This is a genomic window from Vibrio sp. 10N.247.311.51 (genome assembly GCF_041467855.1).
Taxonomy (GTDB): Bacteria; Pseudomonadota; Gammaproteobacteria; order Enterobacterales; family Vibrionaceae; genus Vibrio; species Vibrio coralliirubri.
Window position 1 is genome coordinate 1 of record NZ_JBFSVK010000001.1, and the last position, 56,761, is coordinate 56,761.

Sequence of the window (56,761 nt, forward strand, 5' to 3'; positions counted from 1 at the left end):
TATTCATCAACGAGTGCCCACACAGATTGATAGGTTTAAATTGTTAAAGAGCTTTGCTTATCGAAACTTTCTTTTTACAAAGAAACCCTTGAAAGCGGACGTGAATTCTAGCGATTTAATCTTAAGTGTCAAACACTTTTTAAAATTAATTTGTTTCGAACTTTCCGTCTTACTGATTACCGCTGAAGCCTTGTGGTGTCTGCCGTGTCAGTGAGGCGGCATTATAGAGGTCATCGAAAACATGGCAACCCCTTTTTTGATAAAAATTCAAAAAAGTTGCTTAAGTGTCTACTTTTACGTCAAAAGCCTCTTTCACAGGTCAAAGCTCATACAATTACAGGCATATCACTTAAAATTTCGCGACTAGATCTTTCGAAAATGCCTCTATATCTAGTTCAATACTCCATTTATCACTCAGTTCTACGATGTTATCTAGCGACTGCTGAACCGTTTTTATTGTCAAAGTATTGTTGTCTAGGTCGTATGCCTGTTTTTGCGTAGTGTAATAGAAGTAAAGGATAGTCAGTGCATCTCGGTCGCCTTGTTCCGCTTTTGGCTGAATACGCTTGAGCTTACGATAGATTTGATTGTGGATTTGTTTCAGGTTCCAAACATAAAGCGCTTCTTTGAAATACTCATGCCCTTTCACTCGGCTTGCGATAAATGCATTCAATGCGACAGATAAGATCACCCCAAGTACGTTCAAATGAAAGTTCCCTGTCGATTCACCAGTAATTGAAGTCGCCGAGCCAAACAATTCAATCAGAATGGTGCCGAATACGATGGCAAACAATGCAAGTGACCCAACTAATGACACCAGCAACAGGTTCATTTTCTTTCTATATTCTTCTTTATTAATCTTCTGTAACTTCATCGACTAATTCCTTATGTAAGTCACCTAATAATTTGCGCATACTATCTATGTAAACATTGGTTCGCTTCAACCCTTACCGTCTTGTAATGTGGTCATTCTCTATTTAATACTCAAAGTTCGCGGGTTAGTGCTAAGTGCAACTCCATTTGACTTCATTAATAGAAAAGAGTTACATACCGCCACAATTTTGGTTATTCATCAATTCATATTGATAAAGTCCGTTTCGCTTTATCACATACTGACAAGGTACATTCCATGCGTTCATTTGTATTACGCGCTCGCGCAGCCCCTACAGAGAGCAAACTTATCTTAGAAGGTGTTGGGCAAGACGCTCATACTGAGATTCTGGCTCATACTCTTATGAACACGATCTTCGTCGCTCAATCTCATCGTGAGAATGTCACCGTGCACCTTGTATTAGAAAGTACTAAAGACTTCTCACGTACGATCACTTTCGATTCAAATGAAATCACCAACATTGGCGGCTTTCATGAATCGGCATTGTTATCAGCGGTAGTAAGAGCGGTTGATGCTTCTCAAGGTATGACCAAAGAGCAGACTCGTCAGGTTGAACCGGGGATCGTCGTTCGCACTATGAGCTTTGAAAAATTAGTGAAAGAACTGGCTGAAGACCACCAGCTATACATGATGGATAAGAAAGGTGACTTTATCCGTGATGCAGAGATTGCTGAAAACCCATGTTTCCTTCTTACTGATCACATCCCTATGCCGAAGAAAAGCTACAACAGCTTAAAGCGCTTAGGAACAGAAAAGATCAGCTTAGGCCCGAACATGCTGTTTGCTTCTCAGTGTGTTGTATTGATCAATAATGAGCTGGATATTCGCGGTTTCTAGCCCGATGAGACACAGCCATAATTAGCAAAGCCCGGTTATTCGCCGGGCTTTTGATTTTTGGGTTACCGATATTTACTTTGCTTAACTTTTTGCAAACTTGCCTCGTCACATCAGGTCTCGCATTAACGTCTCATACTGCTCAGACACTAACACAACCAAATGATTAAGTTCTTTTGCATCTTCTTCTGCCAGTAAAAGTTGCCAATCCGTCTGTTGGCCACTTTCATCTCGCCCAAGCACTTTGATATTCCCTTGTTCAATCTCAAACGATAAATGACTAAAATCCGTATCGTGATGTTCATGAGACTCTAAAATTTCAAACTCTAGATTCCCTGTTGGCTTTACCTGAATGTGTGCATGAAAATGCTGCTGATTCTGTAACTCATACTCCCTGTGTATTGCGAACATACTCCCTCCTATCAACCTTAATCTAAGCTCGAAAACGATCTGCTATAAATTACCTGCTCCTTAGGTCGTAACCCTTAGACGGCAAGTATCTATACAAAGTGTAGGCATTAGATTTTAGCGCTAGGGCAAAATCAGCCTGCTGTTTGATACTAGACAAAATAACGATGAGTATTGTGACACTTAGATTGATATTTCTTGACGGTCGTAACCCATCTCAACATCTCCAAAAAACCACAAAGCATACAATTTATAAAACTTGCGCTTCGTTCCATTTCTGGCCTCTGTTGGTCTGACCTTTACCAATTAATGGAGATTCCGCTCCAAGCTTATGATTCTACAGTTATACTTCCGATAATTTCGGTGAATTATTTTAAGGGAATATATGTCAATTTTTACCGTATTCTTCTGTGGCACAGGATCAAACTCAGAAGACAACAATCATAAAAACTACGTGTCAGGCGAGTTGATTTCTACGTTAGCGAAGAATACGACTGGCAGAGACATGATTGACTACATCCAAGTGGATGGCGTTGGCAGTGGGAATCAAAACGAATGGTTGAAGCAAGGCAAAGATGACACGTACTCCGGAGTTAAAGGAACGTTGCTAGGCAAAGGTATCGACAGCAACATGCGCCATGTGCTGAATATCTTGCGGGGAAGCCAACAAGATAAGAATGACTACATGAAGCGAGCCAAAGGGCTGCTTAGTGAATCTCGCCCAGAAAAGTCCGCTTGGCCTTTCGCAACCAACCAAAAATATCAGGATTGGTTGAAAGACTCACAAGCACTGGCAGCCGATCTCAAACAAGGTATCGCGGCTCGCCAGCAGAACATAGCGATTAAACGCCAAACTAAGCCCATTAGCCAAGTTAACATCGTAGGCTGGAGTCGTGGTGGTGTGAGTTGCTTTGAATTGGCGAACCGAATGCTCAAAGATCCCAAGCTTAGCCATATTCCCGTCAACATCTTTGCGTGTGACCCCGTTCCCGGTGGGATGAACGCATTCAAGGATTACAAATTACTGGGCAAAAACGTCAAACAGATCGTATGTGTTTTTGCTGAAGACGAACGCTCATTAGCTTTCAAGGCGAGAATGCCACGCTTGTCCCCTTCCACTAAATATTACACAACCTACATGCCAGGCCGACACGGCACTTTGGTAGGGAATGCGAATACTTCCGGCGGAAGCAAAGGCGCGGGATTACTTACCGGCCCAGGACTGGTGACAAGAGATTTCATGGAAAAGGTATTAACCGGTTGGGGCACGCAGCTTAAACCAAGTACGACATTGAACTTCTCTCGACAACGCATTATCGAACTGTACGAGCAAATGCGCAGTCATGAAGAGTATTTCAATAAAATGCACGGTATGACTTACACAGCTAAGAACCGACTACTATGGACAAGCAAAGATAGAATCGGCCAGCAGAGAGAACGCCGTTATGGTATTCCAATGTATCGTTTTCAGTTTCCTGGCATAACCAACAACTACGGCGATGCAATTAATCGACACCACTGCGATGTGTTAGCTACCAATGCTTTCGCTGCGCACGGTACTTCTGCCGCACTACCAAGCCCAGTCTGATATTCCTATTTGATAAGCAGTTAAACAAAAAAAGAGCTCAACTAAGTGAGCTCTTTTTATTATCTATCTCTTGGTATCGATGGTGTTATCTCAGAATCAAGCCTGATTAACCAAAGATGAAGCTGTATAGGAAGCCTGCACCCATCGCCATGCTTAGGATAACGAATAGGAATGCTGCAATCATTTGGTTCTTGAAGATTGATTTAAGCAGGATAACTTCCGTCAAACTTGCACCTGCACTACCAATAATCAATGCCATTACTGAACCCAACGCCATGCCTTTCTGTACTAAAGCTGCACTTAGTGGGATTACCGCTTCAGCACGAATGTACAGTGGAATACCAATCACTGCTGCTACTGGAATCGCATACCACATACCTTCACCAGCGTACTGTGCAATTAGGTCTGTAGGAATGAAGCCGTAGATGAATGAACCAATCGCGATACCCATCATTAGGTAAGGGAAAACTTGTTTAAAGTCTTTCCAAGTTGAGAACCAAATTCTCATCCAACGGCTAGGTTCTTTCTTCTCTACGATTTCAGCTGTTGCGCTTCCATCCGCTGAACAGCATGAAACCGTTACTTGTGGCTCTTCTTTTTTCGAATCGCAGCAAGATGTCTCTTTCGCCATTACGGGTGCAGGTTCACCACATGCACTTGTACCACATGAAGATTCCGCTTTAGCCGGTGCTGCTTTCTTAGGAGCAGAGTCACCACAGCTAGTGCCACAGCTTGAAGCTGAACCTGTTGATTCATACGCTTCAGGTTTTACGTAACGCTCAAAGCCAAGCTTCTCAAGTGCGTAACCAGCCACTACAGATACCGTCATTGCTACAAGGAAGTAGAACACAGCAACTTGCCAACCGAAGGTAATCACAAACAAACCAATGATCACTGGGTTCAATAGTGGGCTACCGAACAGGAACACCATCATTGGGCCGAAACCCGCTCTTGCACGCAGCAATCCTTTTAGGAAAGGAATGGTCGAACATGAACAGAAAGGCGTAATTGCGCCCAATAGTGCTGCAACCACATAGCCCTTACCATTACGTGAGCTCAGGATAGATTGAATCTTTTCTGGTGTAAGGAACTCTTGAAGAATCCCAACAATGTAGCTGATCGCTAAGAAAAGGATAATTAGCTCTACTGCTAAAAAAGCGAACATATCAAGTGCGTCTTTTAGCATTGTTAACATTTCATTGCTCATAATTAACTCCAAACTGGATTGAAGGTCGGGCTCTATGAGAAAAGTAACCAACCCTTAATTTCGAATATTCTCGAATTATAGAAATAAACAGCTCCAGATCAAGCTTTATTTCGATAAAAATCGAAATGATTTTCGAAAACACAGTTTTTCAATGACTTACACAGACACCGTTTTTAAATTTGAATTCGACATACATTTCGATTAACATCGAAATTAAATCTTGAGGAGTTAATATGAACTTAGAAGTCGTTGCGAAAGCACTTAAAGAGTTGGGGCACCCTATTCGCCTAACCATTTATAAGAGTGTCGTTAAAGCTGGCTACCAAGGCATTGCAGTTGGCGGCCTACAAGAAGAGCTAGGCATTCCCGGTTCTACCTTGTCTCACCACATATCAAGCTTGGCGTCTGCTGGCCTAATTAGCCAAAGACGAGAAGGAAGAACTCTATTCTGCGTGGCGGAGTATGAGTGCTTAGAAGGTGTGATTGATTTCTTACAAGACGAGTGTTGCGTAAATGAACAGTGCAACTAATGCACCTTTGAAGCTCGAACAAGTCTGGGCCGAGTATCAGCAAGCATTAAAGTCATTCCTGCATTCAAAGGTCAACAACTCTGCGGATGTAGACGACTTGCTCCAAGATATCTTGATTAAGACCTATCAGAACTTAGACAAGGTACAAGATGCGAGCAGTGTTAAGGCTTGGCTGTTCCAGTTAGCCAACAACACCATTATCGACTTCTACCGTAAGCATGCACGCCAACAACGCGATAGCCAAATTGATGCTGAAGATCTGTGGTTTACCGATTTAGACCAAGACTCTGAATTTAAGCAGAAGCTTTCATTGTGTATTGAACCTTTTATTCAGGCATTGCCAGAACAAAGTTCATCGCTACTGCTTGCCGTCGACATCAAAGGCCAAAGCCAGAAAGAGATCGCAGAAGCGCAGAATGTCAGCTACTCAACGGTTAAATCCCGTGTGCAAAAAAGCCGTGGTGATCTTAAGAACCTGTTTGAAGAGTGTTGTAACTTGTCCCTTGATCAACAAGGCAATGTGATTGATTGCGAGCTTAAGCCGAACGCCAGCTGCGGCAAGTGTTAATCGTTACATCGAATCCGTTATTTCAATAGAACAAAGCCAGCAATTGATGCTGGCTTTGTTGTTTTCATAATCGGCAAATCACGCTTTGTTTAAGCGAATCGAGTGCTTAAGCGAACCTAGCGCTTGAGCAAACCGAACTATGCTGCTTCCGCTTTTACCACAGGTTGATAGCGCCCCGGTTTATGATTCATTGCTAGAATCAAGTTGGTGACTATCGCACCAAGCACAGACAGAAGAACCAATGACACATCAACAATGAACAGAGAAAGCACAACAATCGTGCAGTCTAATGCCATCTGAACCTTACCTGCTCGAATTCCAAAACGTTCTTGTAAGAACAATGCCAGAATGTTGAAGCCACCTAAGCTCATCTTGTGACGGAAAATCACCAACATGCCGGTACCAATCAAGCCACCACCAAGTAAAGCTGCATACAATGCATGAATTTCGGCAATTTGAATCACGTGATACAAGTGATCCACAGCGAACGAAACAATCGAAACAGCGATAAACGTATTGATGGTGAAGCGCCAGCCCATACGAGCAACCGACAAAATATAGAAAGGTAAGTTAAGTGCGAAGAACACTTGGCCAAAGCTCAAATCTGTTACTTTGGTAATGAAGATCGCTAGACCAGCCGTGCCTCCGGTGAGCAAACCGACTTGGTTGAAAAAGATAACACCGAGTGAAACCAGTGCGCTACCTAAGATCAGTGCCAGTAAGTTTTCGCGAAGGTTATGATCTTTATCCATGTGAATGACTCTCCCTGAATCTTTTAACATCGCGTTTCAGTAGTCTTGAAACGATTTATGCCCAAATTTACGATGTTTGACAGATAAGTCGAGTGAACGAGCAATGTTGCTTAGTGATTAGTTTGTATATTAGTTTTTACAGCTTTGTGAAACCTTAAATTAAACAGCTAGTTATAAACCTGCATTTAGACTTTTATTCTTAATTAGATACTTGTTTGTATTAACCAACGAGCTTCAAGTTTTCTTATTTATTGAACACGTTTTGTCCCAATTCCAATCAAGCGATAATCTATGCATAAAACGCATAGACTACATCACAAATGGTCATTTGATACATAACCTACTCATCACTATGATGCGCGACTTCTTACAACATTGAGCGCATGTCAACACCGTATGTTTTCACAATCTCTTTTTGCCCAATTGGCCAGAATGACGCTATTTCTTGTCATTAGTTTGGTTATTGTGCATCACAGTCAGCCATTGATTGATCTCTTGGCTCAGCATGCCGTGAGCAGTGGCTGCCACCAGCAATCAGCGCATGATCATTCTGAGCACGAACATCACCATGAGATGACTGATCAACACATGTCAGCGCAAGACCACTCACATCACCACCATTAATTTAAGAGTATTAGAATGAGCATTTTCCGTTTTCCTTTACTGGTATGGCTTGGGATAGGCACACTTATTATCAGTCTAGGGATCAGACAATCATTCGGCATTTTCATGATGCCAATTTCAGAGCATTTCGGTACAGGTCGCGAGTTTTTCAGCTTTGCGATTGCGCTACAAAACCTATTGTTCGGCGTGTTCCAACCTTTTGTTGGTATGGCCGCTGACAAATGGGGAGCAAGACGCATCATTATCGCAGGTGCATGTGCTTACGGTTTGGGTTTACTTCTTACCTCAATTTCTACCGAATCGAGCATGCTTTACGTTTCATTGGGAGCACTCGTTGGCCTTGGTTTAAGTGCGACAAGTTATGTGATCGTGCTTGGCGCAGTGGCGAAAGTTGTACCGGCAGAACACGCGGCTAAAGCGTTTGGCTTAACCACGGCTGCAGGTTCATTTGGTATGTTTGCGGTGATTCCGGGCGCACAGTACATGCTGAACGAGTTTGATTGGCAAAGTGCGATGCAAGTGTTTGGCGTACTGTGTTGTTTGATGATCTCTTTTGCGCTGTTCATGCGAGCGCCTAAAGCAGCCTCAAACAAACAAGCGCAAGCTGAAGAGAACCAAACACTCAAAGAAGCACTGTCTGAAGCGTTTGCTCACAAAGGTTACTGGTTGATTCACGCGGGCTTCTTCGTGTGCGGTTTCCACGTAATGTTTATCGCAACGCACTTACCGAGCTACTTAGCAGACAAAGACCTACCAGCGAGTAGCGCTGCGATGGCACTGGCTTACGTTGGCATCTTCAACATCTTCGGGTCTTACTTCTGGGGTGTGATGGGCGATAAGTTCAGCAAGCGCCACGTTATGTCTGCACTGTACTTAGTGCGTACTGTGGTTATCGGTGCGTTTGTTACTCTGCCTGTTACTGAATCAACCGCGGCTATCTTCGGTGCGGCCATTGGATTCTGTTGGTTAGGTACAGTGCCGCTAACGTCTGGCTTAGTTCGTCAGATCTTCGGTGCCCGTTACCTGTCGACGTTGTACGGTTTGGTGTTCTTTACTCACCAAGTGGGTAGCTTCTTAGGCGCTTGGGTTGGCGGTCGTATTTACGATTACTACGGTTCTTACGAGCCAATCTGGTGGTCAACCGTGGTACTTGCATTTGCGGCAGCGCTTATCCATTTACCAATCAATGACAAGCCGATTGAGCGACTGAAATTGGCAATGGCTTAACGTTTTATGCTGACTCCCCCACTAGCGTAAACAACAAGTCGTTCCAATAAAGCGAGTGAGTATTGAAAGGAAGCATCCTGAGATACTCACTCGCTTTTTTGTTGGTCGCGATAATAGAAATTATAACTAGCGAAACTGGCATAAACCTCACTGAATAATAAGACTATTGTTTTGGTTTTCATTTATAGTATCCACCCGCTCCTTTAAAACTAATCCGCAGGCTTATGGAATACATAGATCAGACTGTCCTTATCGCAATGGCACTCATTTTTGTCGGCTCGTTTGTGCAAACCGCAATCGGCTTTGGTTTGGCCATTGTTGCAGCCCCACTGCTGTTTTTGGTCTCTCCAGATTATGTACCTGCGCCTATCTGTTTAATTGGTCTGTTTATCTCGTTATTCAACGCTTTTAAACATCGAGCGAATATCTCGATTGGCGGATTAAAAATCGCATTGCTGGGCCGTATTCCGGGGTCACTGGCAGGTGGTGCTTTGTTGGTTATGGTTTCAACGAGCGTGTTATCACTATGGTTGGGCTTATTGGTAGTATTTGCCGTGATTGTTAGCCTACTGCCCTTTAGACTCGAACCAACCCCAACTAAGATGGGTATTGCGGGTTTCTTCTCTGGGTTCTTTGGCACCAGCTCGGGTATTGGTGGTCCGCCGATGGCACTGCTACTGCAACACCAAGACGCTAATCAGCTTCGTGGTAACCTTTCTGCGTTTTTCGTGTTTAGTTCGATCATCTCGTTACTGGTACAGATCCCGATTGGCTTCTTCACCATGCACCATTTGATCATTACCATCCCTTTGCTGCCTGCGGCTTGGTTAGGTTATAAAGTGGCATTGATGACGACACAAAGCATCCCTAAAGAGAAAATACGTATCGGTTCTTTACTGCTATGTTCTATCAGTGGCTTTACGGCAATCTGGCAGGGTTTAGCTGGCTAGTTATTAGCGATAAAAACGAGAAAAAGAAAGGCATCTTAAAAACCACAGATCAAACACCCAATAGATAAAAGGACGTTCTATGACTTACGACGAATTCAATGCATTCTGCGAGTCACTGCCTGCAACCAGTTATGTGATGCAGTGGAATAACTCTCACGTGTGGAAAGTGGGTGGCAAGGTATTTGCGATTGGTGGTTGGGGACCAAAAGATGAGCCTGCTTTTATCTTCAAGGCGTCCGATCAGAATTTCGACTTTCTCAAAGAAGAGCCGGGCTATAAACCCGCACCCTACTTTGCTTCTCGTGGCATGAAATGGATTCAGCTTTTTGAGAGCACATCAGAAAGGGATGAGGAACTAAGATACTACCTCACGGAGTCACACCGAATTGTGTCTTTAGGTCTAACCAAAAAGAAACAAGCAGAACTCGGGCTCAATCAGTAGCCAGAATATCTGCTTGTTAAATAGAGATTTATGCTCGTCTTAAAAACTTAATCAGCTCTTAAAACCTTAAGCCTCTCTTAAAAACTTAGGTGACTCTTAAAAATTTAGGCAATAAAGGTTCTATCTTTTGCGTTGGAATCAGTGGCACCAATAAATAAATTAAACCCGCAAAGGCGATAGATGCCGCTAGGTCTTCAGGTCGATGCATGCCAAGCCAAACACGGCTATAGGCGACACCACCAGCCCAAACCAACAAACCGCCGACTAAATAAAAGCGTTTCGCTTCTAGGAACAACCCGCCAAAGAATGCCAAACACACACCGACAAAAATCATGTGTCCAGATGGGAAAGAGTAATCCGTTTCGCCATGCCAATGACGAGTTCGCCACTCACTAACCTTATCTTGCACAGATTCAATCGCGGCATTTTTTTCTACCAAAGGCAGCTCATAAAACAGCTCTGGCATTTCAATCACTTCCTGCGTTACCAAATACTCAGAATAAGGACGTGGGCTCTCTGTTGAATGCTTTAAGAAGGTCTTCGCTGCAAAGCTGAGCACCAACAACATACCGAGCTGCAGGCAAAGGCTGACTAACTTAGCTTTAGAAAACTTCATCGTGAGCAAGACTAAAGACAAAACAGCGAGCGTGACTAAGAACCCTTGATTACCTGCCGAGTAAGTCACAAACGTCATAAAGGCACCGTAGAAAGGCAGAACCGCACTTCCAAGGTCGAAGTCAGATCCAAAGATCAAAAAGGGTACTAGAGAATACAAGCTTAAAACGAGCAGTAATAAGCCTTTGGATTTGTTAGAGAACAGAGAAGTCATGGCTAAGATCTTTGAGATAAAGTGGTCGGATGCTATCGCAGCTTAACATCGCCAATATCAATTTTATGTCAAAACGGTCAGTAAGCCGTCATGGTGTAACAATAATCGATTAATGGGCCTTTTGAGTATTGAGCTGATGAACTGTCACGTCATTACCAATAATGCAGACCATCCACTTGTGCACATATAGACATCAAAACCCACTAAACATAGCCTGCGCCCGACTAAACACCACACGCCAAGGTCTGCCGATAAAGTGAACACTTACCGGATTATAAGGCCAGAATCTGAAAAACTTTGCTGTTAGTCCTTTAAATCCACTATCGAAAGGATTACCATCTGGTCTGCTTTCAAAGCAAAACAAATTATTAATTTTTATTCTCAGGGCGGGGCGAAATTCCCCACCGGCGGTATGTCCTTAGCAAAATCTAAAGATAAGCCCGCGAGCGCTCGATTCGTCGAGGTCAGCAGATCTGGTGAGATGCCAGAGCCGACGGTTATAGTCCGGATGAGAGAGAATGGAAACACACTCGTTTAAGTTGGAAAGGCGCACCTATCTATTGGGTTGATGCCTCCAACTCAGACGGGTGCATTTCGTTTTGGATAAAACCATAATGAGCTAATACCAATCACAGTAAATAAATGATCAGAGATAGCGCAGGAAAAACGCTTGAGAACAAGGCAAAATTTTTCGATAAGTAGTTATTCTACAGTCAAAAATTCTAACGCCGTTATCAAGGGTTTTAACCAGCTAGAATGACCAGTTGTTTACTACGATTGGTACAAGTTACTTGTAATGAGTAGGCTTTGTCGTGCTCGGTTGAGATCCCTCATACAGCCCTGATTCTGGTGATATTTTAGGAGTTTAACCATGAATCAGTCTTCACTACTTGCCGAATTTGGCGAACCAATCACTCGCGTTGAGAACGCACTGCAAGCTCTGCGCGAAGGTCGTGGCGTACTTCTACTTGACGATGAAGATCGTGAAAACGAAGGCGACATCATCTACTCAGTAGAACACCTAACCAATGCTCAAATGGCGCTTATGATCCGCGAATGCAGTGGCATTGTGTGCCTATGTCTAACCGACGAGCAAGCAAACCAACTTGAACTTCCACCTATGGTTGTTGATAACAACAGCGCAAACCAAACTGCGTTTACCGTCACTATCGAAGCAAAAGTTGGCGTAACGACAGGTGTTTCTGCCGCTGACCGTGTAACAACGATCAAGACAGCTGCCAACCCAACAGCTAAGCCTACTGACCTTGCTCGCCCTGGCCACGTATTCCCGTTACGCGCGCGTAAAGGTGGTGTACTTGCTCGCCGTGGTCACACAGAAGGTACTGTGGATCTTATGCAAATGGCTGGTCTTCAATCAGCTGGCGTACTATGTGAAGTAACCAACCCAGACGGCACAATGGCAAAAGCGCCAGAGATCGTTGCTTTCGGCAAACTACACAACATGCCAGTACTGACCATTGAAGATATGGTGATGTACCGCACTGAGTTCGATCTTAAGCTTGCGTAACGTTTAGTGCTAAACGCTTCTTAGCACTTAAGCTAACGAAACTCAGAAATGAACATTGAAAGGCCTCACTCTTACTGCTTTTTCTAGTTAAAAGTATATAAAGGGTGAGGCCTTCTTCATTTCCTACACTGAAATCTAAGTTCCATCTCCCCACCGGCGACTAACCTCTCAAAAAATCCTGCAAAACATGAGAAACATTCACTCGAATGGTGAACTCATGCACCATCATTGATCATCCATAATTACAGATAAATCATAAGTAACTGAAATATAACATTTATTTATTTTGGCACGGTGTCTGCACTACCACTAAGTAGGTATACAAATATTAGGAGTTGAATATGTTTGTAGTTATTTCAGTGGGTTTATCCCTATTAGTACTTGCGGCCCTGTTTCATTTCTCAAGGAAGAGACAAACAGCGCTATCACACCGGTTTGAAACCTTAGTTCTGCTTAGAGAATTATTGTTGTTATCACGCAAACATCGCGCGGCAACGCACTATGCTCTAGCTTATAAATTGTCTAGCGACTCGATTCGCAAAGTGAACGAGATTTACGACAACATACTTGAAGTATCTGAGCTGCTTCAGTCCCACGTGTCGTTTGATAGCCGCCCTATGTATCGCATCTATCACCTTAAGCTCATTGCCATGCACAGCGACTGGCAAAACCGCAGCTTGGTGCGTAACCAATCGATTCATGGTAAGACAATTCGCCATAGCATGTTCTTAATGGATGAAGTGATGATCATCTGGCTTATTCAGTCTGAGCGAGAAGACATGAGCCGTGAGTATCACATGAATTGGCAACAGATCTTAGACTGCATGGAGATCCTGACCAAGTTACGCATGTGCATACCTGATATGGAGAAGCCTGAGGAGTACGCGAGATTCAAATTCTACGCATCTCAAACACACCGTAAACTCAACCAATTATCGATTATCTGCCCTATCAGCAGTGGGTCACCCATTTGCACACGTGCGATGCATGCACTCACCGAGATCGCATCAAGCACTGAAGCGACCCAACCAGCAGATAGCATGTACGAATTAACTAGTGATATATCTACTGTGGTATCTCAAGTTTACGACCAAGTATTATCCGACATCACTAGAAACTTGTATCAGCCTTTACCAGACGTAAACGAAAAGGTGATAAATACCCGATTATCCGTACATCATTACATGTAAAGACTTCGTGAGAGGAGAGCGTGCTGGAACTCTGAATTATTGAGTTCAAATCCGATATCACCTTTGATATCGGATTTTTGTATTTATGAGCTTTTAAAATTCTATCGCTATGTATCATTGCCTATGAAGTTTCAAACATCGCCAGATTTGATATCGCTAGACCAAGCTTCTGCTGTAAAATCTATGAACTGACGAACAACCGGCAGCTGATAACTACGAGACAAATACACCGCCCAAAGCACACTACTCGGTGAAACAAAATCATCCAAAATTCGTTTCAATTTGCCATCCGCAATCAGTGGATTGGCTAAATCACAGGGCAATCGAACAACCCCTTTACCATGCTGTGCAGCGCGGGTTAATACCCCAACATCATTAGCTTTGATAGTGCCAGACACCTCAACCGAAAAATGCTGATTATCCTTAACAAAATCCCACTTAGAAACACTCAAATGGCGAAAACAATTGTGCTGTCGAAGCTCGTCGACCGTTTTAGGTTGACCATGTTTGTCTAAATAATCTTGCGATGCACACACCACCGAATCAATTTCCATTAGTTTACGAGCAATCAAGCTATCGTCAGGTTGGTCGGTATAACGCAGCGCAATATCGATTCTGTCATCCACCAGCTGAGCAAAACGATCAGAAGCAAAAAGTTCTACCGTGATATTGGGATGAAGCTCTGTGAACTGTTCAACCACATCCAACAACATGTGCTGAGTCAAACCAATCGGAGCAGCTATGCGAATAGTTCCGGAAAGAGCATCGGTTTGATTCAGCGCGGTCACTTCTAACTCCGCCGTTTCATGGAGTATTTTCTCGCAGCGCTGTAAGGCGATTTCTCCTGCCGCCGTTAAGCTCACCTTTCGAGTCGTCCTATGTAACAGCCTCTGCTTTAACCACCCTTCTATCTCTTGAACATGACGTGAAACCTGTAAACGGCTCATATCCAAATGCTCTGCTGCTTGAGTGAAACTGGCACAATTTGCGACTTCAACAAAGCTACGCATCGCCGTCAATCTATCCATCACACTTTTCCTTATCCACTGAACCAAGCCTATTAGCTAACTATATAGATACAATCTACATCATTTTACGATATTTATCACAACCTAGTGAGCTATTAGACTGCAATGGCTGTCGAGAAACAGACTCAATAAATTAGATAATTGGAGAGACATTATGAAAATTGCAGTATTAGGCGCATCAGGTTGGATTGGTAGTCACATCGCTCAAGAAGCTAAAGCTCGCGGACACGAGGTTGTTGCTGTTGTAAGAGATGCAAGCCGTGTAGAAATCAGCGATGTTGAGGTTCGTTCATTTGATTTACAAGATGAAGCAGCCAGTCTAGCGACGTCTTTCTCAGGCGTTGATGCGGTTATTGCTTCGATTGGCGGACGTGCTCTAGGCAATCACGACATCGTAAAAAGTACAGCAACTAAGCTGCTTGATACACTGCTAAGCATTGGTATCGAACGTCTACTTTGGGTAGGTGGTGCGGGTTCATTGGAAGTAGCGCCAAACGTACCGTTGGTTACCGTTCCGGCCTTTCCAGCGGAGCATAAAAACGAAGCGCTAGCACAAGGTGAAGCGCTTGAAGTGTTCAAACAGTCTAACAGCGAGGTTAACTGGACGTTCATTAGCCCAGCAGCAGAAATCTTCCCGGGCGAGAAACTATCAACCTACCGTACCGGTGGCGACCAACTGCTCACCGACCAAGACGGCAACAGCAAAATATCCGTCAGCGACTACGCTATCGCGATGATTGATGAACTAGAAGCTGGCAAGTTCCCACGCCAACGTATTGGTGTCGCGTACTAGTCAGCTCATATATAAAAACTAAAAAAGCCGCTTGTTCAAAACAATGCGGCTTTCTCATCTTTATATTGAGCATTCCTTTAATCCAATGGCAGGTGCCCCGTTTTCACTAGGATAACCGTCTCTTCTTCCACATAAGGGAAATGCTCGCTCATATGCGGGCTGCGCATCCATGTGTGTTTTGGATACTCACCATGTTCGTCTTTAAAGGTGCCAGAAAGTACATATATCTCTTCACCGCCAAAGTGACGATGCGGCTGAAAACGTTCGCCAACCGGCCACTTCACTAAAGCGACATGCTCGTGTTCGAACTCATGCAGTGGCATCACTTGTAAGCCGCCAATACCCTGAAGCCATTCCGTTTCTAGAGTATTAATGCGAACTTGAGTTAAGTCTCTCGCGTCAAACTGGTTGAGCTTAACCAAGATCGTACAACCATTTTTGCTGGATGGCGAATGCGCGCTGCCCGGCGGATTACGAATATAAGTGCCAGCAGGGAAATCTCCGGTTTCATCTGAGAACACGCCATCTAATACGAAGATCTCTTCGCCTTGTGGGTGTGGGTGCTCAGAAAACGAAGAGTCAGGATCGTATTTCACCACGCTGGTCGTGTGGCCCGATTCTTTCTCTTCTCTTTCAAGTGGCTTACGCCAAACCCCTTTAGCCGGGCTTGCGACCCAATCTAATGTCTCGGTTTCTATAACCAGTCTCTTTGAAAAGTCCATGTTGAACATAATGGCGACCTTACTCTTGTTATCGTTTTAATTATTATTGTTGTCTTTCTCGTTTCTATTCTACGCGAATACTGATCAAGGAGGCTATCTCGCTGCTATTTTGCCTACGTGACAGCCACCTAAAAAGAATCCTAATTAATTACGACCAGCAATTACACCGCCATCAACATCCCAGATTGCGCCCGTTACCCAATCTGCACTGTCTGACAGTAAGAAAGAGATGCTATTAGCGATGTCTTTCGGCAAACCAACTCGACCAATCGGATGGAACGCGTTGAAGCCTTCTAGCGCTTGATCCACTTCTTCAGGTTTGATGAAAGATTCGTAAATCGGTGTTTTAACCACAGCCGGGGAAACCGCATTCACACGAATATTGTGGTCCGCAAGCTCCATCGCCATGTGCTGCGTTAAAGCGTGCAGGCCAGCTTTAGCCATTGAATAGGCAGAAGATGGCGTCGCTTTAATAGCTTGTTTCGCCCACATAGAGCCTACATTTACCACGTTTCCGCCACCGTTTTTGATCATCAACTTGCTAACAGCTTGAGTGATGAAGAAAGTTGCTTTATTCAGCTGCATGTACTGCTGGTAATCAGATTCTTGGTGCTCAATAAACGCTTTAGGATTGAAGTAACCTGCAGCATTAACAAGGTAACCAATACCTTCTTCGAGCGACTCTAAATGCGCAATAAGACGAGACACACTTGCATCATCATAAAGGTTAGCTTGCCAGCCTGAAGCGTGACCGAGCGATTGCAGCTCTGACACCGCTTTATCTAACTTAGTTGGGTTATTGCCGACCACCAACACATGAATGTTCTGAGCGACTAGCTGCTTCGCTGTTTCAAAGCCCATACCACTTGTGCCACCGATTACGACTGCAATACCATTTTTAGTGAAGTTCATTTTGTTATCTCCTAAGTCATGTGAACGTGGTAATCTTATGCTTTGAACTAACACTATGAATAGTAAGTACAAATCGGTTAGGTAGGTACTTATTGGTACATCTTTATGAAAAATCAGGAAAACTTTTTTTCAAGAAAATCAGCACCAGAGCGCTCAGCTCGTATGGTAGAAACCATCTACGGCTGTAAATGGTCGCTAACGGTTTACCAATTACTGGCAAATGGCATTAATCGCCCTGGTGAAATGGTGCGCTCGGTCGAAGGGTTATCGACCAAGGTATTGAATGAATGCTTGAAGCGAAATGTTGAGTTTGGGATTTTGGATAAGCAGATGTTCAACGAATTGCCACCAAGAGTTGAATACCAAGTGACGCCGTTCGGCGAGAAGTTCTTGTTGATTCTAGAGCAGTTGGAAAACCTACAAAACGAAATCGACGAGATGTAAGCCCAAGCAAATCCGCTCTATTCCAAATAATGGACAGCACGCATTATTTAGCTGACTGGCATTTGCTCAAAACGGCCTTTCACAAAATCAATGAAGGTTCGAATTCGGCTCGGTTGATAGCGGTCTCGATGATAGATCGCTGAAAAGTCCACTTTCGGCACTATCCACTCATTAAACACCTGCTCCAATTGCCCATCATTGATCTCTTGCAAGCAATAGATGGTTGGTACACGAATAATTCCGTTGCCCGATTTCGCGCCCTGTACTAACACTCGCCCATTCTTACATTGCAGCCTACCCGTCACATGAACATCGACTGTTTTCTTGGTGTCATCCAAAGCTTGAAAGCTCCACTTACGCACAGACCCCGTTAAGCAGTCATGGTGAATGAGATCTTTAGGATGGTTTGGCTTTCCTTTGCGAGCAAAATACTCAGGGCTCGCGAGTGTTCCCATCTCAATGTCCAAAAGCTTTCGTGCGATAAAGCCCGCGTCTTCTAGGCTCCCCATACGAAAAGCGATATCAAAGGCGTCTTCAATCAAATCGACTCGGTTACTACTGAAATCAAGGCTGATGCTGATGTCTGGGTAGAGCTGCATAAACTCGTTAACCAGATCCGCGATGATCACCTCACCCAGATAACCGCCGACACAGTTTACTTTGATGTCGCCGCGTACCTCTTCGACATCATCGACAGCAGCAATCAAAGCTTGGTCTATGTTATCGAGGGCTTGCTCACATCTCGCGTACAGATCTTGCCCTGCGTGCGTCAGCCTTAAGGTTCGAGTGGTACGGATAAACAGAGTCACACCCATCTGCTTTTCTAAACTACTCACTTGGCGTGATACGTGTGAACGAGAGACATCCAACTCCTCTGCCGCTTTGGTGAAATTACCTAAACGAGCGATAAGCACAAAGGAGCGAATATCAGACAGATTAATTTGATTGAGCATGGTCGCCAGCTTACTAATGAAGTTATGAGATAGACGCTTTTATTGTTGCACCACAGCAACAGTGTTTCAAGTAAAGCGCTATATATCAACAATGCTATTTTCCTTAATATACCTCCATCGCAACGAAGCAAGGTAACAAGCACTTGATTCGAATGCACTTAAACAATACGTCGTAGCCAACCGGCGCAATAAAAGTACAGAGGAAATAAAATGAAAAAACTAATCGTAATTACAGGTGCAAGCTCTGGTATTGGTGAAGCAATCGCTCGTCGTCTAAGCGATGAAGGTCACCCTCTGCTACTTTTAGCTCGTCGTATTGACCGCCTTGAAGCGCTGAACCTACCAAACTCACTGTCAGTGAAAGTAGACGTAACAGACAAAGCATCATTTGATGCAGCAATCGCACAAGGTGAAGCGAAATTTGGCCCTGTCGATGCGCTTATCAACAACGCTGGCGCAATGCTTCTTGGTCAAATCGATACTCAAGACGCACAAGAGTGGAAGACAATGTTCGATGTGAACGTGATTGGTCTTCTAAACGGCATGCAGTCTGTACTTGCTCCGATGATGGAACGCAACACAGGTACTATCATCAACATCAGCTCTATCGCGGGTAAGAAAACATTCCCAAGCCACGCAGCTTACTGTGGTACTAAATTCGCGGTACACGCTATTTCTGAGAACGTTCGTGAAGAAGTGGCGGCTTCAAATGTTCGTGTTACCACTATCGCACCGGGTGCTGTAGAGACTGAACTTCTGTCTCACACAACATCTCAAGAGATCAAAGACGGTTACGATTCTTGGAAAGAAGACATGGGCGGTGTATTGGCAGCTGACGATATCGCTCGCGCTGTATCATTCGCTTACCAACAACCACAGAACGTATGTATCCGTGAGATTGCTCTAGCACCAACTAAGCAACAGCCATAGGCCTTTGCTATCGTTACTAAATAAGCGATGAACCAAAAAGCGCCACTACTTATTCAGTAGTGGCGCTTTTGTTTTTATTGAGTGTAGCTACAAGCAGTAACCGTGATTAAAACTCAACGCGATAAACTGATGTACTGCCGCTTACTTCGTTGCCAACCGCAATAAAGTGGTTACCTGAACGAGTGAAATACTTAATTGATTCAGGGCCTAAATCACCCGCTCTAGCGTTGTAAGTATCGTTGTCGCAATCACCGTCTTCATCAACCTTGGTGCACACTGGCTGAGTAAAGTCGCGGTTATTTAGATAGCTGATGAAACTTGCACTCTTAGGCTGCGTTACGTCGTAAACCATGATGCCACCTTGGCGCTCAAGTCCAATAAAGGCATAGTGCTTACCGTTGATCTCAGGCACTTCGATCGCTTCAGGTTCTACGCCTTTATCATCACTACGATCGTCACCGCTTTGGTTGTTATCATTGGTGCTGTTGAAGTTTGCAGGATCTTGCTCAAGTACGATTCGAGCAAAATCATCGCCGCTATCAAACACTAGCTCGCCTGACTCATCCCAGATAGAGAACGAGCGGCTGCCGAATGCTTGAACCTTTTGGTCAGCAGCGAGTGTCCCTTGTGGCTTAATCACTTTAAGACGTGCAAGTTGCTTGTTGTCTTTCAATGCGCCAGCTAATGGGTGGTTAGCGTCAATATCTAACTTCTTGCCACGCACTTCATCGACATAAGCGATACAAAAGTCTTTTTCTGTGGTGTAGTTTTCGGTGCCTTGATAATCGTCACCGTCCCACTCAAAACCTTTCTCATCACACATTTCTTGTGTGGTCTTGATGCCATATTCACGACCATCACCTTCGTTCGCAGTCACGATGTAGGTGTTGCCATCAACACTGTAGCTAGTAATGCTGTCTGGCATGTAGAGGCCTTCTAACATTGCATAGCTTTGTAGATTACCGATGTTTTTGTCTTTGTTTGACGCATCTAACTTAGCGTTATCCCAAGGTTTCCCGCCTAGCCCAAGAATCGCATCCACTTGCGCACTCGCCACATCAATCGCAGCCAAAGCGTTGTTCTCTTGAAGGGCAACGTAGAGTTTTCCGTTATCAGCAAACGTTAGGTATTCCGGTTCAAGATCTTGAGCGACAGTTGCATTCGGAGCTGAGATTCGAACCTTGTCAGTCAGCTCTGCATGGCGAGGCTGACCTTGATTGAATGCCTTGAAATCAATTTGAGTGACTGTCGCTTGCAAAGGACCACTGGTTAGATCCACCAGCGTTACTGAACCTTCAGGGTCAATGCTGTAATCCGCATTCGGCTCACCTTCATTTGCAGAGGCAATATAGCGACCATCTTTCGAGAAGCTCACCATGTCCGGTAATGCACCAGCCGTATAAGTAGTGATCAGCTCTAACGTGTCTGAACGGTAAAGTGCGATGATGCCGTTTTGTTGCTTGTCAGCATTTTCAATCGCGACAGCAACTAATCCTTGATGAGTCGACACACTGTTCGCTGCACCAATATCAATACCAGAAGCTGCAGCCGCTGATTGAAGATCAATCGAACCCGAAGATGTTGGTTCGCTAGCTGAGTTCATTGATAACACATCAACCTTCTGAGCTTGAGCGTTCACAACATAAAGCTTGTCGGTACATGAATCGTAGCTGACGATTTCGGCTGCAGAAGTATCAAACGGGGCGTCGGCAATTGAACGACCAACTAGGCTGATTCCAGTTACCTCAGCATTGGAAGCGCTTGGTTGCTCGATGGATTGGCATTGAAGGCTAAAAGCATCAAGTGACGTTTGTGATGGCGTAGTAGTCGTTGGTGATGTTGGTTGAGAACAGCCTACTAGAGCAGAACTTACCGCGATAGGCAGTAATAATGTCAGCTTATTAAATTTACGATTCATATATCCTCCATAATTTGAATCGCGATCATAGAGGGCTGTTATGACACTTATCTTTCCCTTTTATTAACAATAAATGACGACAATAAATAACCTTTACCCATAACAACAGAAAGTTAATGTGAGCAACCTAGTAACAAGTAAGCAAAAAAAAGCGCCCAAGCTGGCTGATGCTTGAGCGCCTTTAGTAAACTGAATAGGGAGATTAGAAGTTGTAACCACCGCCGATCATGAATACCCATGGGTCGATATCAACGTCTGTTGAGAACTGTTGACCATTAAACTTATATTTTGCTGTAGTGCCGATATCTGCATACCAACCGATGCGTTCAGGAACCAGTCTTCATTGATCATGTAGTCCATACCAATGTTTGCTGCCAAGCCCCAAGAGTCATCAAGAGATAAGTCGCTTAAACCTAGATCTTTCGCTCCTTGATTTAGTGACTCATCGAAGAATACAGTGTAGTTGATACCAGCACCTACGTAAGGGCGGAAGTCACTGTTTGCTTGGCCAAAGTAATACTGAACCATAAACGTTGGTGGTAGGTGTTTCGTATCAGCAATTTCACCTAGACCAGTTGCAGAAATGTTGTGAGAAAATGGGCTTGCCGCTAGTACTTCAAAGCTGATGTTATCTGTAAACATGTAGCCAAAAGTCAAACCAAGTTGAGTGTTTGAGTCTACAGAGAATTCTGTATTTGGATCATTCAACACAGCGCCACTACTATCGTTAGGAGATACCGTTGCTGCACCTGCACGGATGATGAAATCACCTTCTTTATGAGCAAGAACATTGGTTGACATAAGAGCCGCAATAACCGCAATACCACATACTGTTTTTTTCATTATAATTTCCTTTTGGGGGCTTAATCTTTATTGGTGAATGAGTAATCATTTCTTATTTTGCGTGCAAGGTAGCATAGAATAACCCTACTTTATTGATGGAAATCAATTTGTGAAAAGTTGTGATTATTTATGTAAATTTATATCGACCCGATCACTTTATTCCTTCATTTTATTGACAGTTTTGTAATGCAACTTTTCCGTGCGTCATTTTGTTAATCCAATCCATTCACGTTGTTCGGATCTTTTTTGGATCAAAATAGAGCAAGCCAATATCTCACGCGCATCATTTTGGTGCAGAACAACAAGAATCAATCTCGCCTCGTATAATATTCAATGAGTTACATTTGGCTTAGTGCTTGCAAGTCTATGTTCATAATCATAAATACATTGAGGTTCTGACTATGCAAGACACTCTAACAATCGTTCTGGCCGGCGGTGTTGGCTCTCGGCTTTCTCCCCTCACCGATAACCGCGCAAAACCTGCGGTACCCTTTGGTGGCAAATATCGAATCATCGATTTCACACTCGCGAACTGCCTTCACTCCGGACTTCGCCAAATTCTGGTGCTGACTCAGTACAAGTCTCACTCTTTGCAAAAACACTTACGTGATGGTTGGTCGGTGCTTAACCCCGAGCTCGGCGAATACATCACCAATGTTCCCCCACAAATGCGAACCGGTGATAGCTGGTACAGCGGTACTGCCGATGCGATTTATCAAAACTTGTATCTGCTTTCTCGTAGTGAAGCCAAGCATGTGGTGGTGTTATCCGGTGACCATATCTATCGCATGGATTACGCGCCAATGCTTAAGCAGCACAAAAAGAGCGAGGCCGACCTAACTGTGGCGTGCATGGAGGTTTCGATTGACGAAGCCAAAGAGTTTGGTGTGATGGAGATAGACGAATCTTTAGAGATCAATAACTTTACCGAAAAGCCACGTTACCCTGCATGTGTACCTGGTAGGCCAACTCGAAGCATGGCTTCAATGGGTATTTACGTCTTTGATAAAGAAGTGCTAACACAAGCGCTACTGGCGGACGCCGAAGACCCGAACTCAAGCCACGATTTTGGTAAAGACATCATTCCTAAATTGGTCGGCAATAACAGTGTTTACGCATACAAGTTTGGGGATGAAGAAGGCCGTGTGACCCAAGATGCGTACTGGAGAGATGTTGGTACTATCGACTCTTATTACCAGTCCAACTTGGACTTGTTAAAGCCAGCCTCTCCTATCGATTTATACCAACCGGATTGGGCGATTCGCACCTATGACCAGCAACTGCCACCAGCGCGAACCATCGCTTCTGTAGAGGGGAACCAAGGGATATTCATCAACTCGATGATCGCGAATGGGGTAGTGATTGAAGGTGGTTCGGCGCAAAACTCTATCTTCTTCCCTAAAGTGAAAGTCAGTAATGCCGCGATTGTGATTGATAGTATTCTGTTTGAAGATGTTGAGATTGGAAAAAATTGCCACATACAAAACTGCATCATCGATAAGAACGTTAAAGTACCAGATAGAACCCAGATCGGTGTTGATAGCCTTGCCGATGCGAAACGCTTCCACATATCAAAACAAGGCGTGATTGTGGTGCCCTCTTCTTATCAGTTTGAAGAGTGATACTCCCTCTAGCGTAGCTTCTTATTAAACGACAAAAGGCAGCGAATTCGCTGCCTTATTATTTACTCACACGGCTTCAGTTAAGCTTAACTGTCCATGTATTTGATTAAACAGAAACCTTAGAAAGGCCCTAGCTCAATCATTTGAGCAATCACAACGGAAACCAAAGCGCCTACCGACCAGAACAAGAACAGTGGTAAGAAGAAACGAACCCACTTGGTGTAAGGCACTTTTGCAATCGCCAGTACCGCCAGTAAACCACCATTGGTTGGGTAAATATAGTTAGAGATACCATCACCCAATTGAGAAGCCAGTGCCGCCACTTGACGAGTCACTTCACCAATATCTGCCAACGGAATAATGATTGGCATGGTGATCACCGCTTGGCCACTGCCAGACGGAATGAACAGGTTGATCGCAGCCTGCGAGAAGTAGATCCCTGCGGCTGCCACAAGTTTAGAGCTACCAGAAATGATTTGTGCAAGATAGAAGATAATTGAATCAACAATCTTCGCGTCTTCCATAATGGTTAGCACTGAACGAGCAAAGAAGATGATCAGTACCGCGACCAATACGTCGCTAACACCTTTGGTCCAATACTCACAGATCTTGTTCGGAGATAAACCCGCCACCAAACCCGGAATAATAGCCATCGCCACGAATGCACCCGCAATCTCGGTGAAGCCGAACCCCATCGTCAACGTGCCGAAGATCATGTATGCGAATACGCCCAAGAACGCGATGCCCGCAAGCTTTTCACGTGTGGTCAGCGTTTTCGCTTCAACGTTAGATTCGTAGTGGTATCCCGTACCGTGCAACAAGCCTTTGGTCGGGTCTTGCTTAACTTTGCGCGCGTAGTTAAGCACATACCACGCACCCGTTAGCAACATGAACATGCCAACAATAAAGCGATACCACATGCCTGAATACATAGGCAGTTCAGCGATAGTGTGTGCGATACCCGTAAAGAATGGGTTAGCCAAAGCGGCGGCGAAACCGGCACAACTTGCCAGTAAAACAACACCAAGTGCCGTAATCGCGTCATAACCAAGCTTGATACAGATTGGGATCATCAAAGAGATGAAAATGACATCAAGTTCACGCATACCGGTGAAGGTAACGTTGAAGAAGATCGCCGTCATGATCACAGGTGCAATCACGTACAAGCCCTGCTTCTTTAGCTTAGTGGTTAGCGCAACAACGGATGCGTCTAACAGACCCATGTGTTTGATAATGCCAAAAGCACCACCCACAAATACCACAACGCCCATCACGCCAGAAGCGGATTTGAAGCCTTTAAAAAATGATTCGAAAAAAGAGGCTAATGTTGTTGGGTTGCTGGTCAATTGTGTGTAGCTGTCTGGGTCGATAACAGTGCGGCCATTCATGACCACTCGCTCGAATTCCCCAGCAGGGATGAAGTAAGTTGCGATTGCAGCAACGATCACCATGATAACCAAAGAGAGAAACGGGTGGTTTACTTCTTTCTCTGTCGGCGCTGCGTTACCAGCTTGAGATGTAGGTACGGATGTAGATACCGTAGTCGTCATATAGACTCCTTATTTGTCAGCAACTAAGGATCACTTAGCCGCCGAGAGGGATTTTTGGAAAAACGAAACCCTTCACGCTGAACTAAGTTCGCGCTAATTTAGGCTGTTTCAAAAAGGCCTTTGATAGATGGTGCTCTCAAATGTACATAGTGAAGTAGTGAGTACTACTTTCTTTGCGTCCGAGCAAAATGCAGATGTTCAGCCAAGTCAGGCCAAACTGAATGAGGTCATTACAAGCAGGTAAACAGAAAAGTCTGTTTTGGTAATGCGTTTTTTATCAATTACAAAGACAAGCGGCGCATACTAGCACAACGAGTCATGAATTGTCAGAAAAGTGTGAGTTTCGTCATATTTTGGTGGGCAACAAAAAAGCGCTCACTACTAAGCTAGGCGCTTTTCTGCAATAGAACAGAGTTACTTAGGTGCTAGTTCGTAGTTTTCTTGCATCTCATGAGGGGCAATCCCGTACTCATAATCCGCTAAGTAACCATCCTTATAGACCTTCATTCCCTTGTCATCCCAGCTCACTTTGATCATCGCTGTGTTGCCATCTTCACTGCCTAACAGCTCAAGCATTTCTGCATCAATCTTAATCGCTTTGATAGTTTTAATACGCTTAAACGGCTTAAATTCAGTGGTCGAGGTTGGCAAAGATCCGTAGCTGCTAATCCACGTATCTTTGGGTACTAGCCATTGGTTAAACACGTCATCAACAATCGCTTTCGGCATGCTTGCGATAACAACAGAATCTGTCATTACATTGTTTGTCTCTATGCTGTAACCGCCCTTTCCATCCGAAACATAAGTAGGAAAATCAATGCCAATTTCAGACTTGGCTGGTAAACGACCTAAGGTGACAGACTTCTTAACGTACAGTTCTGCCGTTTCAAATTGCTGCATGATCTCAGGGATCTTCTGAAATTCAACTGGGGCAGTTGAAACATTAAAAGCGAAAGAAAAGGAAGCTGCAATTGCAGCGAATTTAACAGGCATTTTCATGATAACGGATCCAAATAGAAGATGGTTGTTAGAGTATCCCGTACTAACAAACACCTCAATAAACTGCAGCGTCTTATATCGGTAATTGTGATACTGAGTGATGAAATCATAAATAGTTACTTTGCCATTTTCTCCTCATCTCAGCCCGTCTAGTTTCGCTGCTCTTCAGTTTCAACCTAAAAAATCTCAGTCATTTTTACCGTACTGTCAGCCTTATGTCAGTGGCGCAAAATGGTAAGTCCTGCCTTTGAACAAACCTAAAATGAGACCTCGATCATCATTTTGAGGTTCTCATGAAGGCTATTTACATCATTGCTGCCGTGTTGTTGCTGAGCAGTTCCTTAGCAAACGCAAATGTGCACAAGTGGAAAAATACCGAATTTCAGACCTACTCCGACAAAACACAGGTCAGGTTTTTATTGGTAAACCGTTACACCAAACAAGCGGATTACTACCTGCGAATTGATGACAAAGAGTTTCCAAACAAGATCCAATTGGATGCAAACCAAGAGATAGAGCTGGATATCAATGTTAAGACGCCAGCTGCTCAAACAACCAAGAAGAAGATTTGTACGCGCATGGTGACGGATTCCCCGAACAGCTACGAAGTATGCACCAATCTTAAATTTAAGCGCTATTAAGCCAATTCAAATGGTACTAACGATGCAAAAAACCATAACAACGCTGCGCAGAGCTTTATTGACTGTCGTTGCACTGGCTATCGCCTCACTGAGCAGCACTGCTCTCACGCTGCCCGTTTCTGCAAACCCGATACCGAGCGTATCTAACCCATCCGGTACCGACCGAGTTCGAACTTCTAAAGGGGCTTCATGTGAGCAAGCGATTTCCACAGGTAAAACCGTTCAGTTCGGAACCTACGGATCAACCGGCAATGAAGATAGCGACAGCTATTACAACAATTATTACTACCAAAATCAGGATGAGGCAGGCGTATACGCGGCTGTGACATTCCAATTTGGTGGTGAGGATCGAGTTGACTGTCGTCGACTCTACGAGTTCGAGCTCCGTGAGCGAGAACGTTTAGAAGAGCTAGCTCAAGCGGAACATGAGCTCAAGCTATTACAAATCGAAGCAGAGAAATATCGTCTGCTGAAGATGAAACAAAGCAATACCACTTTTTCGGAGTAAAAATGCTTAATAGAAAACCACTACTTGGCCTAGCTGCCATGTCTGTATTTTCCACTGGTTCGGCGTTTGCCATACCACCTGACCATCAAGATGACAAAACAGGTGATGTTGTATTCTCAGCATCTGTCGAGTCTCAATGTGGCATAGAAGCAACAGAAGACCAAGCCGACTTAGCTTTTGGCGAAAATTACAATGAATCTCATGCAACTGTAAAGTTAGTCAGCAACAGAAACGGAATCAAAGTTCGAGTAGAAGAGATCAAAATCGAATCGTTTGACGGACAAATTCAAAAGAGCGATGTGTTTTTCCAGTCAACGGGTACAACAGAGCTAGACCAATCGGCAGTTAGCTGGGAATCGGGTGTAGACATCACTCGAGATCAAATACGTGAAGATAACAATATGAATCTTTTCGCTCGTGTTGCGGTTGATGAAAGCAATCTCGATGCTAGTGATGATTACGAAGTAAAAACAAAATGGAAGATTGAGTGTAACTAACCCATCATCTCTCCCACGGTAAGCCCTTTAATCACGAGGGCTTACTGACCCAGAGGCACTATGAAAACTCTAGTTTTATTCTTGGCGATATTGTTTATCGCGCCCTATGCCGTGAGCACCGGGTTTGATAGGAAAGAAGTCGAACATTTCAATCAAATGTGCGTCGATGGCTCAGACAACCACCAGCGCCGAATCTTTGATGCGTTGTCGAATTCTGAATACATCGATTGGTCGAGCATCGAGTTAATCGACACCGAAAGTCGCATTAACTACACCGAGACTACCGTCGAAATTAAGCAAACCGACCGGGTCACCTGCGATCTTATTGTCGAATACAAATATCATCATGCCGATATTGTACTGAGCTCAAGCTATCAGGTATCTCTCAAAGATAAGCAAACCATCAGTAATGTGGCTGTTACTGAACAAGCGGTCACGGACTTTATTGTCCGCGTTATGGTGAACTAACATGCTACGATTGATTGTCGCGTTCACTTTAATCAGCTTATCCAGCTGTACATTGGCATCCAATAATCACTCTACATTAAGCTTTAAAAAGCATGTGAGAGAACGCTGCGGTTTAGAAGTGATCAATAACCAAGGTGAGATGAGTTTTGGTCGAGAATACGATGGCAGAGCCATCACGCTCAAGCTGGAGTCCAATCGCAAAGATTCTCGATTGTTGCTCAAACTGCAACATATTGACCTAGGCTCAATTGATGAGTCTCGCATTGCAGAACTTGTGCGATTCAAAGTCGAAACACCGGTTCGCTATGAAGGCGACATTAATTATTGGCGTCAGGGCGTCGAATTTCCTGTCGATCAACTTGCATCCAATAAAGAAGTCGATATTCGAGCACGCATTTCCATACCCGAGTCTCAACTCACGGCAGGAGAGTTTCACTTCAATATGGAGTGGGCAGTTGAGTGTCTATAAATTAGTAACTTAAGCTGAGTTTTTAATCAAAGAAGAAAAAAGTGAGCGAGCTGGAAAGAAAATCAATGGAGTGACAAGTTCGGAATTATAAAACCGATAAAGAGAGATTCACTGGGAATTCGCTGGAGGTTAGCGCAAATTATCAAGGATGGAGTTTTTTTGAACATGTATCTAAAACACGAAACATAATATGCGATCAGTTCATCGGACTTTCAAGGGAGTAACAAGAGAATATTTGATAACACTGAAGTCAATCACACATGTGCTAATTCTCAGTTGGTTAATCTATCCGATGTTTGCTACGTTTAAATGACACAGTCATTGGAAAGGTATGATTTATGAAAATAAACGTTCAAACACATCACGTATCAATTAACGACGACTCACGTAAAGACATCGAAGGTAAGTTCGAAAAGATATCAAACCATTTTCCATCACTGATTAGCTGCGACATCATCATTACAAAAGAACACGGTCAACATCAGGTTGAAGTATTCACCAACTACGAAGGTGTACGAGTAACAGCAAAATCGACAGACGATGTTATGTACCCAGCTATCGCTTCAGCACTCAAGAAACTTGAAGCAGGCCTAAGTAACCGTAAGGGACAATTGAAAGCCGACCTACACGAGAAACCAACAAGCACGAAGCCAGAGATTGCTTCGGACATCATCCAAGAGATGAAATTGGTCTAACTCGATAAGTAGTTAAAGCGAAATAACGAATAGACACTTATTAAGAATTTCAAAGCCAGCACATGTTGCTGGCTTTTTCGATCTTACAGCAAAGCAAACCTTCCTTCTTTACCGTTTCTCGCATTCAGCTCAAACCCACATCATTTTTAACGCCCTTAAGTTCTTAGCTGCTATAACAATCACTTGTGGTATTTGATACAGTTATAAACAGAAATTTAGACCACAACGGAATGTTTATTATGAAGAAAATCGCGTTGATACTTTTCCTAGCCACTCAACTAATGGCTTGTACAGAAGTGGGCAGTGAAGCTTGGTGTGAAGATATGAAAGAAAAGCCTAAAGGCGACTGGACGGCTAATGAAGCGGGCGATTTTGCTAAACACTGTATTTTCTAGGCGGGTTGTCCGTTTGATACGGAAGACACCGCATAAAAAAACGACCGCTAGGTAGACCGAAGTACCTAGGGTCGTTTGAGCTTCAAAATGCTAGATAAGCTCTTAACTTTCACACAACATACTTTCTATATGAGTTTGTTACGGATATGGATCACTACAGCTTCTGCGATAATAACCACAGCAAAAATACTCACCAATACCATCGATACTTTTTGCCACTCAAAAAGGTTTTGCGCATCGTTTAGCACCACGCCAATACCACCAGCCCCCACCAACCCCAGTACAGCAGATTCACGCACATTGATATCCCAACGGAACAATACAATTGAATAGAATGCTGGCATCACTTGTGGCCAATACCCTTTAAGCAAGATGCTCATCCAAGAAGCGCCAGTTGCGCGCAGAGCTTCGATAGGCCCCATGTTCACTTCAGCAATCGCTTCCGCTAACAGCTTCCCTACAAAGCCGATACTACGAATGGCAATTGCCATAATGCCTGCGAGAACACCGGGGCCAAATAGTGCGATAAACAACAGTGCCCAAACCAATGAGTTCACAGAACGTGAAGACACCAGAAAGAATTGAGCAACCCAGTTCAACGCTTTATTCGGGGTAATGTTTGGCGCATTCAGTAACGCCAACGGAATTGCAAATACCAAGGTAAATAAGGTACCTAACGTTGCGATATGCAGCGTCTCAATCATCGCAGCGTGAATCGATTCAGGATAGAAACCGTAGTCCATTGGCACCATACGCTCAAACATATCTGCGAACTGTGCTGGAGCGTCGTATAAGAACTCAGGAATCACTTCCACCGTCTGCCAAGACCACACGATGGCGCACACAAGGCTAAGGTAAACAGCAAATCGAGCTACACGTTCGTTGGGTGTAAAACGCTGCCACTCTCTATCAATAGATGCAGTTGTCATTAGAAGATTCTCCTAACAATGTTGGAAAGGAATTCGCCGACAAGAATCAGTGCGATAATGGTGATCAAAATAGCCGCGACGAAGTCGTAGTCAAAACGTTGGAATGCCGAGAACAATGTACCGCCAAGGCCACCTGCCCCTACTATGCCAACCATGGTTGAGTTACGTAGATTCGAATCTAACTGGTAGCTAGCAAAGCCAATAAAACGCGTGAATACCTGAGGCATCACCGCATACAGAATCACGCTAATGAAACTCGCGCCAGTTGCTTTAATCGCTTCAACCGGTTTAAAAGAGATCTCTTCGATAGCTTCAGCGAACAGCTTGGCGATGAAGCCAATGGATGCGAATACTAAGGTCAAGATCCCAGCCAGAGCACCAAAGCCCACCGCTTTCACAAACAAGATAGCGATGATCACTGGGTGAAAAGAACGACACAATGCAATAAATCCACGAATGGGCGTTGATACGATTGAAGGCATCATATTTCTCGCGGCTAGCAAGCCTAGAAACAGTGAAATAACGATGCCAAAGAAACTTGAGATAATCGCAATCTGTAAGCTTTCCGCTAACCCACTAAGCAGTAAGCTGGTTCGCGAAAAATCAGGCGGAAACATTCGAGATAGTAACCGCTCACTTTCACCAAAACCGATGATCAAACGATCAAAGGTAAGCCCTAGCGTCGAGAAGCTGTAAAACAGATAAGCCACTATACCGGTGATAATCGCACGGTTTGTCCATGACACCTTGAAAGGGTTTTCGTGCTTCGCTGGCGACTGGTTTGACGGTACGCTTGGCGATGAGCTTGGGGTTAGTCCAGCCATGATTCACCCCCATAGATAATTTTTAGATCTTCTTCAGAAATACCTTCAGGACTGCCGTCGTAATGCACCTTGCCGTTACACATCCCGATGATACGTTTAGCGTAACGCTTGGCTAGGTTCACATCGTGGATGTTCACCAAAACAGGGATGTTTTTCTGTTCTGCAAATGTCTCCATTAACTCCATGATCTCAACTGCGGTTTTCGGATCGAGTGATGAGGTAGGTTCGTCAGCCAGAAGAATATAAGGGTCTTGCATCACTGCTCGAGCAATACCAACTCGCTGCCTTTGTCCACCCGACAAGCTGTCGGCACGTTGGTTAGCAAAGTCTTGTAAACCAACAAACTCAAGTAGCTCAAACGCTTTGGCGAGGTCTTGCGCAGAGTAGTTACGACGCCATGCATTCCAAGCAGTCATGTAACCCAAACGGCCACTCAACACGTTCTCGATAACCGTTAAACGTTCGACAAGGTTATATTCTTGGAACACCATGCCGATATGTCGACGCTGTTTGCGTAGCGCTTGACCTTTAAGTTGAGTCAGGTCTGCGCCATCAAAAATGATTTCACCTTGGCTTGGATCGTTAAGGCGGTTGATACAGCGTAGAAGTGTGCTTTTACCTGTACCGGATGGGCCGATAATCGCGATGATGCCAGGCTCATCGATATCTATATTAATGCCTTTAAGGATTGGCTTGCCTGCGACGTACTCGTGGAAAAGGTTGTTTATCTTTATTCCTTCATAGCTTGCTACGGCCATACTGCATTTCCTTGTGCGAATTTTAGAATGAACTATGCCCTACCCGCGAGGGCATAAATTCTTAGTTAAGGTAAGTATTTAAAGAACTAAGTCTTTCTAAAACTTAGCCTTCCAACTGAGTCAAGAACTAGCCGTTGTTTGCTTGTTTTGCTAGCTCAGCTGCTTTTTTCTTTGCGCGTTTAGCCGCATCTTTTTCAGCGAGCTTCTTAAGACCAGCTTTGGTGTAAGCCGTACCTGTCGCGTGTGCGATATCACGAATCACGTCCCACTCTTCTTTGTAGCTGATTGGTGAGAAGCGGTCTGCACCTTTAAATGATGCACTCATCTCTGGAGTAAAGCGGTAGCTAAAGAAAGCTTCGTTGATCTTCTCAACAAGCTCTGGTTTTAGGTTGTACGCGTAACCAAAAGCAGACGTTGGGAAGCGTGGGCTACGGTAGATGATCTTCAGTTCAGAATCGTCGACACGACCTGCAGCGACCATACGATCGTAAACATCTGATGCCACCGGTGCTGCATCATAGTCTCCATTGAAAACACCAAGAATTGACTGGTCATGCTTACCTGAGTAAAGCACTTTATAATCCTCATCTGGCACTAGGCCTTTCGCTGGGAATAACGCACGTGGAGCTAGGTTGCCAGAGTTGGAAGATGCAGAAGTGTGTGCAACCTTTTTGCCTTTCAGATCAGTCATTGTATTAATGCCGCTGTCTTTACGCACAATGGTGATCAGGTTGTAGCCTTGGAAACCAGACTCATCGCCTTTTACTGCAATTGGAACGTAACCCGCTAGGTTAACCGCGTAGCCTGTTGGACCGGTAGAGAAACCTGCAACGTGCAGTCGACCAGAACGCATCGCTTCTACTTGCGCAGAGTTCGAGTGAACTGTGTAGTAAATCACTCGCTTACCCGTAATTTTACTTAGGTGAGCTTGGAAATCCGCAAACGCATCTTTATATAGCGCTGGGTCTTCTACTGGCGTGTAGGTAAACACAAGCGTGCTTGGGTCGTTCCACTCATCTGGATTCTTTGGTGAATCGGCGACCAAATCTTGGTTTTCATCACAGTATCGATCGTCTAACACACCACGACTAGAGCAGTCGCTTGCCATAGCCATTGAAGGAAGTAGTAATGAGCTAGCGATTAACATTCCTTTAACACTGATTTTCATATTCAAACCTTACTTTTACTTATTGTTGAAAGTCACCTTCGCTATTGCAGCCTTTGTGCCATGTTTTTATTTATTTAATTTCAATAACTTACAACAAATCCCAAACTAACTAATATCTTTTGAGTCATTCGTGTCCAACTCAAAACCAATCATTTGGGTCATTTCTGTCCCGTCGATTTCAGTGGTAAAAAAAGAGCCCGAAGGCTCTTTGGTTCACTGCTTTTTCTTTTGTTATTCTTTAGTAAGCGCTCTCTATACAAACGCTATAATTAGCAGGTGTAACACTGCACTCAGAAGAACCTAAGCGTCGCTGTCCATGCAGTTTGCGTAATAAGTTACCGTTGCAGGCCAATCGCTGAATACGCCCATCACACCAACATCTTGTGCCAGCACATCAAGCATTTTCATCATATCGCCATCATTGTTGATACCATCTTTCACACTCTTGTAATACCAACCACCGCCTTGCGCTAGCGGGCCAGAACGTTCCAGTGTCCAAGCGATAATGTCGAGGTCTGCATCCTTAGCAAGCATGGCGTAGTTAGACGCAACCAGTTCGTTGTTTTCGTCTAAATCAACCAGAGCAAACAGAGGTGGTGCGATGATATTCACACCCGCATCGTGCAGTTCTTTCATGTTCTCAACAGACGCGACAAAGTCCGCTTGTTCGTAAACACGGTCATCAAGATAAACCGCTTGTTTGCCGAACTTCGGCGTTTCATTGATCCAGTACTTCACATCATCCAAGTTGAATGACTGCAGGTAAGTATCAGAAGGCTTGAAACCCGCTTCTTTCAGTTCATCCACCAACTTCTGCGCATACATCTCTTGGCTAAATCCATTGAAAGGCATGTCGACTGCTGCCGATTTCAATTCAGGAGTGACCTTCACGCCGTGCTCTTTAAACAGTGCTGCACTTTCTGCGTGTGTCATCAGTGTGCCACTTTGGCTGTAAAGATCGGTTCTCCAACCTGGAGTCCCGTTCATGTACTCTTCAACCGTGGTGGCTTTTGGGTTCGCCCCATCCATTTTACCTTTGAGCGTCTTAAACTCAGCCAGCGTGAAATCAGAAGTACGGCACTCAACTTGAGCATCTTCGCCTGTCGCTGGATTAGCTGGTGTAAACGGGGTTGAGCACTTCTTAGCAAGATCTGGGTGCGCTAATACATCAGTAGTGGTGTGCAGATCACTTTGCGAATGGCGACATACCAACGCCTTATCTTTGGTAAAGGTCACATCACATTCGACGACACCAGCGCCCATTTGAATCGCCGCCAAATAGGATTCCCTAGTATGCTCAGGAAACTGCATAGCCGCTCCGCGATGCCCAATAGAAAAATCGCTACGATGAAAAGGTCCTTCGCTGCAACTCAACAGCTTGGTTTTCAAAGGGCTCTCATCCATATTGTTAACTAAAAAGAGGGGGCGAGGTCCTAAGTTTGCTGGTTCTGCAGCGGCCCATGCCGTTATTGAACTCATACCGAGTATCAGAGCAATCGAACCTTTCAGTATTTGCTTCATGTTTGTATCTCCTTGCAACAAGCAATTATTTTTCTAATGTCCTTTGTTCGATCATTCAGTGTTGGATAGCTGTCATATATAGTTAGCTGTCATATGTTTTTTGACTCAACACCGAATAACCTCATGTGGGCTGACGCCACAATATAGGGATTGCACGCTTTGTGCCAAATGTTAAAACTCTTTTATTACAATCACTTGAAACAGTTAATCATTCGACTAAATGATAAATGGGTCATTGTTGTCTTGTGTTTTTACTATGCGAATTAATGAACCAGCTAGACCTTGAAACTCTCTTTATCCAATTGGTGTTTCTTCATTTTTCGATAAAGGGTTTTACGCGGTAAATTCAGCTTACTTGATACCTCATTAATATTACCAGCGCATTCTATTAGCGCTTCCGTCAGAACATTTCGTTCGTACTGCTCCATCTGCTTTTCAAAAGCGAAATCTTCTCCGGACGCTTCACAAATTGGCGATTGAAGATCAAAGCCATCACCGACGATACCCAACACAAATCGATCAGCGACATTACGCAGTTCACGCACATTGCCCGGCCATTCATGTCGGCATAGCTGCTGAATTTGTTCCGGGTAAATCGTCGAAGGACGTGTCTTGTATTTATGACTCGCTTGAATCACAAAATGGCGAAACAGCACCTGAATGTCTTCTTTTCTTTGACGCAATGCAGGAAGGTTTAAGCTCGCAATGTTAAGGCGATAGAAGAGATCGGCTCTGAATTCTCCAGACTCACTCAAGCTCGCGAGATCAGCTTTACTAGCGGCTACCACGACGATGTCGACAGGTATCAACTCGTTACCACCAACACGCTCAATCATTCGCTCTTGAATCACGCGCAGCAATTTGATTTGTACCGCAATCGGCATGCTCTCAATTTCATCGAGAAACAGAGTGCCGCCATTGGCTTGTTCTATTTTGCCAATACGCTTCTTGTTCGCGCTAGTAAACGAACCCGCTTCATGGCCAAACAACTCACTCTCAATAATGCTTTCTGTCATGCCGCCACAGTTAATTGCGACAAATGGTTTAGTCTTACGACGACTGAATTGATGCAGAGCGCGAGCTATCACCTCTTTACCCGTTCCCGTTTCTCCATTGATAATGGTATCGACGCCAGTATGTGCTAAAGCGAGTACTTGCTTACGTATCGTATCCATCGCTTTTGATTGGCCAATAACCACAGACTCTATCGGTAGCTCCTCTTGCTCATCGCCATCCGAGGTTGAAGGGCAATTGTGCTGACATTGGGTAATCGCCAAATCAAGCTTCTCCACCAGCTCACTCGAATTAAGCGGTTTTTCCAGAAAGTCGAAAGCACCAAGCTTTATCGCTTCGATCGCCATTGGGATATCGCCATGACCACTCATCAATAAAACGGGCACATTCGGGGCACGGTGTTGGATTGAGCTCAACAACGTCAAACCGTCCACTTTCGGCATGCGCACGTCACACAACACAACCGACTGACTGTTGGCTTTAAGCGACTTTAGGCCAAGGTTGGGATCAGTGAAGGTGGTGACACTAAACCCTTCTAGCTCTAACATTTCGCTCACGGCTTCGACGACATCTATTTCATCGTCGATAAGAACTATGTGTTTTTCTGAAATCATGAGCCTGTGCCTTTTGGTAGAGTGACGATAAAGGTGGTGCCTTGGTGTTCAACCGATTCCACGTGAATCGAGCCGCCAAAGTCTTTTATTATGTTGTATGCGATAGACAGGCCGAGCCCTAGTCCTTTGCCTGTTGTTTTGCGGGTATAAAATGGGTCAAACAAATACGGGATATCTTCTTCGGGTATACCTAGTCCATTGTCCTTGACCGAAATCTGAATGGTGTTCAGGTGCTCTTGCGCTGAAATGCTGAGCTGAGGCTGCTCTCTATGTTCAACGGCATCCAGAGCATTACTGATAAGGTTCACCAGCACTTGTTCCAAGCGTATGCTGTTGGCTCGAACCATTTGATCACTTTGTGGCGAATAATGAATCAACACCCGACTCTGCCTGGTTTCAAACAGGTCAATCGCATCACCAATCACCTTCTCCAGTTCTACGTTATCAATCTTGCCATCGCTCTTACGTGAGAAGGCTTTTAAGTGACGGGTGATTGCCGCCACCTTATCTAGCAGGACTTCTATCTTTTTAAGATTCTCTTGTGCTCTGTCTGGTCTATTTTTACCTAGCCAAAGCTGAGCGCTTCGAACGTGACTATTCACAGCCGTCAGAGGTTGATTGATCTCGTGGGTGATCCCGACACTTAGTTGTCCCAATGCCGCCAATTTACCCGCTTGGATCAGCTCATCTTGGGTCACTCGCAATTTGGCTTCGGCTAAGGTGCGCTCTTCAACCTCAGCCTCCAGCTTGCGATTGGTTTGCTTAACGATTTTGGCCGTGGTTTGGAACACCTTCAGGTACTTAGCCATTTGCGTCACTTCGTCTTTGCCACGAATGGATACTTCGGTATCTAAATGGCCGGTAGAAATCGCGAACATATTGTCTTTAAGCTGTAAAAGCCTTTCTAAAATACTCTTACGCACGTAGAACCATGAAATAGCAGCGGCAGCCAATACGCTAAATAAAGAGAGAAAAAAAGAGAGGCGCTGATTCGATTGCAAAGATTGCTGCGCCTGCTGAATCGACAGATCAATATTACTGTTCACTTGGCTGGTGTTACGTTCGATCTGCACGGTTAATTGATTCAAATGCTCGCGGCTGTTTTCTAGGAAGTATTGCTCTTGATAGAGATGATCGAGCGCTTTGTTTTTCATCCCATACAAACTGCTATCGCTTGAGGCGAGGTTATAAATCACGGTGAGTTGATGATCTAATTGAGGAAAGTCACTTCTTAAATCACCACTGACCCAGAGCTTCCACCACTCTTCTCCTACCTGCTCGAGTCGGTAACTGGTGTAATCCAGTTCATTAAAACTGGAATCGTTATACAGCTTTTCGACCAAGCCTAATTGGTAATAAAGCAGAGACTTGAGCTGTGTGTACTGGATTTGATCTTTGGCAGACTCAGGTAGGCTATCAAGTGAGTCACTGGCTTGCTGCAATAGAGGATAAAATCCTTCGAGCAAATTACGAAGCTCTTGGTTGAGCTGTTCTGACTCAATTTCACTTTGATACAACAAGCTAAGGCTGTTGTTAACTTGGGCGATAAGATCTTTAAAATAGGAGTGATAATCCGGAAACTGAACCATAACACTATTCATCACGGAAATAGCGTCTTCGATTTTTAGCATCGCCTGTTTGCGCTCTAAATTCGATTCAGCGTCACCGAGCTGAGAAGAGGTTGTGATAATCACTCGCACCATATCATTGAGGTGTGCGGCATTATCTAGGGCGGGAATTTCACTCTCCTTTAACTCAACAAGGCGTTGGTTTAGATCGTCAAAAGTAAAACTGGAAACAACCGAGAGGAAGATAGTGGTCATCGATAGCATGGCTAACGCAAGTACCAAGCGCAGCTCAATACCTTTCCAACCAAACCACTTACGACGTGGAATTTTGATCGAGAACGGGCGCTCGAAACTATCCTTATGTTCTACAACCTCGGAGACATGACTACTCACTCGCCCCACCTTCTTCTCATCAAATAATCAACAGGAACTGTCAATGATTCAATCAGTTAGGTGGTTTACCTATTTAATCTTAGATCTAATAGCTTTAGTGAAACTATTAAATAAAGAGTAATCATTAACATTTTACATAAGACATCATAACAATTACTTTATAAAGCTTGAGCTGTCTGTTTTGCGATAATAGAAAGTGACCTCACCGACAGAAACGTGATTACTTTATCAATATCAGTCGAGTAAAGTGAATTCATCAGTCTCAATTAAGCAGTAAAACTCACGTAATATTAATCAGTTAAGGTTTATTGATACCAACAAAAAATCGCACAAGTTTTCACTCATGCGATTTCATTTATGTAATGTCCATCGACTAACCGAGACTCAACGAACTTAGAGAATAATCATCCCATCTTGATAAGTCAGTGCTGGCGCTACATCTTGGCCAAGTAATACCGGGCCATCGAGGTCGACGACTTCAGATTGAACCGCAATAGGCAGAGCTGCACGCATCGCCAGCGATGTACCAAGCATACAACCCGACATCAGAGTAAACCCGAGCCTTTGGGCTTCTTTTGCAAGTACCAATGCTTCAGTCAGGCCGCCCGTTTTATCGAGTTTGATGTTGACCATTTCATACTTACCCAACAGCGATGAGAGCTGTGAAGTGGTATGACAGCTTTCATCAGCACACAGTGGTATCGGGTGCTTGATGTGTGCCAGTGAAGCATCGTGCTGTTGGGGTAACGGCTGCTCGATCATCGCAATATCAAATTCTGCCAGTTGATTGAACAGCTCTTCGAGATTCAATCCTGTCCACGCTTCATTGGCATCCAATACAATTTGAACATCTGCCGCAGCTTCTCGTACCGCGCGAACACGCTCTACCACTTGCTCGCCATCAAGCTTCACTTTCAGGAGTTTCGCACCAATTGCGACATAGTCTCGAGCCTGAGTCGCCATTGCTTCTGGCGTGCCAATAGAGACGGTCATTGCAGTCACGATTTGAGCAGGCAACTCACACAAGCTATTCGGAAACGTCTGGTCGTTCTGCTGAGCTTCAAAATCCCAAAGCGCACAATCGACCGCATTTCGCGCTGCCCCTCCGGTCAATAAAGACTGAAGATGATCTCTTAGCTCTGCGGGATCGGTAACGCCTCGTTCAAACATGGCTTCAAGTGCGCTAGATGCTTGTTGGATTTGCGCTAACACAGACTCCGATGACTCGCCGTATCGTGGGTAAGGCGTACATTCGCCCTGAGCTCGCTTGCCACCATGTTCAATGTAAACACGAACAACGTGACACTCAGTTCGGCTGCCACGAGAGATGCGAAAAGGCGTTTGCATCGCGATACTAATGGGTTCTGCTGTAATCTTCATAATTTCACTCGGTTGATGTTCGCTTTAACAAATGGAAACGTAGAAATGATGAAGTCGTTAAAGTGAATGTCGCAAATGATCAGTAATGTGTTGTACACCAAAACGAACCGGGTCCGTCACTGGTACTTGATAAAGTGTGGTCCATTCTTGACACAATGTCTCAGCATCTTCAATGCTAATCGCCGATGTGTTTAAACAGATACCGACCAGTTTCACGTCTGGATTGGTCAATCGCGCGGCTTGCAAGTTAGCTTCAATGGTCTGTTCTATGCTTGGCAATTGCGCATGAGGAAGGTTACGAATATGAGGTCGCCCAACTTCATGACACAGCACCAAAGCATCCGCTTGTGCGCCATGTAATAGACCCAAACTCACGCCTGCAAACGAAGGGTTGAACAAAGAGCCTTGCCCTTCAATGATGTCCCAATCGTGGTCGGTAAAATCAGGGCTAATCGCTTCAACTGCGCCAGAAATAAAATCCGCAACCACAGCATCAATCGAAATACCGCAGCCTTCAATCAAAATACCGGTCTGCCCTGTCGCTTTAAACTGAGCTGCTATTCCGGCTTGTTTAAGCGATTTTTCAATCGCCAATGCCGAGAACATTTTGCCTACTGAGCAATCTGTTCCGACAGTAAGCAGGCGCTTACCTTGACGAGGCTTACCGTTACCAACATTAAGAACACCGTCAAAATGGCGTACATCATGAAGCTTAGTCAATCCTTGTTGCTGCATGTCAGCAAGCGGTGAAAATTCATTCAATCGTTGGTGCATGCCAGATGCAATCTCATATCCCATTTCTGCAGCGGCCATAATGGTTGACTGCCAAGAATCAGGAATAACGCCACCCGGATTTGCGGTACCAATCACTAGCGTCTTCGCGCCCTGCGCTTGCGCCTCTTGCAGGGTCATATCCGTTAAGCCCAGTGAAACGGTATCACCCGTTAAACGCAGTTGACCTAGGCAGATTTCTGGTCGCCATTGATGAATGCCACGAGCGGTTTTTGCGGCAAGTGGATCAGTAACATCCCCAAGAAAAAGAAGGTAAGGTTGAGCGATCGACATGAGTATTCCTAATTAATAAGCCCTTGTATGGGTTTACTTTAATTAAGAACTTCGAAGCTGCCGAATGCCTATTTATGGCGAGCCTATAACCTTAAGTTATAGGGTGAGTATGGTTCTTCAATGAAGCGATAAATTGTTTAACGGAAATCGACTGAGGGGTGTGCTCTGCGCAAAGCATCGATACCGAAAATTGGATGTCTGGTTGAAGCGGCAACACACAGACCGCATCGTCATTTTGATATTGATCTGCCGTCCACGGATCAACAATCGCAAACCCCGCTTGGTGCTTGACCAGTTCCGCCGCCGCGCTATACCCACGTACATATATTGGATGGTGGTAATGCTCATCTCGCGCAATAAGGCTTTGATGTAATAGGAGGCCTAGTGGATCGCGACTATCAAGCCCAATGATTGGTAGTGGATAATTGATAAGATCATCTAACGTTAATTCCGCGGGTAAATGATCAACCGTATTAGAAGGAACCAAAACCTTTAATGATTCGGTTAATAGCGTTTCACTTAATATCGCAGGCGGAGCTTCATCGCCAAACGCGATAGCAATATCAAGCTCATGCTTTAATAACCCAACACACAGTTCGTCACGGTTAGCTGTTAGTAACTCAAAAGAAATCTCTTGATCGCGAGACATTTGGGCGATCACCGGAGTCAGCAATTTAGTCGCCAGAATCGGTGGCGCACCAATGCGTAAATGCTGATGTCCTTGCTTGACTTTGTTGGTCAAAGAACGAAATTGACCCAGTTGCTGATAGACCTTTTCCGCTTCTGGCAGCAAGGTTTTCGCTTCAACCGTTGGTACTAGGCGCCCTTTAACTCGTTCGAATAAACCAAACCCAAGTTGTTGCTCCGTGTGCGCCAAAATACGGGTCACGTTTGGTTGCGACACATGCAAGCTGCGCGCGGCTCCAGATACAGTTCCGGTCTGCATAATGGCGTAAAAGACTTCCAACTGTCTTAGGTTCACATTGATGTCCTTATGGTTCACGATACAAATCTAGGGCTAGGATTTTCTGGTATTGGCTAAGCTGTCTATCTATTTAATTAGCTGCGTGAGTTTATTTTAATAACTCTTCTATCGCAGGTTGAAGCACCTCAGCCCAAGCTTGATAAGCCTTAGCATTCAAATGCAGGTCATCACATGAGTATTCGTTCGAAAGAAGCTGATTAGGTGACAATACAGAATTCACATCTAAGAACGTGATGCCTTGCTGGGAACAGTACTCGCTTATTTTGCTATTGAGCAGTTCAACCGACGGATTTAAACCTTGCAATTTAGAGCCAACATAAAGCGTTGATTGCACCAAGATTCGGATATCATTTTCTTGCCACACCTTAAGCATATCAATGTAGTTCTGGTAGATATGGTCGACATCATAACCCTGAGCTAAATCGTTTATCCCTGCCATAAAGCACACCAGCTTTGGCTTCACATTCAACGTGGTATCAATACGGCGTAACATGCCCGTTGTGGTATCACCCGCGAGACCGCGATTGACCATCGAGATATCACGGAAAATATCCGCCCACGGTGCCCACTCGGTGATCGAATCGCCAAACATCACTAGGTCTGAATTCGGGGAGAAATGGCGGTGGTTGTCTGATGTCATGATGTAACGACTCATGCTGTGACCTCGCTGCTGAATCTCAGACTGAAGAGCAACTGCCTTGAGGATGTCACTGTCCGGCGTGGCGCTATCAAATTGAGCCAGCAACCCTTCGATATGAGGCTTAAAAGGGCTAAGACGAGTACTCAGTTGATGATGTTCTTTAAGGGAAGATAACCTCTCTAATAGTGCATATAGAGAGCTATTTGGACCAACTTCTTGGAATAACTGATAGAGATCGAGGACAGGGTGTTGCTGTAGCGCGGCAAGTAATTGCTTGTCTTCCATGGTGTTATCTAACCCTTCAATTATCTAATGATGAACCAAAGATAATATCCGATTGCTTACAGGATAGATAACACTAGAAGCAGATCGTTACTTTTACTAGAAGTAAATAGTTATTTTTCTTTGATTAGCAGGTGATTACGGTTATCGCGACTTTTCTTGATCAGCTCGTTGCTCTCGTCCATTTCATCTGACTTAGCAAGGCGATCATAAAGCAGCACGTTAACCGTCGCAGCCAAGTTCATGCAGCCTACTGTTGGTACATAAACAACATGATCTGCTCTGTCGGCGACATCTTGAGAAATAGAACCGTCTTCAGGGCCAAAGATATAGATAGCATTTTCTGGGTGTTTAAAACGCGGCAGTGGTGTTGCACCTTCAGCGAGTTCTACACAAACAATTTTCGTTTCTGAATCAAGGTTATCCAAAAACGACTCGACACCCGTTAGCGGGATAGTACGCGCAGCACTCTTGGTATCGGTATGAAATTTAGCGGCTTTTTCGTAGCGTTGCCCTGTGTATTTAACTTCGTCGACTTGGTAACAGCCAGCAGCACGCATAACAGCACCAACGTTTGTCGGGCTCTTTGGGTTAGTTAAACCAATAGTCACATGGCTTTTGTTCATGAATCTTTCTCACTTAACGAATAGACATAGCAGGGTGCTACAAAGCGTCGCATTCTACCAAAGCAGCGGCAAATTCAAAAGCATCGTAACAAACCGCTCTTTTTATCATTAAGCCCCTAGTTGCAAGGCTTCTAACGTCAAAAACCTAACCGCCATCATGTTTATAAAACAAAAACATTTCTGGATAACAATTCAACAACAAGTCCATTTACATTTTAAAACCACATTAATAATGTGTTGAAAATTGCATGAGATAATCACACAGGAAGCGTGACATGACCCTAACCATCAAAAACCGCCTTTATATTCTCTCTTTCATTCCGTTGCTACTAATGGCAATTGGCATGATGAGCGTGACGTATATGAAGAGCACCGAGCTAACCGCACAGCAAGTTGAATCGACGCGTAGCAATATGATGGCGATGAAAGAAAAGGAACTCAAAGCGTATCTACAAATGGCCTACTCTTCGATCAGCCCATTTTTGGATAGAGGTGCAACATTAGAAGAAGCCTTACCAACATTAAGAACATTAGAATATGGCGAGTCTGGCTATATTTTTGGTTATGACTCGAAAGGTGTTCGAGTGGTTGTCGGGCAAAATAACGATGGTATTGGTAAAAACTACTACGACCTGCAAGACAAAAAAGGCAACTACCTTATTCGTGACTTGATCAAGAACTCAAAGCTTGGTGAGTTCACCACCTACTACTTTCCAAAACTTGGTCAATCAGAAGCCCTACCGAAACTGAGCTACTCGATATTCGTTCCCCAGTGGGACTTGATGCTAGGCACAGGTTTCTATACTGACGACATCGATGCGGTCATCGCAGAGATGAAAGAGAGCTCAAATGCCGCGTTACAAAGCTCATTGACGGCCATCGCAATTTTCTGTGGTTTGATTGCCCTAGTAGTTGCTGTGTTTGCCGTTGCCGTCAACCGTACCATCATGCAACCACTCGAGCAGTTTGATCGTTCAATCAGCGCATTCGCGAGTGGCGAAGCTGACTTAACCGCTCGAATGGAAACCTTCAAAGCGCCCGAGTTCACTAAGCTCAGCGAGAACTTCAATGCCTTTGTAGCGAGCCTGCAAACCATCATTCGCAGCGTAAGTGATGTCGGGCAACAAGTAGTAGCCGAGACATCTAGTATGTCTTCTCGCGCTGCGCAGGTCGACGAGATTGCTACAGGGCAACGTGAAGAGACAGAACAAGTTGCAACAGCGATGACTGAGATGACCACAACGGCTCAAGAGATCTCTAGCAACGCTAGCCAAGCGGCGGATTCCGCAAAGCTTGCAGAGGGCAATGCCAAAGAAGCGCAACAGATCGTAAACGCCGCTGCAGATTCGGTGGCAGGCCTAGCGAGCGAAGTCTCAGAAGCCAACACCGTGGTGTCTCGTTTAGAAGGCGATGTACAAAACATCTCTTCTTCATTGGCGGTCATCCAAGACATTGCCGAGCAAACTAACCTACTCGCGTTGAATGCCGCAATTGAAGCTGCGCGTGCAGGCGAACAAGGGCGTGGCTTTGCTGTGGTTGCCGATGAGGTTCGTAAACTGGCAAGCCGAACTCAAGAGAGCACTGGCGACATTCACAAGATGATTGAGCAACTTAAAGCTGCCTCAGATGCTGCTGTGAAAGCGATGGATTCAAGTCAAAACCGAAGTGCGCAAACCGTGGAAGAAGCGAATGCCGCAGCCGAAGCACTGGCGAAGATCCAAGCGTCGATTGATACCATCATGGACATGAACTCGCTTATTGCGACAGCCACTGAACAGCAAAATATTGTAGGACAAGAGATATCTCAACGCATCGTGGTGATTTCTGACCAAAGCTCACAATCGGCCGAACTCGCGAATCAAAACCGTACAGGTAGCCAAAACCTCAACAGTCGTGCAAATGAGCTGTACCACTTAGTAGATCGTTTCACCGTCTAATACATTTTCGGTTTAGTAAGCCGCAATCAAACGCGACTTAACCCTAAAACACGTCGGGCTTCAGAATCTCTATTCTGAAGCCCGAACTTTTTGAGTTATTCAATTTTAAGACCAACAGAAAAGTCCCCCTCTCCCTCACTATTCATCATAAATTTTAAGTACCTATTTTCAGAAGTTGGTTAAGCTTATTGAGTTGGTCTAAATCATCGATTCGAGTAGAGGGACGTTGCATGTTTAATTCAGATAAGAAGAAGGTTCGCGATTTATTGATAGCCACTCGCTTTGGCGTATCGGCTTCGGAGATGAAAACCATTATTGGTGTAGAGCAGAACAAAGCGATGAAGTGTATTGTTCAGCTCAAACAAGAAGGCGAAGACATTCGAACTCTTGGCGAAGGCACCAACCCAGATGAGTTGGTTTTATATTCCATAGGAGAAATTGAACCATAAGCTCGCTAAATTTTAGTCTGAGTTTGAGTTTTAGCTTCTAGACAAGAGTCGTTAAGCGGGCAATCTTGACACTTGGGTTTAGGGTTACAAAACTGCTGACCATGTTCGACTAACAAACCATGATAGTAGCCGTACCTTTTGGTATCTAGTGGAATTACGCTTTCCATCAAGGCTCGAAATTTTTCATACGATTTGGGTACATCAAGTCCATTGCGAGTGAAGATCCTTCTTGCGTACGCATCAATCACAAAAGACGGCTTACCTATCGCATAAACCAGAATCGCGTCAGCCGTTTCACCACCGATTCCTTTGACTTCTAATAGCTCTTTTCGGAGCTGATCTTTGTCCTGTTCTCGCACCACCGACATATCGTATTGGTACTTCGAAAACCACTCAGTCACGGCCTTCAACTTAATGGCTTTTTGATTGTAGTAGCCACTCGAACGAATCTTTTGGGCAAGATCATCAAGATCCATCTCAGCGACTGACCTTGGGTCGCACTTATCGCCTAAGTTGATGAGTGCTTTCTCTGCATTCTTCCAATTGGTGTTCTGAACCAGAATAGCGCCTAGAACTATCTCGTAAGGGTCTTCCCTTTGCCACCAATCAAAATAGCCATAGTGCTGCTCAAGCGTATTAAATACACTGAGTATCAGGTCACTTTGGTTAGTAAGATCCTGGCGGCCGACAATCATCAACTAATCCAATTGCTCAGAAAGGAAGTCCACCAGCAGACGAACTTTCGAAGATAAGTTACGGTTCTGAGGATAAAGCGCCCATATGCCTTCCTTGTCGTCTCGATAATCGGACAGCACCTCAACCAACTCACCAGAATCAAGATCTTCACTCACGTAATATTCTGGCAGTTGAACCAAGCCAATGCTCTGTTTAGCGGCGTCTAACAAGGCTAAACCACTGTTGCACTTAATGCGTCCATTAACACGAACCGAACGAGGGCGACCATTTTCTTTGAAACGCCAATGCTCAAATCCACCAACCAAGCATTGGTGATTATTTAATTCAGACAATGTGTGCGGCTCGCCATAACGTTCAATATATTCAGGGCTGGCACATACATAAAGTTGGCGTTGAGAGAGCTTCTTTGCCACAAGGCTTGAGTCTTCTAATCGGCCAAGACGAATCGCCACATCAACACCCGAATCGATAAGATCGAGTTTTTGATTGGTCAGCATCAGCTCAAGCTCTACTTGCGGGTGAAGCTTTAAGAATTGATGGAGTATTGGAGCGAGTTGGCGTTCACCATAAGTCACAGGCGCGGTGACTTTCAGTAAACCTTTGGGTGTGGATTGCATCTGCGTGACCGCAAGCTCAGCAATTTCTAAACCTTCGACCAGCAACTTACACTGTTGATAATAGAGTTGCCCAGCCTCTGTAAGAGAAACCTTACGCGTCGTCCGATTAAGCAGTTTCACCGCGAGTCGTTCTTCGAGGTTTGCTACTCTACGACTGATTTGAGCCACCGACGTAGCGAGCTTCTGCGCCGCACCAGTAAAGCTTTCACGCTCTGCCACTGCAACAAACTCACTTACCCCTTCCCAATTGGCCATGCCTTTACCTTATGCTTAACTTTGGTTACCCACACAGTGTATTGAAGTTAGATATCAGTGTCACCTTGCTTGATATGCGCCGGGCATTAATCTTCAGCACCTATAGTCATTCCCTTACAGAAACATATTTTTGTCCTAACATTAATCTCATCCCCTATTGCTAGGGTGAGAATCTCTAAAACACTAGTACAACAAAGTAAGGTATCCCTATGAAGAAATTAATCATACTTGCATCAACTCTTGTACTCAGCACCACAGCGTTTGCAGCAACTAAAACAACGATTCAAGAAACAACGTTAAAATCTGATACATTTGTTACTGAAGCGGAAGCATACGATGCAGGCACAAACCTTATGGATGAGTTAAGCGCAAAAACACCTTTTGAGCTTTCAAGAGAACTGCCACAGTTCCAACAGACAACCAAATACGATTCGTTCAAAATTGATGATGCAAATATGGAAGTGAAAAAAATCACTAACATGAACGGCGACATCCACTACCAAGCGAACGTAAAAGTTGACTACCGTTACACATACAAAGACGGTCGTAGCAGCTAACACTGAATGATTGATTCGGTCTAAAAACTGATCACCTAGTCAAAAGACTGATCACCTAATCAAAAAGAAAGCCCGCACTCATAGAGTACGGGCTTGTTTTCGTTCAGCGCTGATTAATGGAATTCAAACGAGCAACCATTATCAGCTCATAGTCGTCTGTCTAATTTTGAAAATTACACTTCAAACTGAGACACAAGGCTATCTAGCGCTTCACACTGTTCGGCCAATGCCATACATGCATTTTCTGCGCTGCTCGCCATCTCAACCATTTGCATGGTGCTTTCAGCGATGCGTTGAACATTCTTATTCACTTCTTCAGACACTTGGGATTGCTGAGAAGCCGCTGTAGCAATTTGTGTGTTCATGTCGTTCATCTTACCGATTGAGTTGCGAATCTCACTCAATGAAGATGCTGCCGTTCCTGCCTGAACTATGGTTTTCTCGCCACTCACTTTGCTTTCAGTCATCACGCCAACCGCGTGTTTCGCGCCCACTTCCAAGCGTTCAATCATTGATTGGATTTCGCCTGTACTGTCTTGAGTTTTGCTCGCAAGCGCTCGAACTTCATCAGCCACAACCGCAAAGCCACGGCCTTGTTCACCGGCACGGGCTGCTTCAATTGCCGCATTCAATGCAAGCAGGTTGGTTTGTTCTGCAATGCCTTTGATCACGCCAAGGATTGAGGCGATGTTCTTCACGTCTGTGTCCAATTCTTGAACCACACCACCCGCGTTCTCGATATCTTGCGCAAGGCGTTCAATCGAAGTAACAGTTAAGCCAAGCGTAGTATCAGCCGATTCCACTTCATGGTTTGCAACGTTACTCGCGGTTGCAGCGTCTAATGCATTGCCACTCACCACTTCACTGGTTGCTTGCATTTCATGAACTGCAGCCGCGACCACTTCACTTTCTCGCTGTTGATTAGACGAGAATTCAGCAACACTTTGCGTGAGTGATTTGATGTTTTCCATCTCGCCACGTACTGCGTTCGATGTGAGAATAACTTGCTCCACGGTGACATGGATCTTGCCAACAAACTGGTTGAAAGCGGAACTCAAACGAGCGATCTCATCATTACCTTCGACCTTCATACGTTGAGACAAGTTACCGTCGCCCGATGCGATCTCATTCATCGCTTTCTCTACGTTCTGGATTGGCTGAACGATAAAGCGATTTGATAACCACATCGCGAAAAGTGCAGCGAAAACAGCAACGGCCATACCTACTTCAATGATCAACTTACTCGATTCAATAGAGTCATCAGCTTGCTGGCGAAGCTCTTTCTGTTTCAGTTCGATCAAAGTTCGAATATCGCGCAGTTGAGTGCGAATGATCGCAAACTCTGCGTCAAGCGCTGGTGAGTAATCAATATTGTATTGGTCTGCGTTTGCTGGATCAGCGAACATTGGCTCGTGCAGTGCCACCCACTTACTCATCGCGTTAACAAGCTTTGCTAACTCGCCACGTGAAGATGGATCCAACACGCCCGCTTGATACAAGGTTTCGACACTTTGAAAACGAGGAACCGCTTTGTAAGCATTGTCTTTAAATTCAAACTTTTGGTACTCGATCGCCGCTTGGTCTTTCGCAAGCAACAGACCTTGTGCCGAAGCGATAATTTGGTAGATATCTCGGTAGCCATCTTCTAGGTTATCTAGCACTGGCTGAACCACATTATTGAGCTCGTTATTAATCGTAGCTTGAGCATTTGATCTGATAACGTTGAGCACAGTAACGGTAGAAAAAACAATCACAATCACCAACAGCGGGATCGCGATTTTACTCTTAATCGAAAGATTATTGATATTCATTGGGATTAATAACCACACTTCAAATAGGGATGCGCGCGCAATATACAGCACACATATGCAATCTCACTAAGGATTTGTGAGCCCCATCTCATAGCAAACGATGTCGTTAATTTTAGTGGTGATTATTCAACCAGAGGTTAACTCTCAAACGTTAACGTATGCTCTGATTTAGACTTATTTTCCGCTGAGTACGCGCAAATACTGGAGAAGTGTTAGAAATAACACCATAATGTAGGGCTCTAAAATAAGTAGGTAAGAACATGAAAATTTGTGGTGTTGAAATCAAAGGTAACGATGCAGTCATCTGTCTTCTTTCTCTATCAGATGGTGTATTTAACATTCCTGATTGCCGAGTTTCTAAAGTTTCAATTAGCGACGCAAACGACACACAGAATATGAAAGACTTTCAATTCTCTTTTGCAAAGTTAATGGAAGATTACCAAGTAGACAAAGTTGTGATTCGTCAACGCCAAACTAAAGGCAAATTTGCTGGCGGTGGCTTTGGTTTCAAACTAGAAGCAGCAATTCAACTGATCGACGGCCTAGACGTAACCGTTGTATCGCCTGCTGACATCAAAGAGAGCCTTAAGCGTAACCCTCTAATGATGAAGTTCAAAGAAACTGGCCTTAAGCAATACCAAGAAGCACCGTTTACAACGGCATACGCTTGCTTGATGAAGCGCTAATCAAAAGTCGCTAGCCAATATTTGATACAGAAAGAGCCTGAATATTCAGGCTCTTTTTTGTTTTTAGTCATCGACTCTAGAAGAGTGAGTTTTGGTATACAAACTACCGCTCTAACACTGTTCGTCTGCGAGCCTTAATCCATTCTGGCTTCCTCACCACCAAATAAACCGCGGCGGCAGACAAGGCGAAGCCCATCGCGCCATAGATATCGAACGACTCACCAAAGATAAGCCAAGCTTGAATTGCTGTCGTCGGTGGCACCAAGTAAAACACCGAAGCCACACTTGAAGAAGCGCCGTGCTCTACCATGTAAAGCAGCAAGAGGATGGCAACACAAGACAGAACAACCACCAGCCAGATTAGAGTCAGCGTGAATTCTACAGTCCAGTTCACTTGCATGGTTTCGTAGCGCATTGCGAACGGCAGAAACAACGCCGCAGAAGCCAAGTATTGCACCATCGCACCGCCGACCATATCTGTCCCCTGACAGAAGCGCTTCTGATACAGAGTGCCGCAGGTAATACCCACCAAAGAAACCAAACACAATAACGTTGCCAAGCCTTTTTGGTCGTCTGACTGCCATTCAATATTGCCCATCAACACCAAACTGATACCCGCAAAACCAAGCGCTAATCCCAACCACTGTGCAAAATTAAAACGCTGCGAAGTACAGCTGATCATAATCAAGGCGGTAAGAATCGGTTGCAAGCCAACCAGTAAAGAACTCAACCCGGCGGGCATCCCCATATCAATAGCCAAATAAGTGCCACCAAGGTAGAAACCATGAATCAAGATGCCGACCACACTTGCGTGGAAGAATGCTCGACCACGAGGGATACGACGCTTAAGGATTGCAATCAAAACCAAGAACAGCGCCACGTTGGCTACCATCCTTAGTGAAAGTAATGTTGCGGGTTCCGCGTATTCCACGCCAAGACGAGCGCCGACAAAACCTGACGACCACAATATTACAAACACAAACGGAATCATTTTAATCAGCATTACAAACCTCTGGTCAACTCTTCATCAATGCTGTTACCTTAGTTGGGTACAGATAACTAATAAAGATACAGATATAACACTTTTAATGGTTACAGATTGAGAGTGAGCAACGAGGGAGAAAAACGTGGAAGCAGAACTCAGCGGCAATAAATACCTTGCTACCGAACAACATATTAAGGCTCAAATCGATAAAGGACTCTTTCATCCAGACGATCGCCTTCCCTCAATCCGTCAACTAAGCGAACAGCTTGGCGTGAGCAAAAATACCGTGATTCGTGCCTATCAAGAACTGGAGGCGACAGGCTGGGTTTATTCTGTACCTAAATCTGGCTATCGCGTGAAAGCGCCGAACACCACCAGCTGGGATGCATCGAGCCAACCTCAAAAAGTCGATCTGTTGTCTGTCACCAAATCGGTACTCTCTCGTCCAAAAGGTCGTCTGAAACTGTTGGCAGGCTCCGCACATCCGAACATCAACAATCCTGCGATTCGTAGCTTGTATGCCGAGATTGGCCGCCACAGTCGATTACAAACTCAGCTTCCCGGTTATTACCAATTACCCCCCGGCGACGAGCAATTAGTAAAGCAATTGTTAAAGATCACCCATGATCTTGGTGTACCTGCGGGATCGAAAGAGATTGCGATTACTCATGGTGCTCAACAGGCAATCAGTTTAGCTCTGCGTGCGCTCACCAAGCCCGGCGACATCGTGGCGGTCGAGTCACCCTGTTACTTCGGCAATCTACTTTTACTTGAATCACTTGGCTTGCAAGCCCTTGAAATCCCAAGCAGCGTTAGCCACGGAATCGACATTCCTTCGCTACAGAGTGCGTTGGACAAATGGGAAGTGAAAACCTTACTACTAACGCCAAACTTTACTAACCCAACCGGCTCAAGAATGCCATTGGCGAATCGAAAAGCGTTACTGGAGATCACCGGATCTTTACCAATTATCGAAGACGATGTGTTCGGTAGCTTGGCATTCGATACACCAATCGCTAGCCTCAAAGAGCTTGACGACCAAGATAGAGTCATCTACGTCAATTCATTGTCTAAAACCTTAGACTCACGCTTGCGAATCGGTTGGTTACTGTCGGGGCGCTACCAACCTTTGGTCGAAAAGTACCTTTTATGCGACAACATGGGCAGCTCAAACCTGATGCAATCCGCGGTGGGGCAATTTCTCACTACCGGTAAATATCGCAGCCATTTGTCTAAGATGAAGCGGCTCTACCAAACCAATCAAAAGCAATTCCAAAGCCTGTTAATACAAGCACTAGATAGCTATCCTCACCTTGTCGGGCAATACCACCTATCAAAACCGGAAGGCTCTTTTTTAAACTGGATAACACTGCCTGAATCGGTCGATAGCTACGCGGTCTATCAAGATTGTTTGAAGCATAAGTTGGGGATTTTACCCGGAACAGTATTTGGCACCAACGACCAATATAAACATTGCCTGCGCTTCACTGTCGCCAATATTGAAGAGACCAAAGATTGGAAAGAAGGGATTGTGACACTAGCGAAGATAATCGCTAAACACGTACGTTAGATATTTCCAGTATTCGACTAATATTCTCAGTCCAGAGTTAATAGCTTTGACCTTACTAACATATTAAACATTAGAGATTCGCTACACTCGCAGCCTTTCTATGCTTGGCAGAATTAAACGTGGCAACAATAAAAGATGTAGCAGCACTTGCAGGGGTTTCAACAGCAACGGTTTCTCGTGTATTAAACCGAACCTGCTACGTTGAACCTATCACGCTAGAGCGCGTAGAACGTGCAGTAAAAGAGCTCAATTACCACAAAGATGCTCGAGCAACAGCCTTGGCAAGTAGAAGCAGCAATACGCTTGGATTGCTGACAGGCAACCTTGCCGATCCATTTTTTGCACTGGTCGCGAAGAGTGTCGAGGAAGTGGCTAGAACCAATGGCTATCAATTGGTCGTGGTAAGTGGCGGACACAATGCTCAGCGAGAAAAAGAAGGCCTCGACTTTCTTATCAGCCAAGGTTGTGAAGCAATGGTCATTCATTCAAAGATGCTCGATGACACCACATTACTGCGCTACTCCGCTCAATTACCTGCAATGGTTTTACTCAACCGCACGATTGCTCAAATATCGAATCGCTCTGTATGGGTAGATAATAAACTCGGATCTCAAATATCAGTGCAGCACCTCATCGAGATGGGTCATCGAAAAATCGCCTACGTCTCGAGCGACCTTCCAATCCAAGACAGAACAGACCGTTTACAAGGCTACCAAGAAGCTATGAAAGCGGCCAATATCGAAATACAACCTAACTGGATCATCAACCAAAACTTTAGTGAATCAGGTGGTGAAGCGGCAGGTGACATCTTGGTAAACCAATGCCCAGAGGTCACAGCCGCAGTCACCTTCAATGATGTAATGGCTGCAGGCTTAATGACTAGCTTGCAAGATCAAGGCATCTCGGTTCCCAACGATATTTCAGTCATCGGCTTTGATGATGTTTTGCTCGCTCGCTACCTTTACCCTCGGTTAACCACCATGCACAACCCTATCGACGAGATGTCGACTTATGCGGCTAACCTTGCCATAAAACTTAAAGCCGCAGGATACGCTCCTCCTAAGCAACATAAATTCGAAGCGACACTGGTTGAAAGGCAGACGGTTAAGTCAATCAAGCACTAAAATGAGACAAAATGTGACCAGAATCTCATGCACACACCTCATGTAACCGCTTACATGAAAACAGCATTGAAGTCGCACTTTCGATTTTAGAGCACGCTTATTATCCATTCCGAACAAACCCTACATTCACCTGAGGACAACAAATATGAATAACTCAAAGCCTCTCCCATCGTTCGGATTAGCATTAGCACCTATAGTCGTTATGTTTGCGCTGCTTGCTATTGGATACGGTGTTTTAGGACTTCGCATTGAAGTTCTGCTACTCATTTCTGCGACTTTCACTGCATGTATTGCTTGGAAGATGGGCTACAACTGGGATGACATCATCAACGCCATTGTTGAGAAACTCGCAAAAGCGATGCCTGTTATCTTGATATTAGTTTCGGTGGGCGGTCTTATCGCAAGCTGGATGATCAGTGGCACCATCCCTTACATGGTTTACTGGGGACTTAAAGTCATCAGTGCAGAATACATACTCATTGCTGCCTTTTTTGTTACTTCTGTTGTCTCTGGTGCATACTTTGGCGACAAGATCTCCCCTCTTTCTGATTCAACAAACTTTGCGCCTGTCGTTTCAGGTACCACATTGTACGAACATATTCAGCACATGCTTTACACAACGCTGCCTGGTTTTGTGATTGCTTCTGTTGTCTTTTTCTTCGCTGGCCAAAGTGCAGATATCGCGAACGTAGGTGAACCAGAAAAGGTCACTCAAATTCTCGCGGGACTGGATAGCCTATACAACTTCAATATCCTTTTGATCATCCCACCAGTAATGATCCTTTGGGGTGCGTTAACCAAAAAGCCTGTTCTGCCACTGATGTTAGGTGCGTCTGCCCTAGCGATTGTATTAGGTATGGTTCTACAAGGTTTCTCTCTTCAACAAGGTTTCCAAGCTTATGTCGACGGCTTCAATGTCGCTCTGTTTGAAGCAAAAGGTACAGCGATTGATGGTCTAATTCCTGATGTGTCCAAGCTGCTAAACCGTGGTGGTTTGTTCTCAATGATGAGCACCATCCTACTGGTTTTCTGTGCGTTCTCTTTTGCAGGTGTTCTAAGCCTAACCGGTGCATTAAATGTGGTACTAGGTCGTTTCTTGCATATGATTCACTCAACAGGACAACTTATCGCATCAACTGTGATCGCGACGATTACAGTAGTTTTCACGACATCTGACGGCAAACTAGCCCTTCTTATTCCAGGTGAATTATTCCAAAACGCTTACCGTAAAATGGGGCTAGACACTAAAAACCTATCTAGAACCATCGAAGATGCAGGCACAATCATCGAACCACTGGTACCTTGGACTGCTGCAGGTATTTACATGGCGAGTACGCTAGGTGTTGCAACGCTAGATTACCTACCTTGGGCAATCCAATGTTACACCGGTGTCGTTTTCGCTCTGATTTATGGATTCACTGGGTTTGGTATTGCACGTACAAAGCCTGAACAATCAGAAGACTCCGTAGAAACTTGTCTAGCTCACAGCACTAAGTAAGGCTCACATCCTATGAATTCTTTCGACAATACGATTAACCGCCGAAACACAGGATCGGTAAAGTGGGACTTTATGGAGCAGAAGCTTGGCTTAGAAGGCACCGACTTGCTACCTATGTGGGTGTCTGACTATGATTTCCAAGCACCTCAACAAGTATTAGAACGGTTAGCTCAAGATATTTCACATGGTGTTTTTGGTTACTCAGAACGTCAGGATGACTACTACCAAGCTGCGATCGATTGGTTTAAAAACCAGCATCAAACCGAAATCAAACGAGATTGGATTACAACGGTGCATGGCGTTTTGCCCGGTATTGCTATGGCGTTGCAAATGCTCACGAAAGTGGATGATCAAATCGTGATTCAAAGCCCGGGCTACGGTTCATTCCGTAAGATCATCGAACTAAATGATCGTAAGGTGTTGAACAATCCATTGATTGAATCAGAAGGTCATTACCAGCTTGATTTCGCACACTTGGAAGACTGCTTTGCGAGTGGTGCCAAAACGTTGATTTTCTGCAATCCACACAACCCAACAGGCAGAGCATGGAGCGAGCAAGAAATAATGCAAGTTGCCAAGCTTTGCCAAAAATACGATGTGTGGCTAATCAGTGATGAAATTTGGAGTGACCTAGCACTCGCACCGAATACATTTCATTCAACATTGAAACTACCAAGTTCGCTAACCAACAAGCTTATTGTGGCGACTGCGGCCAGTAAGACTTTTGGCTTGTCATCATTGAGAATCTCTAACTTCATCATCCCCAATGCAGAATTGAAGGAGCAGTTTGTTCGCCGTTTGGATGCTCATGGCATGGATTGCTTCAACAATCTATCAATGTCCGCAGCGACCA

The 56,761-nt window shown here is 44.6% G+C and carries 57 protein-coding genes, 1 pseudogene and 1 riboswitch (1 of these 59 cut by a window edge); of the genes and pseudogenes, 28 read left to right on the forward strand and 30 right to left on the reverse strand.

The window, feature by feature from the left end:
- Positions 1-349 precede the first annotated feature (349 nt).
- Positions 350-874, reverse strand: coding sequence for a DUF3087 family protein (locus AB6E85_RS00005; protein WP_372140916.1), 525 nt, complete (start codon positions 872-874; stop codon positions 350-352).
- Positions 875-1,129: 255 nt separating this feature from the next.
- Here AB6E85_RS00005 and trmY point away from each other — a divergent pair, with 255 nt between their 5' ends.
- Positions 1,130-1,729 carry a tRNA (pseudouridine(54)-N(1))-methyltransferase TrmY gene (gene trmY, locus AB6E85_RS00010; protein ID WP_017061702.1) on the forward strand — a complete coding sequence of 200 codons (600 nt, stop codon included), beginning with the start codon at positions 1,130-1,132 and terminating at the stop codon, positions 1,727-1,729.
- A 105-nt stretch (positions 1,730-1,834) separates the two neighbouring features.
- Here the strand turns inward: trmY and AB6E85_RS00015 are convergent, their stop codons facing one another.
- Positions 1,835-2,137, reverse strand: a complete 303-nt coding sequence (locus AB6E85_RS00015; RefSeq protein ID WP_248641811.1) for a hypothetical protein — start codon at positions 2,135-2,137, stop codon at positions 1,835-1,837.
- Between the two features lie 382 nt (positions 2,138-2,519).
- On the opposite strand from AB6E85_RS00015, the gene AB6E85_RS00020 reads away from it, so the two are divergent.
- Positions 2,520-3,722 carry a hypothetical protein gene (locus AB6E85_RS00020; protein WP_372140917.1) on the forward strand — a complete coding sequence of 401 codons (1,203 nt, stop codon included), beginning with the start codon at positions 2,520-2,522 and terminating at the stop codon, positions 3,720-3,722.
- 106 nt (positions 3,723-3,828) lie between these two features.
- Here the strand turns inward: AB6E85_RS00020 and AB6E85_RS00025 are convergent, their stop codons facing one another.
- On the reverse strand, positions 3,829-4,929 hold the full coding sequence (locus AB6E85_RS00025; protein WP_048613118.1) for a permease: 1,101 nt from the start codon (positions 4,927-4,929) through the stop codon (positions 3,829-3,831).
- 233 nt (positions 4,930-5,162) lie between these two features.
- Here AB6E85_RS00025 and AB6E85_RS00030 point away from each other — a divergent pair, with 233 nt between their 5' ends.
- Together AB6E85_RS00030 and sigZ are read left to right on the forward strand one after the other, a co-directional pair.
- The gene (locus tag AB6E85_RS00030) at positions 5,163-5,459 is read left to right on the forward strand and encodes a helix-turn-helix transcriptional regulator (protein ID WP_004733042.1); all 297 of its coding nucleotides are present in this window, start codon (positions 5,163-5,165) and stop codon (positions 5,457-5,459) included.
- On the forward strand, positions 5,443-6,027 hold the full coding sequence (sigZ, locus tag AB6E85_RS00035; RefSeq protein WP_052880364.1) for an RNA polymerase sigma factor SigZ: 585 nt from the start codon (positions 5,443-5,445) through the stop codon (positions 6,025-6,027). Before AB6E85_RS00030 ends, sigZ begins: the two co-directional genes overlap by 17 nt.
- A gap of 137 nt (positions 6,028-6,164) precedes the next feature.
- On the opposite strand, the gene AB6E85_RS00040 is transcribed toward sigZ, so the two are convergent.
- A complete protein-coding gene (locus AB6E85_RS00040) occupies positions 6,165-6,779 on the reverse strand; it encodes a YitT family protein (RefSeq protein WP_017065874.1) in 615 nt (204 codons plus the stop codon).
- 460 nt (positions 6,780-7,239) lie between these two features.
- Positions 7,240-7,389, reverse strand: a complete 150-nt coding sequence (locus AB6E85_RS00045) for a hypothetical protein (RefSeq protein WP_372140918.1) — start codon at positions 7,387-7,389, stop codon at positions 7,240-7,242.
- Between the two features lie 29 nt (positions 7,390-7,418).
- Between AB6E85_RS00045 and AB6E85_RS00050 the strand changes: the two genes are divergently transcribed.
- From AB6E85_RS00050 to AB6E85_RS00060, 3 genes are all read left to right on the forward strand, one after another.
- Complete coding sequence (locus AB6E85_RS00050; RefSeq protein WP_048611602.1) at positions 7,419-8,630, forward strand: MFS transporter; 1,212 nt, start codon at positions 7,419-7,421, stop codon at positions 8,628-8,630.
- A gap of 224 nt (positions 8,631-8,854) precedes the next feature.
- Positions 8,855-9,580, forward strand: a complete 726-nt coding sequence (locus AB6E85_RS00055; protein ID WP_193841066.1) for a sulfite exporter TauE/SafE family protein — start codon at positions 8,855-8,857, stop codon at positions 9,578-9,580.
- Between the two features lie 79 nt (positions 9,581-9,659).
- Positions 9,660-10,022 carry an MmcQ/YjbR family DNA-binding protein gene (locus AB6E85_RS00060; RefSeq protein WP_050620040.1) on the forward strand — a complete coding sequence of 121 codons (363 nt, stop codon included), beginning with the start codon at positions 9,660-9,662 and terminating at the stop codon, positions 10,020-10,022.
- An 85-nt stretch (positions 10,023-10,107) separates the two neighbouring features.
- Here the strand turns inward: AB6E85_RS00060 and AB6E85_RS00065 are convergent, their stop codons facing one another.
- Positions 10,108-10,851: a phosphatase PAP2 family protein gene (locus AB6E85_RS00065; RefSeq protein WP_193841064.1), complete on the reverse strand. Its 744-nt coding sequence runs from the start codon at positions 10,849-10,851 to the stop codon at positions 10,108-10,110.
- A 373-nt stretch (positions 10,852-11,224) separates the two neighbouring features.
- Positions 11,225-11,375, forward strand: a riboswitch (FMN riboswitch).
- 347 nt (positions 11,376-11,722) lie between these two features.
- Here AB6E85_RS00065 and ribB point away from each other — a divergent pair.
- A complete protein-coding gene (gene ribB, locus AB6E85_RS00070) occupies positions 11,723-12,379 on the forward strand; it encodes a 3,4-dihydroxy-2-butanone-4-phosphate synthase (RefSeq protein ID WP_017054827.1) in 657 nt (218 codons plus the stop codon).
- Positions 12,380-12,720: 341 nt separating this feature from the next.
- Positions 12,721-13,569: a hypothetical protein gene (locus AB6E85_RS00075; RefSeq protein WP_102398155.1), complete on the forward strand. Its 849-nt coding sequence runs from the start codon at positions 12,721-12,723 to the stop codon at positions 13,567-13,569.
- 131 nt (positions 13,570-13,700) lie between these two features.
- On the opposite strand, the gene AB6E85_RS00080 is transcribed toward AB6E85_RS00075, so the two are convergent.
- Positions 13,701-14,597: a LysR family transcriptional regulator gene (locus AB6E85_RS00080; RefSeq protein WP_372140920.1), complete on the reverse strand. Its 897-nt coding sequence runs from the start codon at positions 14,595-14,597 to the stop codon at positions 13,701-13,703.
- Between the two features lie 154 nt (positions 14,598-14,751).
- On the opposite strand from AB6E85_RS00080, the gene AB6E85_RS00085 reads away from it, so the two are divergent.
- The gene (locus AB6E85_RS00085; protein WP_372140922.1) at positions 14,752-15,390 is read left to right on the forward strand and encodes an NAD(P)-dependent oxidoreductase; all 639 of its coding nucleotides are present in this window, start codon (positions 14,752-14,754) and stop codon (positions 15,388-15,390) included.
- 77 nt (positions 15,391-15,467) lie between these two features.
- Here AB6E85_RS00085 and AB6E85_RS00090 read toward each other — a convergent pair whose 3' ends face one another.
- Complete coding sequence (locus tag AB6E85_RS00090) at positions 15,468-16,121, reverse strand: cupin domain-containing protein (RefSeq protein WP_372140923.1); 654 nt, start codon at positions 16,119-16,121, stop codon at positions 15,468-15,470.
- Positions 16,122-16,256: 135 nt separating this feature from the next.
- Positions 16,257-17,024 carry an SDR family NAD(P)-dependent oxidoreductase gene (locus AB6E85_RS00095; protein ID WP_372140924.1) on the reverse strand — a complete coding sequence of 256 codons (768 nt, stop codon included), beginning with the start codon at positions 17,022-17,024 and terminating at the stop codon, positions 16,257-16,259.
- 105 nt (positions 17,025-17,129) lie between these two features.
- On the opposite strand from AB6E85_RS00095, the gene AB6E85_RS00100 reads away from it, so the two are divergent.
- A complete protein-coding gene (locus AB6E85_RS00100) occupies positions 17,130-17,468 on the forward strand; it encodes a helix-turn-helix domain-containing protein (RefSeq protein WP_017103534.1) in 339 nt (112 codons plus the stop codon).
- Positions 17,469-17,515: 47 nt separating this feature from the next.
- Here the strand turns inward: AB6E85_RS00100 and AB6E85_RS00105 are convergent, their stop codons facing one another.
- Positions 17,516-18,421 carry a LysR family transcriptional regulator gene (locus AB6E85_RS00105; RefSeq protein WP_136974130.1) on the reverse strand — a complete coding sequence of 302 codons (906 nt, stop codon included), beginning with the start codon at positions 18,419-18,421 and terminating at the stop codon, positions 17,516-17,518.
- Positions 18,422-18,631: 210 nt separating this feature from the next.
- Between AB6E85_RS00105 and AB6E85_RS00110 the strand changes: the two genes are divergently transcribed.
- Positions 18,632-19,351 carry an SDR family oxidoreductase gene (locus AB6E85_RS00110; RefSeq protein WP_050643750.1) on the forward strand — a complete coding sequence of 240 codons (720 nt, stop codon included), beginning with the start codon at positions 18,632-18,634 and terminating at the stop codon, positions 19,349-19,351.
- Between the two features lie 106 nt (positions 19,352-19,457).
- Here the strand turns inward: AB6E85_RS00110 and AB6E85_RS00115 are convergent, their stop codons facing one another.
- On the reverse strand, positions 19,458-21,269 hold the full coding sequence (locus AB6E85_RS00115) for a choice-of-anchor I family protein (protein ID WP_372140926.1): 1,812 nt from the start codon (positions 21,267-21,269) through the stop codon (positions 19,458-19,460).
- Between the two features lie 202 nt (positions 21,270-21,471).
- Positions 21,472-22,112, reverse strand: a pseudogene (gene ompW, locus AB6E85_RS00120) (outer membrane protein OmpW).
- A 401-nt stretch (positions 22,113-22,513) separates the two neighbouring features.
- Here ompW and glgC point away from each other — a divergent pair.
- Complete coding sequence (glgC, locus tag AB6E85_RS00125; RefSeq protein WP_372140927.1) at positions 22,514-23,734, forward strand: glucose-1-phosphate adenylyltransferase; 1,221 nt, start codon at positions 22,514-22,516, stop codon at positions 23,732-23,734.
- A 119-nt stretch (positions 23,735-23,853) separates the two neighbouring features.
- Here glgC and AB6E85_RS00130 read toward each other — a convergent pair whose 3' ends face one another.
- Both AB6E85_RS00130 and AB6E85_RS00135 read right to left on the reverse strand, forming a co-directional pair.
- Positions 23,854-25,284, reverse strand: a complete 1,431-nt coding sequence (locus tag AB6E85_RS00130) for a YfcC family protein (RefSeq protein ID WP_372080399.1) — start codon at positions 25,282-25,284, stop codon at positions 23,854-23,856.
- A 414-nt stretch (positions 25,285-25,698) separates the two neighbouring features.
- Complete coding sequence (locus tag AB6E85_RS00135; protein WP_372140928.1) at positions 25,699-26,283, reverse strand: hypothetical protein; 585 nt, start codon at positions 26,281-26,283, stop codon at positions 25,699-25,701.
- Positions 26,284-26,576: 293 nt separating this feature from the next.
- Here AB6E85_RS00135 and AB6E85_RS00140 point away from each other — a divergent pair, with 293 nt between their 5' ends.
- From AB6E85_RS00140 to AB6E85_RS00170, 7 genes are all read left to right on the forward strand, one after another.
- Positions 26,577-26,924: a hypothetical protein gene (locus AB6E85_RS00140; RefSeq protein ID WP_372140930.1), complete on the forward strand. Its 348-nt coding sequence runs from the start codon at positions 26,577-26,579 to the stop codon at positions 26,922-26,924.
- A 22-nt stretch (positions 26,925-26,946) separates the two neighbouring features.
- Positions 26,947-27,432 (forward strand): hypothetical protein, encoded by a 486-nt coding sequence (locus AB6E85_RS00145; protein WP_081228941.1) that lies wholly within the window; start codon positions 26,947-26,949, stop codon positions 27,430-27,432.
- A gap of 2 nt (positions 27,433-27,434) precedes the next feature.
- Positions 27,435-27,929, forward strand: a complete 495-nt coding sequence (locus tag AB6E85_RS00150; RefSeq protein WP_372140932.1) for a hypothetical protein — start codon at positions 27,435-27,437, stop codon at positions 27,927-27,929.
- Between the two features lie 60 nt (positions 27,930-27,989).
- The gene (locus AB6E85_RS00155; protein WP_372140934.1) at positions 27,990-28,397 is read left to right on the forward strand and encodes a hypothetical protein; all 408 of its coding nucleotides are present in this window, start codon (positions 27,990-27,992) and stop codon (positions 28,395-28,397) included.
- 1 nt (position 28,398) lies between these two features.
- Positions 28,399-28,866, forward strand: coding sequence for a hypothetical protein (locus AB6E85_RS00160; RefSeq protein WP_372140935.1), 468 nt, complete (start codon positions 28,399-28,401; stop codon positions 28,864-28,866).
- Between the two features lie 338 nt (positions 28,867-29,204).
- A complete protein-coding gene (hpf, locus tag AB6E85_RS00165; protein WP_146490352.1) occupies positions 29,205-29,561 on the forward strand; it encodes a ribosome hibernation-promoting factor, HPF/YfiA family in 357 nt (118 codons plus the stop codon).
- Between the two features lie 239 nt (positions 29,562-29,800).
- The gene (locus tag AB6E85_RS00170; RefSeq protein WP_372140936.1) at positions 29,801-29,956 is read left to right on the forward strand and encodes a DUF3012 domain-containing protein; all 156 of its coding nucleotides are present in this window, start codon (positions 29,801-29,803) and stop codon (positions 29,954-29,956) included.
- A gap of 125 nt (positions 29,957-30,081) precedes the next feature.
- Here the strand turns inward: AB6E85_RS00170 and phnE (AB6E85_RS00175) are convergent, their stop codons facing one another.
- From phnE (AB6E85_RS00175) to AB6E85_RS00230, 12 genes are all read right to left on the reverse strand, one after another.
- Complete coding sequence (phnE, locus tag AB6E85_RS00175; protein WP_048663773.1) at positions 30,082-30,885, reverse strand: phosphonate ABC transporter, permease protein PhnE; 804 nt, start codon at positions 30,883-30,885, stop codon at positions 30,082-30,084.
- The gene (gene phnE, locus AB6E85_RS00180) at positions 30,885-31,709 is read right to left on the reverse strand and encodes a phosphonate ABC transporter, permease protein PhnE (RefSeq protein ID WP_172378324.1); all 825 of its coding nucleotides are present in this window, start codon (positions 31,707-31,709) and stop codon (positions 30,885-30,887) included. The genes phnE (AB6E85_RS00175) and phnE (AB6E85_RS00180) overlap by 1 nt, the downstream gene beginning before the upstream one ends.
- A complete protein-coding gene (phnC, locus tag AB6E85_RS00185; RefSeq protein ID WP_004732991.1) occupies positions 31,697-32,467 on the reverse strand; it encodes a phosphonate ABC transporter ATP-binding protein in 771 nt (256 codons plus the stop codon). The genes phnE (AB6E85_RS00180) and phnC overlap by 13 nt, the downstream gene beginning before the upstream one ends.
- 127 nt (positions 32,468-32,594) lie before the next feature.
- Positions 32,595-33,635, reverse strand: coding sequence for a phosphate/phosphite/phosphonate ABC transporter substrate-binding protein (gene phnD / locus AB6E85_RS00190; protein WP_372140937.1), 1,041 nt, complete (start codon positions 33,633-33,635; stop codon positions 32,595-32,597).
- A gap of 300 nt (positions 33,636-33,935) precedes the next feature.
- Positions 33,936-35,156, reverse strand: a complete 1,221-nt coding sequence (locus AB6E85_RS00195) for a glycerophosphodiester phosphodiesterase family protein (protein WP_372140938.1) — start codon at positions 35,154-35,156, stop codon at positions 33,936-33,938.
- A gap of 275 nt (positions 35,157-35,431) precedes the next feature.
- Positions 35,432-36,784, reverse strand: coding sequence for a sigma-54-dependent transcriptional regulator (locus AB6E85_RS00200; RefSeq protein WP_372140939.1), 1,353 nt, complete (start codon positions 36,782-36,784; stop codon positions 35,432-35,434).
- Complete coding sequence (locus AB6E85_RS00205) at positions 36,781-38,754, reverse strand: ATP-binding protein (RefSeq protein WP_372140941.1); 1,974 nt, start codon at positions 38,752-38,754, stop codon at positions 36,781-36,783. Before AB6E85_RS00205 ends, AB6E85_RS00200 begins: the two co-directional genes overlap by 4 nt.
- Before the next feature lie 384 nt (positions 38,755-39,138).
- A complete protein-coding gene (dgcA, locus tag AB6E85_RS00210; RefSeq protein WP_372140942.1) occupies positions 39,139-40,125 on the reverse strand; it encodes an N-acetyl-D-Glu racemase DgcA in 987 nt (328 codons plus the stop codon).
- A gap of 57 nt (positions 40,126-40,182) precedes the next feature.
- Entirely contained in the window at positions 40,183-41,190 is a 1,008-nt protein-coding gene (dgcN, locus tag AB6E85_RS00215) for an N-acetyltransferase DgcN (RefSeq protein WP_372140943.1), read from the reverse strand.
- Positions 41,191-41,281: 91 nt separating this feature from the next.
- Positions 41,282-42,172 (reverse strand): LysR family transcriptional regulator, encoded by an 891-nt coding sequence (locus tag AB6E85_RS00220; protein ID WP_372140944.1) that lies wholly within the window; start codon positions 42,170-42,172, stop codon positions 41,282-41,284.
- 91 nt (positions 42,173-42,263) lie between these two features.
- Positions 42,264-43,100 (reverse strand): SGNH/GDSL hydrolase family protein, encoded by an 837-nt coding sequence (locus AB6E85_RS00225; RefSeq protein WP_372140945.1) that lies wholly within the window; start codon positions 43,098-43,100, stop codon positions 42,264-42,266.
- 110 nt (positions 43,101-43,210) lie between these two features.
- Positions 43,211-43,723, reverse strand: a complete 513-nt coding sequence (locus AB6E85_RS00230) for an RNA methyltransferase (protein ID WP_017111519.1) — start codon at positions 43,721-43,723, stop codon at positions 43,211-43,213.
- 275 nt (positions 43,724-43,998) lie between these two features.
- Between AB6E85_RS00230 and AB6E85_RS00235 the strand changes: the two genes are divergently transcribed.
- Positions 43,999-45,660: a methyl-accepting chemotaxis protein gene (locus tag AB6E85_RS00235; protein WP_081228950.1), complete on the forward strand. Its 1,662-nt coding sequence runs from the start codon at positions 43,999-44,001 to the stop codon at positions 45,658-45,660.
- A 230-nt stretch (positions 45,661-45,890) separates the two neighbouring features.
- Positions 45,891-46,109, forward strand: a complete 219-nt coding sequence (locus AB6E85_RS00240; RefSeq protein ID WP_081228951.1) for a hypothetical protein — start codon at positions 45,891-45,893, stop codon at positions 46,107-46,109.
- A gap of 5 nt (positions 46,110-46,114) precedes the next feature.
- Here AB6E85_RS00240 and AB6E85_RS00245 read toward each other — a convergent pair whose 3' ends face one another.
- Together AB6E85_RS00245 and AB6E85_RS00250 are read right to left on the reverse strand one after the other, a co-directional pair.
- Positions 46,115-46,804: an endonuclease III domain-containing protein gene (locus AB6E85_RS00245; protein ID WP_372140947.1), complete on the reverse strand. Its 690-nt coding sequence runs from the start codon at positions 46,802-46,804 to the stop codon at positions 46,115-46,117.
- Between the two features lie 3 nt (positions 46,805-46,807).
- Positions 46,808-47,677: a LysR family transcriptional regulator gene (locus AB6E85_RS00250; protein ID WP_048611669.1), complete on the reverse strand. Its 870-nt coding sequence runs from the start codon at positions 47,675-47,677 to the stop codon at positions 46,808-46,810.
- Positions 47,678-47,886: 209 nt separating this feature from the next.
- Here AB6E85_RS00250 and AB6E85_RS00255 point away from each other — a divergent pair, with 209 nt between their 5' ends.
- On the forward strand, positions 47,887-48,234 hold the full coding sequence (locus AB6E85_RS00255; RefSeq protein ID WP_048613063.1) for a DUF3316 domain-containing protein: 348 nt from the start codon (positions 47,887-47,889) through the stop codon (positions 48,232-48,234).
- A gap of 173 nt (positions 48,235-48,407) precedes the next feature.
- Here AB6E85_RS00255 and AB6E85_RS00260 read toward each other — a convergent pair whose 3' ends face one another.
- On the reverse strand, positions 48,408-50,045 hold the full coding sequence (locus tag AB6E85_RS00260; protein ID WP_372140949.1) for a methyl-accepting chemotaxis protein: 1,638 nt from the start codon (positions 50,043-50,045) through the stop codon (positions 48,408-48,410).
- Positions 50,046-50,305: 260 nt separating this feature from the next.
- Between AB6E85_RS00260 and AB6E85_RS00265 the strand changes: the two genes are divergently transcribed.
- A complete protein-coding gene (locus AB6E85_RS00265; RefSeq protein WP_017069797.1) occupies positions 50,306-50,731 on the forward strand; it encodes a DUF3010 family protein in 426 nt (141 codons plus the stop codon).
- Positions 50,732-50,834: 103 nt separating this feature from the next.
- Here the strand turns inward: AB6E85_RS00265 and AB6E85_RS00270 are convergent, their stop codons facing one another.
- Positions 50,835-51,734 carry a DMT family transporter gene (locus tag AB6E85_RS00270; protein ID WP_048611675.1) on the reverse strand — a complete coding sequence of 300 codons (900 nt, stop codon included), beginning with the start codon at positions 51,732-51,734 and terminating at the stop codon, positions 50,835-50,837.
- 124 nt (positions 51,735-51,858) lie between these two features.
- Here AB6E85_RS00270 and AB6E85_RS00275 point away from each other — a divergent pair, with 124 nt between their 5' ends.
- The 4 genes from AB6E85_RS00275 to AB6E85_RS00290 form a co-directional block, all read left to right on the forward strand.
- Positions 51,859-53,286: a PLP-dependent aminotransferase family protein gene (locus AB6E85_RS00275; RefSeq protein ID WP_372140951.1), complete on the forward strand. Its 1,428-nt coding sequence runs from the start codon at positions 51,859-51,861 to the stop codon at positions 53,284-53,286.
- Between the two features lie 119 nt (positions 53,287-53,405).
- A complete protein-coding gene (locus AB6E85_RS00280) occupies positions 53,406-54,410 on the forward strand; it encodes a LacI family DNA-binding transcriptional regulator (RefSeq protein WP_048611949.1) in 1,005 nt (334 codons plus the stop codon).
- A 145-nt stretch (positions 54,411-54,555) separates the two neighbouring features.
- Positions 54,556-55,908, forward strand: coding sequence for a Na+/H+ antiporter NhaC family protein (locus AB6E85_RS00285; protein ID WP_372140953.1), 1,353 nt, complete (start codon positions 54,556-54,558; stop codon positions 55,906-55,908).
- A 12-nt stretch (positions 55,909-55,920) separates the two neighbouring features.
- Positions 55,921-56,761 carry the 5' portion of a MalY/PatB family protein gene (locus AB6E85_RS00290; RefSeq protein WP_372140955.1) on the forward strand. The gene runs 335 nt beyond the window's last position, so 841 of the gene's 1,176 nt are visible here — the first part of the coding sequence; it begins with the start codon at positions 55,921-55,923; its stop codon lies beyond the right edge, outside the window.

Excerpts from the sequence above, each read along its gene's own strand:
- AB6E85_RS00155 (WP_372140934.1), top strand. The coding sequence starts at position 27,990 with ATGAAAACTCTAGTTTTATTCTTGGCGATATTGTTTATCGCGCCCTAT.
- AB6E85_RS00135 (WP_372140928.1), bottom strand. The coding sequence starts at position 26,283 with ATGAAAATGCCTGTTAAATTCGCTGCAATTGCAGCTTCCTTTTCTTTC.
- AB6E85_RS00030 (WP_004733042.1), top strand. The coding sequence starts at position 5,163 with ATGAACTTAGAAGTCGTTGCGAAAGCACTTAAAGAGTTGGGGCACCCT.
- AB6E85_RS00085 (WP_372140922.1), top strand. The coding sequence starts at position 14,752 with ATGAAAATTGCAGTATTAGGCGCATCAGGTTGGATTGGTAGTCACATC.
- AB6E85_RS00105 (WP_136974130.1), bottom strand. The coding sequence starts at position 18,421 with ATGCTCAATCAAATTAATCTGTCTGATATTCGCTCCTTTGTGCTTATC.
- AB6E85_RS00110 (WP_050643750.1), top strand. The coding sequence starts at position 18,632 with ATGAAAAAACTAATCGTAATTACAGGTGCAAGCTCTGGTATTGGTGAA.
- AB6E85_RS00005 (WP_372140916.1), bottom strand. The coding sequence starts at position 874 with ATGAAGTTACAGAAGATTAATAAAGAAGAATATAGAAAGAAAATGAAC.
- sigZ (WP_052880364.1), top strand. The coding sequence starts at position 5,443 with ATGAACAGTGCAACTAATGCACCTTTGAAGCTCGAACAAGTCTGGGCC.
- dgcA (WP_372140942.1), bottom strand. The coding sequence starts at position 40,125 with ATGAAGATTACAGCAGAACCCATTAGTATCGCGATGCAAACGCCTTTT.
- AB6E85_RS00100 (WP_017103534.1), top strand. The coding sequence starts at position 17,130 with ATGAAAAATCAGGAAAACTTTTTTTCAAGAAAATCAGCACCAGAGCGC.
- AB6E85_RS00075 (WP_102398155.1), top strand. The coding sequence starts at position 12,721 with ATGTTTGTAGTTATTTCAGTGGGTTTATCCCTATTAGTACTTGCGGCC.
- dgcN (WP_372140943.1), bottom strand. The coding sequence starts at position 41,190 with ATGTCGATCGCTCAACCTTACCTTCTTTTTCTTGGGGATGTTACTGAT.
- AB6E85_RS00160 (WP_372140935.1), top strand. The coding sequence starts at position 28,399 with ATGCTACGATTGATTGTCGCGTTCACTTTAATCAGCTTATCCAGCTGT.
- phnE (WP_048663773.1), bottom strand. The coding sequence starts at position 30,885 with ATGACAACTGCATCTATTGATAGAGAGTGGCAGCGTTTTACACCCAAC.
- AB6E85_RS00015 (WP_248641811.1), bottom strand. The coding sequence starts at position 2,137 with ATGTTCGCAATACACAGGGAGTATGAGTTACAGAATCAGCAGCATTTT.
- AB6E85_RS00025 (WP_048613118.1), bottom strand. The coding sequence starts at position 4,929 with ATGAGCAATGAAATGTTAACAATGCTAAAAGACGCACTTGATATGTTC.
- AB6E85_RS00065 (WP_193841064.1), bottom strand. The coding sequence starts at position 10,851 with ATGACTTCTCTGTTCTCTAACAAATCCAAAGGCTTATTACTGCTCGTT.
- AB6E85_RS00055 (WP_193841066.1), top strand. The coding sequence starts at position 8,855 with ATGGAATACATAGATCAGACTGTCCTTATCGCAATGGCACTCATTTTT.
- AB6E85_RS00225 (WP_372140945.1), bottom strand. The coding sequence starts at position 43,100 with ATGGAAGACAAGCAATTACTTGCCGCGCTACAGCAACACCCTGTCCTC.
- AB6E85_RS00130 (WP_372080399.1), bottom strand. The coding sequence starts at position 25,284 with ATGACGACTACGGTATCTACATCCGTACCTACATCTCAAGCTGGTAAC.
- AB6E85_RS00020 (WP_372140917.1), top strand. The coding sequence starts at position 2,520 with ATGTCAATTTTTACCGTATTCTTCTGTGGCACAGGATCAAACTCAGAA.
- AB6E85_RS00145 (WP_081228941.1), top strand. The coding sequence starts at position 26,947 with ATGCAAAAAACCATAACAACGCTGCGCAGAGCTTTATTGACTGTCGTT.
- trmY (WP_017061702.1), top strand. The coding sequence starts at position 1,130 with ATGCGTTCATTTGTATTACGCGCTCGCGCAGCCCCTACAGAGAGCAAA.
- AB6E85_RS00240 (WP_081228951.1), top strand. The coding sequence starts at position 45,891 with ATGTTTAATTCAGATAAGAAGAAGGTTCGCGATTTATTGATAGCCACT.
- AB6E85_RS00245 (WP_372140947.1), bottom strand. The coding sequence starts at position 46,804 with ATGATTGTCGGCCGCCAGGATCTTACTAACCAAAGTGACCTGATACTC.
- AB6E85_RS00200 (WP_372140939.1), bottom strand. The coding sequence starts at position 36,784 with ATGATTTCAGAAAAACACATAGTTCTTATCGACGATGAAATAGATGTC.
- AB6E85_RS00095 (WP_372140924.1), bottom strand. The coding sequence starts at position 17,024 with ATGAACTTCACTAAAAATGGTATTGCAGTCGTAATCGGTGGCACAAGT.
- glgC (WP_372140927.1), top strand. The coding sequence starts at position 22,514 with ATGCAAGACACTCTAACAATCGTTCTGGCCGGCGGTGTTGGCTCTCGG.
- AB6E85_RS00235 (WP_081228950.1), top strand. The coding sequence starts at position 43,999 with ATGACCCTAACCATCAAAAACCGCCTTTATATTCTCTCTTTCATTCCG.
- AB6E85_RS00255 (WP_048613063.1), top strand. The coding sequence starts at position 47,887 with ATGAAGAAATTAATCATACTTGCATCAACTCTTGTACTCAGCACCACA.
- AB6E85_RS00040 (WP_017065874.1), bottom strand. The coding sequence starts at position 6,779 with ATGGATAAAGATCATAACCTTCGCGAAAACTTACTGGCACTGATCTTA.
- AB6E85_RS00265 (WP_017069797.1), top strand. The coding sequence starts at position 50,306 with ATGAAAATTTGTGGTGTTGAAATCAAAGGTAACGATGCAGTCATCTGT.
- phnD (WP_372140937.1), bottom strand. The coding sequence starts at position 33,635 with ATGAAAATCAGTGTTAAAGGAATGTTAATCGCTAGCTCATTACTACTT.
- AB6E85_RS00115 (WP_372140926.1), bottom strand. The coding sequence starts at position 21,269 with ATGAATCGTAAATTTAATAAGCTGACATTATTACTGCCTATCGCGGTA.
- AB6E85_RS00260 (WP_372140949.1), bottom strand. The coding sequence starts at position 50,045 with ATGAATATCAATAATCTTTCGATTAAGAGTAAAATCGCGATCCCGCTG.
- AB6E85_RS00230 (WP_017111519.1), bottom strand. The coding sequence starts at position 43,723 with ATGAACAAAAGCCATGTGACTATTGGTTTAACTAACCCAAAGAGCCCG.
- AB6E85_RS00250 (WP_048611669.1), bottom strand. The coding sequence starts at position 47,677 with ATGGCCAATTGGGAAGGGGTAAGTGAGTTTGTTGCAGTGGCAGAGCGT.
- AB6E85_RS00080 (WP_372140920.1), bottom strand. The coding sequence starts at position 14,597 with ATGGATAGATTGACGGCGATGCGTAGCTTTGTTGAAGTCGCAAATTGT.
- AB6E85_RS00140 (WP_372140930.1), top strand. The coding sequence starts at position 26,577 with ATGAAGGCTATTTACATCATTGCTGCCGTGTTGTTGCTGAGCAGTTCC.
- AB6E85_RS00060 (WP_050620040.1), top strand. The coding sequence starts at position 9,660 with ATGACTTACGACGAATTCAATGCATTCTGCGAGTCACTGCCTGCAACC.
- AB6E85_RS00050 (WP_048611602.1), top strand. The coding sequence starts at position 7,419 with ATGAGCATTTTCCGTTTTCCTTTACTGGTATGGCTTGGGATAGGCACA.
- phnE (WP_172378324.1), bottom strand. The coding sequence starts at position 31,709 with ATGGCTGGACTAACCCCAAGCTCATCGCCAAGCGTACCGTCAAACCAG.
- hpf (WP_146490352.1), top strand. The coding sequence starts at position 29,205 with ATGAAAATAAACGTTCAAACACATCACGTATCAATTAACGACGACTCA.
- AB6E85_RS00270 (WP_048611675.1), bottom strand. The coding sequence starts at position 51,734 with ATGCTGATTAAAATGATTCCGTTTGTGTTTGTAATATTGTGGTCGTCA.
- phnC (WP_004732991.1), bottom strand. The coding sequence starts at position 32,467 with ATGGCCGTAGCAAGCTATGAAGGAATAAAGATAAACAACCTTTTCCAC.
- AB6E85_RS00195 (WP_372140938.1), bottom strand. The coding sequence starts at position 35,156 with ATGAAGCAAATACTGAAAGGTTCGATTGCTCTGATACTCGGTATGAGT.
- AB6E85_RS00150 (WP_372140932.1), top strand. The coding sequence starts at position 27,435 with ATGCTTAATAGAAAACCACTACTTGGCCTAGCTGCCATGTCTGTATTT.
- AB6E85_RS00090 (WP_372140923.1), bottom strand. The coding sequence starts at position 16,121 with ATGTTCAACATGGACTTTTCAAAGAGACTGGTTATAGAAACCGAGACA.
- AB6E85_RS00170 (WP_372140936.1), top strand. The coding sequence starts at position 29,801 with ATGAAGAAAATCGCGTTGATACTTTTCCTAGCCACTCAACTAATGGCT.
- ribB (WP_017054827.1), top strand. The coding sequence starts at position 11,723 with ATGAATCAGTCTTCACTACTTGCCGAATTTGGCGAACCAATCACTCGC.
- AB6E85_RS00285 (WP_372140953.1), top strand. The coding sequence starts at position 54,556 with ATGAATAACTCAAAGCCTCTCCCATCGTTCGGATTAGCATTAGCACCT.